This window comes from Mycobacterium sp., from assembly GCF_050701515.1.
Lineage (GTDB): Bacteria > Actinomycetota > Actinomycetes > Mycobacteriales > Mycobacteriaceae > Mycobacterium.
This window is the reverse complement of the sequence record NZ_JBOGDB010000064.1, coordinates 1-41,056: the sequence shown is the minus strand read 5'-3', so window position 1 is coordinate 41,056 and position 41,056 is coordinate 1. Positions and strand designations below refer to the sequence as shown.

General features: G+C 65.9%; 53 protein-coding genes and 1 pseudogene. 22 read left to right on the top strand and 32 right to left on the bottom strand.

What is annotated here, in order from left to right; all coding sequences use genetic code 11:
- Positions 1-360 precede the first annotated feature (360 nt).
- Positions 361-864 carry a nuclear transport factor 2 family protein gene (locus ACRDU5_RS05645; protein WP_526613500.1) on the bottom strand — a complete coding sequence of 168 codons (504 nt, stop codon included), beginning with the start codon at positions 862-864 and terminating at the stop codon, positions 361-363.
- Positions 865-952: 88 nt separating this feature from the next.
- Here ACRDU5_RS05645 and ACRDU5_RS05640 point away from each other — a divergent pair, with 88 nt between their 5' ends.
- Both ACRDU5_RS05640 and ACRDU5_RS05635 read left to right on the top strand, forming a co-directional pair.
- On the top strand, positions 953-1,915 hold the full coding sequence (locus ACRDU5_RS05640; RefSeq protein ID WP_526613497.1) for an alpha/beta hydrolase: 963 nt from the start codon (positions 953-955) through the stop codon (positions 1,913-1,915).
- Between the two features lie 165 nt (positions 1,916-2,080).
- Positions 2,081-2,545 carry a hypothetical protein gene (locus ACRDU5_RS05635; RefSeq protein WP_526613495.1) on the top strand — a complete coding sequence of 155 codons (465 nt, stop codon included), beginning with the start codon at positions 2,081-2,083 and terminating at the stop codon, positions 2,543-2,545.
- Here ACRDU5_RS05635 and ACRDU5_RS05630 read toward each other — a convergent pair.
- Together ACRDU5_RS05630 and ACRDU5_RS05625 are read right to left on the bottom strand one after the other, a co-directional pair.
- Positions 2,542-3,024, bottom strand: coding sequence for an SRPBCC family protein (locus ACRDU5_RS05630; protein ID WP_526613493.1), 483 nt, complete (start codon positions 3,022-3,024; stop codon positions 2,542-2,544). The two genes, ACRDU5_RS05635 and ACRDU5_RS05630, sit on opposite strands and share 4 nt — an antisense overlap.
- Positions 3,025-3,062: 38 nt before the next feature.
- A complete protein-coding gene (locus ACRDU5_RS05625) occupies positions 3,063-3,476 on the bottom strand; it encodes a DUF6188 family protein (RefSeq protein ID WP_526613492.1) in 414 nt (137 codons plus the stop codon).
- 147 nt (positions 3,477-3,623) lie between these two features.
- On the opposite strand from ACRDU5_RS05625, the gene dsbE reads away from it, so the two are divergent.
- Entirely contained in the window at positions 3,624-4,130 is a 507-nt protein-coding gene (dsbE, locus tag ACRDU5_RS05620; RefSeq protein ID WP_526613490.1) for a disulfide bond-forming protein DsbE, read from the top strand.
- A gap of 14 nt (positions 4,131-4,144) precedes the next feature.
- Positions 4,145-5,047, top strand: a complete 903-nt coding sequence (locus ACRDU5_RS05615) for a cytochrome c biogenesis CcdA family protein (protein WP_526613488.1) — start codon at positions 4,145-4,147, stop codon at positions 5,045-5,047.
- Here ACRDU5_RS05615 and ACRDU5_RS05610 read toward each other — a convergent pair.
- Complete coding sequence (locus tag ACRDU5_RS05610; RefSeq protein WP_526613486.1) at positions 5,001-5,384, bottom strand: hypothetical protein; 384 nt, start codon at positions 5,382-5,384, stop codon at positions 5,001-5,003. The genes ACRDU5_RS05615 and ACRDU5_RS05610 overlap by 47 nt on opposite strands.
- Before the next feature lie 38 nt (positions 5,385-5,422).
- On the opposite strand from ACRDU5_RS05610, the gene ACRDU5_RS05605 reads away from it, so the two are divergent.
- Together ACRDU5_RS05605 and ACRDU5_RS05600 are read left to right on the top strand one after the other, a co-directional pair.
- A complete protein-coding gene (locus tag ACRDU5_RS05605) occupies positions 5,423-5,710 on the top strand; it encodes a putative quinol monooxygenase (protein WP_526613485.1) in 288 nt (95 codons plus the stop codon).
- Between the two features lie 102 nt (positions 5,711-5,812).
- Complete coding sequence (locus ACRDU5_RS05600) at positions 5,813-6,061, top strand: hypothetical protein (RefSeq protein ID WP_526613483.1); 249 nt, start codon at positions 5,813-5,815, stop codon at positions 6,059-6,061.
- Here the strand turns inward: ACRDU5_RS05600 and ACRDU5_RS05595 are convergent.
- Entirely contained in the window at positions 6,048-6,317 is a 270-nt protein-coding gene (locus ACRDU5_RS05595) for a DUF1918 domain-containing protein (RefSeq protein ID WP_526613482.1), read from the bottom strand. The genes ACRDU5_RS05600 and ACRDU5_RS05595 overlap by 14 nt on opposite strands.
- Before the next feature lie 128 nt (positions 6,318-6,445).
- On the opposite strand from ACRDU5_RS05595, the gene ACRDU5_RS05590 reads away from it, so the two are divergent.
- Both ACRDU5_RS05590 and ACRDU5_RS05585 read left to right on the top strand, forming a co-directional pair.
- Positions 6,446-7,420: an alpha/beta hydrolase gene (locus ACRDU5_RS05590; RefSeq protein WP_526613480.1), complete on the top strand. Its 975-nt coding sequence runs from the start codon at positions 6,446-6,448 to the stop codon at positions 7,418-7,420.
- A 133-nt stretch (positions 7,421-7,553) separates the two neighbouring features.
- Complete coding sequence (locus tag ACRDU5_RS05585) at positions 7,554-8,438, top strand: cyclopropane mycolic acid synthase family methyltransferase (protein ID WP_526613478.1); 885 nt, start codon at positions 7,554-7,556, stop codon at positions 8,436-8,438.
- Between the two features lie 3 nt (positions 8,439-8,441).
- On the opposite strand, the gene ACRDU5_RS05580 is transcribed toward ACRDU5_RS05585, so the two are convergent.
- From ACRDU5_RS05580 to ACRDU5_RS05570, 3 genes are all read right to left on the bottom strand, one after another.
- The gene (locus ACRDU5_RS05580) at positions 8,442-9,281 is read right to left on the bottom strand and encodes an alpha/beta fold hydrolase (RefSeq protein WP_526613476.1); all 840 of its coding nucleotides are present in this window, start codon (positions 9,279-9,281) and stop codon (positions 8,442-8,444) included.
- Positions 9,282-9,361: 80 nt separating this feature from the next.
- Complete coding sequence (locus ACRDU5_RS05575) at positions 9,362-10,216, bottom strand: SDR family NAD(P)-dependent oxidoreductase (RefSeq protein WP_526613474.1); 855 nt, start codon at positions 10,214-10,216, stop codon at positions 9,362-9,364.
- A 7-nt stretch (positions 10,217-10,223) separates the two neighbouring features.
- Positions 10,224-11,027, bottom strand: coding sequence for a TetR family transcriptional regulator (locus tag ACRDU5_RS05570; RefSeq protein ID WP_526613472.1), 804 nt, complete (start codon positions 11,025-11,027; stop codon positions 10,224-10,226).
- A 97-nt stretch (positions 11,028-11,124) separates the two neighbouring features.
- Here ACRDU5_RS05570 and ACRDU5_RS05565 point away from each other — a divergent pair, with 97 nt between their 5' ends.
- Positions 11,125-11,670, top strand: a complete 546-nt coding sequence (locus tag ACRDU5_RS05565; protein ID WP_526613471.1) for a lipoprotein LppJ family protein — start codon at positions 11,125-11,127, stop codon at positions 11,668-11,670.
- Between the two features lie 55 nt (positions 11,671-11,725).
- Here the strand turns inward: ACRDU5_RS05565 and ACRDU5_RS05560 are convergent, their stop codons facing one another.
- The 4 genes from ACRDU5_RS05560 to ACRDU5_RS05545 all read right to left on the bottom strand — a co-directional run bounded on the left by ACRDU5_RS05560 (position 11,726) and on the right by ACRDU5_RS05545 (position 16,008).
- A complete protein-coding gene (locus tag ACRDU5_RS05560; protein WP_526613469.1) occupies positions 11,726-12,103 on the bottom strand; it encodes a thiol-disulfide oxidoreductase DCC family protein in 378 nt (125 codons plus the stop codon).
- Positions 12,104-12,110: 7 nt separating this feature from the next.
- Positions 12,111-13,109, bottom strand: coding sequence for a nitronate monooxygenase (locus tag ACRDU5_RS05555; RefSeq protein ID WP_526613468.1), 999 nt, complete (start codon positions 13,107-13,109; stop codon positions 12,111-12,113).
- 10 nt (positions 13,110-13,119) lie between these two features.
- On the bottom strand, positions 13,120-14,157 hold the full coding sequence (speB, locus tag ACRDU5_RS05550) for an agmatinase (RefSeq protein WP_526613466.1): 1,038 nt from the start codon (positions 14,155-14,157) through the stop codon (positions 13,120-13,122).
- Positions 14,158-14,415: 258 nt separating this feature from the next.
- Complete coding sequence (locus ACRDU5_RS05545; RefSeq protein ID WP_526613464.1) at positions 14,416-16,008, bottom strand: acyl-CoA dehydrogenase family protein; 1,593 nt, start codon at positions 16,006-16,008, stop codon at positions 14,416-14,418.
- 104 nt (positions 16,009-16,112) lie between these two features.
- On the opposite strand from ACRDU5_RS05545, the gene ACRDU5_RS05540 reads away from it, so the two are divergent.
- Positions 16,113-16,733 carry a TetR/AcrR family transcriptional regulator gene (locus ACRDU5_RS05540; RefSeq protein WP_526613462.1) on the top strand — a complete coding sequence of 207 codons (621 nt, stop codon included), beginning with the start codon at positions 16,113-16,115 and terminating at the stop codon, positions 16,731-16,733.
- 151 nt (positions 16,734-16,884) lie between these two features.
- On the opposite strand, the gene ACRDU5_RS05535 is transcribed toward ACRDU5_RS05540, so the two are convergent.
- Positions 16,885-17,442: a DUF2867 domain-containing protein gene (locus tag ACRDU5_RS05535; RefSeq protein WP_526613461.1), complete on the bottom strand. Its 558-nt coding sequence runs from the start codon at positions 17,440-17,442 to the stop codon at positions 16,885-16,887.
- A 50-nt stretch (positions 17,443-17,492) separates the two neighbouring features.
- Here ACRDU5_RS05535 and ACRDU5_RS05530 point away from each other — a divergent pair, with 50 nt between their 5' ends.
- The 3 genes from ACRDU5_RS05530 (at position 17,493) to ACRDU5_RS05520 (ending at position 20,524) form a co-directional block, all read left to right on the top strand.
- Positions 17,493-18,440 (top strand): threonine ammonia-lyase, encoded by a 948-nt coding sequence (locus ACRDU5_RS05530; RefSeq protein WP_526613459.1) that lies wholly within the window; start codon positions 17,493-17,495, stop codon positions 18,438-18,440.
- Positions 18,441-18,603: 163 nt separating this feature from the next.
- Entirely contained in the window at positions 18,604-19,932 is a 1,329-nt protein-coding gene (locus tag ACRDU5_RS05525) for a DUF7159 family protein (RefSeq protein ID WP_526613457.1), read from the top strand.
- A 4-nt stretch (positions 19,933-19,936) separates the two neighbouring features.
- Positions 19,937-20,524 carry a Pr6Pr family membrane protein gene (locus tag ACRDU5_RS05520; protein WP_526613455.1) on the top strand — a complete coding sequence of 196 codons (588 nt, stop codon included), beginning with the start codon at positions 19,937-19,939 and terminating at the stop codon, positions 20,522-20,524.
- Here the strand turns inward: ACRDU5_RS05520 and ACRDU5_RS05515 are convergent.
- Positions 20,521-21,189 (bottom strand): sterol desaturase family protein, encoded by a 669-nt coding sequence (locus tag ACRDU5_RS05515; protein ID WP_526613454.1) that lies wholly within the window; start codon positions 21,187-21,189, stop codon positions 20,521-20,523. The two genes, ACRDU5_RS05520 and ACRDU5_RS05515, sit on opposite strands and share 4 nt — an antisense overlap.
- Positions 21,186-21,908: a FadR/GntR family transcriptional regulator gene (locus tag ACRDU5_RS05510; RefSeq protein WP_526613452.1), complete on the bottom strand. Its 723-nt coding sequence runs from the start codon at positions 21,906-21,908 to the stop codon at positions 21,186-21,188. The genes ACRDU5_RS05515 and ACRDU5_RS05510 overlap by 4 nt, the downstream gene beginning before the upstream one ends.
- A 117-nt stretch (positions 21,909-22,025) precedes the next feature.
- On the opposite strand from ACRDU5_RS05510, the gene ACRDU5_RS05505 reads away from it, so the two are divergent.
- Positions 22,026-22,370 (top strand): hypothetical protein, encoded by a 345-nt coding sequence (locus ACRDU5_RS05505; RefSeq protein WP_526613450.1) that lies wholly within the window; start codon positions 22,026-22,028, stop codon positions 22,368-22,370.
- On the opposite strand, the gene ACRDU5_RS05500 is transcribed toward ACRDU5_RS05505, so the two are convergent.
- Positions 22,318-23,571: a cytochrome P450 gene (locus ACRDU5_RS05500; protein ID WP_526613448.1), complete on the bottom strand. Its 1,254-nt coding sequence runs from the start codon at positions 23,569-23,571 to the stop codon at positions 22,318-22,320. The two genes, ACRDU5_RS05505 and ACRDU5_RS05500, sit on opposite strands and share 53 nt — an antisense overlap.
- A gap of 225 nt (positions 23,572-23,796) precedes the next feature.
- Between ACRDU5_RS05500 and ACRDU5_RS05495 the strand changes: the two genes are divergently transcribed.
- A complete protein-coding gene (locus ACRDU5_RS05495; RefSeq protein WP_526613447.1) occupies positions 23,797-24,231 on the top strand; it encodes a dopamine receptor D4 in 435 nt (144 codons plus the stop codon).
- A gap of 3 nt (positions 24,232-24,234) precedes the next feature.
- On the opposite strand, the gene ACRDU5_RS05490 is transcribed toward ACRDU5_RS05495, so the two are convergent.
- The 3 genes from ACRDU5_RS05490 to ACRDU5_RS05480 all read right to left on the bottom strand — a co-directional run bounded on the left by ACRDU5_RS05490 (position 24,235) and on the right by ACRDU5_RS05480 (position 26,149).
- Positions 24,235-25,365: a nitronate monooxygenase gene (locus ACRDU5_RS05490; RefSeq protein WP_526613445.1), complete on the bottom strand. Its 1,131-nt coding sequence runs from the start codon at positions 25,363-25,365 to the stop codon at positions 24,235-24,237.
- Positions 25,366-25,469: 104 nt separating this feature from the next.
- Positions 25,470-25,679: a hypothetical protein gene (locus tag ACRDU5_RS05485; protein WP_526613443.1), complete on the bottom strand. Its 210-nt coding sequence runs from the start codon at positions 25,677-25,679 to the stop codon at positions 25,470-25,472.
- Between the two features lie 125 nt (positions 25,680-25,804).
- On the bottom strand, positions 25,805-26,149 hold the full coding sequence (locus tag ACRDU5_RS05480; RefSeq protein WP_526613442.1) for an aminopeptidase: 345 nt from the start codon (positions 26,147-26,149) through the stop codon (positions 25,805-25,807).
- Between the two features lie 462 nt (positions 26,150-26,611).
- Here ACRDU5_RS05480 and ACRDU5_RS05475 point away from each other — a divergent pair, with 462 nt between their 5' ends.
- The gene (locus ACRDU5_RS05475) at positions 26,612-27,541 is read left to right on the top strand and encodes an alpha/beta fold hydrolase (RefSeq protein WP_526613441.1); all 930 of its coding nucleotides are present in this window, start codon (positions 26,612-26,614) and stop codon (positions 27,539-27,541) included.
- 8 nt (positions 27,542-27,549) lie between these two features.
- Here ACRDU5_RS05475 and ACRDU5_RS05470 read toward each other — a convergent pair whose 3' ends face one another.
- The 4 genes from ACRDU5_RS05470 to ACRDU5_RS05455 all read right to left on the bottom strand — a co-directional run bounded on the left by ACRDU5_RS05470 (position 27,550) and on the right by ACRDU5_RS05455 (position 29,791).
- Positions 27,550-27,960 (bottom strand): hypothetical protein, encoded by a 411-nt coding sequence (locus ACRDU5_RS05470; RefSeq protein WP_526613439.1) that lies wholly within the window; start codon positions 27,958-27,960, stop codon positions 27,550-27,552.
- Positions 27,961-28,028: 68 nt separating this feature from the next.
- The gene (locus ACRDU5_RS05465) at positions 28,029-28,376 is read right to left on the bottom strand and encodes a hypothetical protein (RefSeq protein ID WP_526613438.1); all 348 of its coding nucleotides are present in this window, start codon (positions 28,374-28,376) and stop codon (positions 28,029-28,031) included.
- Positions 28,377-28,384: 8 nt separating this feature from the next.
- Complete coding sequence (locus ACRDU5_RS05460; RefSeq protein WP_526613436.1) at positions 28,385-29,113, bottom strand: HAD family hydrolase; 729 nt, start codon at positions 29,111-29,113, stop codon at positions 28,385-28,387.
- Positions 29,114-29,404: 291 nt separating this feature from the next.
- On the bottom strand, positions 29,405-29,791 hold the full coding sequence (locus ACRDU5_RS05455; RefSeq protein WP_526613434.1) for a PaaI family thioesterase: 387 nt from the start codon (positions 29,789-29,791) through the stop codon (positions 29,405-29,407).
- Positions 29,792-29,877: 86 nt separating this feature from the next.
- Between ACRDU5_RS05455 and ACRDU5_RS05450 the strand changes: the two genes are divergently transcribed.
- Both ACRDU5_RS05450 and ACRDU5_RS05445 read left to right on the top strand, forming a co-directional pair.
- Positions 29,878-31,254 (top strand): cytochrome P450, encoded by a 1,377-nt coding sequence (locus ACRDU5_RS05450; RefSeq protein WP_526613432.1) that lies wholly within the window; start codon positions 29,878-29,880, stop codon positions 31,252-31,254.
- Complete coding sequence (locus tag ACRDU5_RS05445; protein WP_526613430.1) at positions 31,251-32,567, top strand: competence/damage-inducible protein A; 1,317 nt, start codon at positions 31,251-31,253, stop codon at positions 32,565-32,567. The genes ACRDU5_RS05450 and ACRDU5_RS05445 overlap by 4 nt, the downstream gene beginning before the upstream one ends.
- Here the strand turns inward: ACRDU5_RS05445 and ACRDU5_RS05440 are convergent.
- Genes ACRDU5_RS05440 through ACRDU5_RS05430 form a run of 3 tightly spaced genes read right to left on the bottom strand, consistent with a single transcriptional unit; the run spans position 32,519 to position 34,363 of the window.
- Entirely contained in the window at positions 32,519-33,013 is a 495-nt protein-coding gene (locus tag ACRDU5_RS05440) for a macro domain-containing protein (RefSeq protein ID WP_526613428.1), read from the bottom strand. The two genes, ACRDU5_RS05445 and ACRDU5_RS05440, sit on opposite strands and share 49 nt — an antisense overlap.
- 29 nt (positions 33,014-33,042) lie before the next feature.
- Entirely contained in the window at positions 33,043-33,441 is a 399-nt protein-coding gene (locus tag ACRDU5_RS05435; RefSeq protein ID WP_526613426.1) for a DUF6941 family protein, read from the bottom strand.
- Positions 33,442-33,445: 4 nt separating this feature from the next.
- Positions 33,446-34,363 carry an alpha/beta fold hydrolase gene (locus ACRDU5_RS05430; protein ID WP_526613425.1) on the bottom strand — a complete coding sequence of 306 codons (918 nt, stop codon included), beginning with the start codon at positions 34,361-34,363 and terminating at the stop codon, positions 33,446-33,448.
- A 53-nt stretch (positions 34,364-34,416) separates the two neighbouring features.
- On the opposite strand from ACRDU5_RS05430, the gene ACRDU5_RS05425 reads away from it, so the two are divergent.
- Entirely contained in the window at positions 34,417-35,217 is an 801-nt protein-coding gene (locus ACRDU5_RS05425; protein ID WP_526613423.1) for a hypothetical protein, read from the top strand.
- Between the two features lie 7 nt (positions 35,218-35,224).
- Here the strand turns inward: ACRDU5_RS05425 and ACRDU5_RS05420 are convergent, their stop codons facing one another.
- The gene (locus ACRDU5_RS05420; protein ID WP_526613421.1) at positions 35,225-35,599 is read right to left on the bottom strand and encodes an ACT domain-containing protein; all 375 of its coding nucleotides are present in this window, start codon (positions 35,597-35,599) and stop codon (positions 35,225-35,227) included.
- 164 nt (positions 35,600-35,763) lie between these two features.
- Here ACRDU5_RS05420 and ACRDU5_RS05415 point away from each other — a divergent pair, with 164 nt between their 5' ends.
- The gene (locus ACRDU5_RS05415) at positions 35,764-36,054 is read left to right on the top strand and encodes a DUF4333 domain-containing protein (protein WP_526613419.1); all 291 of its coding nucleotides are present in this window, start codon (positions 35,764-35,766) and stop codon (positions 36,052-36,054) included.
- An 874-nt stretch (positions 36,055-36,928) separates the two neighbouring features.
- On the opposite strand, the gene ACRDU5_RS05410 is transcribed toward ACRDU5_RS05415, so the two are convergent.
- Together ACRDU5_RS05410 and ACRDU5_RS05405 are read right to left on the bottom strand one after the other, a co-directional pair.
- The gene (locus tag ACRDU5_RS05410; protein ID WP_526613417.1) at positions 36,929-37,213 is read right to left on the bottom strand and encodes a hypothetical protein; all 285 of its coding nucleotides are present in this window, start codon (positions 37,211-37,213) and stop codon (positions 36,929-36,931) included.
- Positions 37,214-37,285: 72 nt separating this feature from the next.
- On the bottom strand, positions 37,286-37,861 hold the full coding sequence (locus ACRDU5_RS05405) for a peptidoglycan endopeptidase (RefSeq protein WP_526613415.1): 576 nt from the start codon (positions 37,859-37,861) through the stop codon (positions 37,286-37,288).
- A 403-nt stretch (positions 37,862-38,264) separates the two neighbouring features.
- Between ACRDU5_RS05405 and ACRDU5_RS05400 the strand changes: the two are divergent.
- Positions 38,265-38,531: pseudogene (locus ACRDU5_RS05400) on the top strand (ArsR/SmtB family transcription factor); the annotation flags it as partial.
- Positions 38,532-38,534: 3 nt separating this feature from the next.
- Here the strand turns inward: ACRDU5_RS05400 and ACRDU5_RS05395 are convergent.
- The gene (locus tag ACRDU5_RS05395) at positions 38,535-39,671 is read right to left on the bottom strand and encodes an alkaline phosphatase family protein (RefSeq protein WP_526613413.1); all 1,137 of its coding nucleotides are present in this window, start codon (positions 39,669-39,671) and stop codon (positions 38,535-38,537) included.
- Between the two features lie 28 nt (positions 39,672-39,699).
- Here ACRDU5_RS05395 and ACRDU5_RS05390 point away from each other — a divergent pair, with 28 nt between their 5' ends.
- Entirely contained in the window at positions 39,700-40,299 is a 600-nt protein-coding gene (locus ACRDU5_RS05390) for a M15 family metallopeptidase (RefSeq protein ID WP_526613411.1), read from the top strand.
- 6 nt (positions 40,300-40,305) lie between these two features.
- Here the strand turns inward: ACRDU5_RS05390 and ACRDU5_RS05385 are convergent, their stop codons facing one another.
- Both ACRDU5_RS05385 and ACRDU5_RS05380 read right to left on the bottom strand, forming a co-directional pair.
- On the bottom strand, positions 40,306-40,776 hold the full coding sequence (locus ACRDU5_RS05385) for a hypothetical protein (RefSeq protein WP_526613410.1): 471 nt from the start codon (positions 40,774-40,776) through the stop codon (positions 40,306-40,308).
- Between the two features lie 122 nt (positions 40,777-40,898).
- Positions 40,899-41,056: ATP-binding protein (locus tag ACRDU5_RS05380; protein WP_526613499.1), on the bottom strand; the 158-nt coding region annotated here is incomplete at its 5' end.

The window sequence follows — 41,056 nt, the reverse complement described above, 5'->3', positions numbered from 1 at the left end:
TGCGGGGTTTGGGTTCTGGCTTCACCGCCCACGGCCGCCGCTTGCGCGGGTCGGTCTTACACGGGCTCGCCAGGCCAGAATTATCGGCTGGTCTGGCCCGCCGTCTCCAGCGCTACCGCTGGAACTGCTGACGAACGGCGCCGTGGCCCCGACTGGACCACAACTGGCATATCCCGGCCAGTCACGGGGGATCAAGTTATGCCGCCAACCTATCTTCGACGTACGACAAGCTCTGCTAGAACACACCAAAGCACACTCGAATACACCCCAGCGGCAACAGCTCCTCACCCCTGGCGACTCGTCGACTATTGGACGTGGACCCGCCAGCCTGATCTAACCGACTTCGTCGTCCGGTAACCGTTAGCCAAGCTCCCAGTTCATGTTCTTCGCAAACGTCCTGGCGTCATCGGAGATCGTTCCGAGCTGGTTGCAGCGCTGGATGTACTCCTGCACCATCACCAGGAAGTTCATCGGGTTGTAGGCGTCTTCTTCGTAGCTCCACCGATCCTCGCCCGCGTACTTGAGCACCGAGATGACCGGCGTCTCATGGATACTGCCGTCCCCGGGATCCTTCATCCGGTTCGGGATCTTGGCGATCACCCAACCCATTTCTTCGTCGATGGCGTACCACTCGCAGGGGAAGAACGGCATCTCGTTGCCGGGGAACATGTTCATCGTCGACACGATCCATTCCCGGATCTGCTCGCGACCGCTGAAGCTGCCCAGTGCGTGCTCGACATACGTTGCGTCTTCGGTGAATTGGTCGGCGTAGCTCGACCAGTCCCAGGTCTTGCCGATCTCGACGACGCGCTGCTCGTAGCGCTCGAAGGCCGCCTCCAGCTGTTCGCGTGACCACTGCCCCATCGCGGACTCCAATCGGCTCGTCAAACGCCGAACCTGTTCTACCAAACGCTCCGTCCGGCCGTACCCAATTCCGTTAGTGTCCGTCATCATGGCGCTGACCCCGGACGCTCAGGTGCTGGCCGAGATGACCGCATTGTTCGCCGCGCTCGGGGAGATCGAGCCGCCGCCGGTCGGCGACGTCGAGGCGCGACGGATCAACGGGCACCGCATGTTCGACCTCGTTGCCGCTTCGGCTGCACCCGCCGAGGGTGTCGTTACCGAACACTTCTCGCTGTCCGCACGCGACGGGGCGACGCTGGATGCCACCTGGTACCGGCGGACGGCGGGGGACCAGCCCGGTAGCGCGGTGCTGTATCTGCACGGCGGCGGCATGATCTTCGGTCTCCAGCACATCGGCAAGATGTATGACGTCGCGGTGCGGGGGTACGTCGCGACCTCCGGCGTGCCGATGCTGATGATCGACTACCGCATCGCGCCCGAGCATCCACATCCGACGCCAGTGGAGGATTGCTACACGGCGCTGGTGTGGCTGGCTGAGCAGGCGCCCGCGCTGGCAGTGGACCCGAGCCGGATAGCCGTGATGGGCGACAGCGCAGGTGGCGGGCTGGCCGCCGGCGTGGCATTGCTTGCCCGCGACCGGGACGGACCGGCGATCGCCCAGCAATTGCTGATCTACCCCATGCTCGACGACCGGCCGTCGATGCCCGACCCCGCCCTCGTGCCGTTTCTGACCTGGACCTATGACGACAACCTCACCGGCTGGGGAGCGCTGCTCGGCGACGACGCCGGTGCTGCGGACGTCTCACCGTATGCCGCCCCGGCCCGCGCGGACGACCTGACCGGGCTGCCCGATACCTACGTCGATGTCGGCGACCTCGACATCTTTCGTGATGAGGACATCGCCTACGCGCGTCGACTCTCCGACGCCGGAATCCCCACCGAATTGCACCTGCATCCCGGCTGCCCGCACGCCTTCGAAGGGTTGGCGCACGGGGCCGACGTCTCGAAGCGCGCGGTCAGCGATCGCGTGCGGCGACTTCGGTCGCTGTAGCCGACGTCACGGTAACGACGTCGCCGGCCGGCCCGATAACAAAACGGGGGTTTAAACGTCATGCCGTCAATGCTGCGGTAGGCAAGTCAAGGGAATGAATAGTGACCGCTCCGACGTCGGATTAGTGAACACCATCGACGTCGGGTCACAAGGTAGGAGTCAAAGATGAAGCTGGTTAAGACTGTCGTCAACGCCGTGTTCGTCGCCGCGCTCGGCTTAGGTGCCGTCGGGCTGGGTGGAGGCGTTGCGTCCGCTCAACCGGCTGCGCCCGCCCCGTTGAAGCCGGGGCACGATCTCGATGACATCGACAGGCCGTGCTTCCCGTTCTGCGAAGGCCGGGACGACGACTGGAACGACTTCAAACGCGGCGACTGGAACGACTTCAAACGCGGCGACTGGGACAAAGGTCCCTGGTGGGCCAACAATCGGCACGACTGGTGGGACGACCGGCAGGGTCCGCCGCCGTGGGGCTGGGGCCCACCGCCGGCGCATCACTGGCACGGTGGTCCGCCGCGGCCGTTCAACTACTGGGGATACGACGTGAACCCCGTGTGGGATCCCGGCTTCAACCAGTGGGGCATCTGGCTGTTCGGCCTCTGGATTCCGGTCTTCGGGATCGGCTTCGCCTAACGTCCTGGGCCTTCTGGGGGAGCCTCCACCACGGCCTTGATCCGCTCTAGCGTCTTGCGCATGTCGCGGATATTGCGCCGCCGGCGCAGCTGACCGCCCAGCAGCGAGTACACCTTGATGAAGGCGCTGTCGTTCAGGCGAAACGACTCGGTGACTTCGGTGCCGCCGTCCGCCGGAGTGAAACGGTAGTGCCAGTTGTTCACCGGCGTGTCGCCGACGAGCACCTCGAAGCCGAACTCGCGACCTGGGTCGCAGGCGGTGACCCGGCAGGTCGTCCAGTACACGGGTCCGATCTCATTTCGTCGGACATGTCCCCGGAAACGTGCACCAACTTCGGGGCCGGTGGCGCCGTCCAGCCACTCGGCCTCGAATGTTTCCGGCGAGAACCTGCCGGTGTTGCGGACGTCGGCGACAAGGTCCCAAATCTTGTCCGCCGGCGCCGCCATCGGAACCGTCACAGATGCGTGCATCAAATTCATCCTCCTTTGATAGTTCCGATCTTCGCAGATAGCGGTAGTCAGCCGTCGTTCTCATCCTCCGGGACATCGTGCCGGACGACGCGTACGTGGCCGCGCGGCAGGCACGCCGCGTAGCCGTGGTACTTGCCGTACAACTCCCACGCGGTTTGGTGTGGGTCGGCGTTCACGCGGATCTCGTGGCCATCGGAGAATCGCAGGTGAAGGCCGCCGTTGTCGTCCCATTCGGCGTGGCTGCACGTCGAGCCGGCAAAGTCGAACAACGCGCGCTCTGCTGTCCTGATGGCCGCCGGATCGATGGCCACCACCTCCGAATCAGCGGAATCTATCGCCGGCAGCGTGAGCAACAGCGGAACCGAGATGACGAGTTCGTTGTAGTCGTCCATGTTCAGCACGAGACCGTCGCTGAACATGATCCGCTGCACCAGGCATCCCTGGATCCACTGTTCGGTCATCTTTTCACTCTGGACGGTCGACGCACCCCACACAAGAGTCGTACAGCAGTGCCACCCGGCAGGTGAACCCGGCAACCGACAAACCCGTGTCAAAAGTGGGTCTCACAACACACGCCCGGCGTAACTTGGGCGTAGGGAGGAGTCGCTATGAACAATCGTCTTTTCCGTTTGGCCAGGTCATTGGCCCTTGGTGTGGCCGCGGCCGGTCTCGCGTTGGCGCTCAGCAGCCCGCCTGCGGCGCTCGCCGATGACCGTCTGCAGTTCACCGGGACGACCCTGAGCGGCGCGCCGTTTGACGGTGCGTCTCTGCAGGGCAAGCCGGCCGTGCTGTGGTTCTGGACGCCGTGGTGCCCGTTCTGCAACGCCGAGGCGCCATCGGTGAGCAATGTGGCGGCCGCCAACCCGGACGTGACCTTCGTCGGCGTCGCCGCGCGCTCCGATGTCGCGGCGATGGAGGGCTTCGTGTCGAAGTACAACCTGAACTTCACGAATCTCAACGACGCCAACGGCTCGATCTGGGCGCGCTACAACGTTCCGTGGCAGCCGGCATATGTGTTCTATCGTGCCGACGGCTCATCGACGTTCGTGAACAATCCGACCGCAGCGATGCCTCAGCAGGAGCTGTCCGATCGGGTGGCGGCGCTGACGGCCTAAGACCGCAGCGCCGAGTGGAACACGATCTGGTCGGGCTGGCGTTCGCCGCTGGACTGGTGGCCGCGCTGAACCCGTGCGGGTTCGCGTTGTTGCCCGCCTATCTGGCGTTGGTGGTGCGGGGAAACACCACCGGGGGAGTAGCGGCGGTGGGTCGCGCGCTAGCGGCAACCGTGGTGATGGCGCTCGGATTCCTGGCGGTGTTCGGCACTTTCGGGCTGCTGACCGTCACGGTTGCCTCGACGGTGCAGCAATACCTGCCGTATGTCACCGTGCTGATCGGCATTGTGCTTGTTGCGCTGGGCATCTGGCTTCTGACCGGGCGCGAGTTGGCCCTGTTGATGCCAGATCGATTGACCCGCAACGGTTCGTGGGCGCCGACGGCACGCCTTGGGTCGATGTTCGGCTACGGCGTGGGTTATGCGATCGCCTCGCTGTCCTGCACCATCGGTCCGTTCCTGGCGGTGACCGGAGCCGGCTTGGGCAGCACTTCGGTGTTGCAGGGCGTGTCGATATATCTGGCTTACGCCGCCGGCTTCGCGTTGGTGGTCGGTGTGCTGGCCGTTGCCATCGCATTGGCCGGCACTGCTCTCGTCGACCGGATGCGGCGAATCCTGCCCTTTATCAACCGGATTGGCGGCGCGCTCCTGGTTGTGGTGGGACTGTACGTCGGCTATTACGGCTTCTACGAGGTCCGGTTGTTTACGGCCAACGGTGATCCAAACGACCCGGTGATTGCGGCGGCCGGCCGCCTGCAGGGGGCGCTGGCCGGCTGGGTCCATCAGCACGGGCCGTGGCCATGGCTGGTGGCCCTGGTAGTGCTGACGCTGGGCGCGCTTGCCTGGGCCTGGCGCTCGAAGTCCGGCTCCGGTGTCAGATGGTCCGCCTCAGATCGGGCCACGGCGGACGACGAACCATAGCCAGCGTGGCGAGGGTCGCCGAGACCAGCCCAATCAGCTCGCCCATCAGCGCGATCCGGGTGGCGTCTACCGCCGGCACCCAGGACGCCTCGCCATCCTTGATGACGAACACGCCGACCGGCTTTGCGTTGAGCCGAAGCTCGGTGTCCTCGGTGCCGGGCCGTGTCCTGCCGCGCACTTTGGCGACCGGGACGATCGTCACCCCGTCCACGGTTTCGTACGGCTGTCCGTAGACCCGGGACGCCGCCGGATCCGCCACGATGGAATCAAGGGCCTCTCGCAATCTCACTGCTTTCCTTTCGTCGGATCGATGATTTCCGCGGGTGCGGCTGGTCATACCTTGCACTGGTTCGTTCGGACAGTGAGGAGCGAGTAATGGTAATTGTCGCGGGTCATGTGATTGTCGACCGGCAGGAGCGTGCCGGCTATCTGGCCGGGTGCGAGCGGGTGGTCGAACAGGCCCGAAGCGCTCCGGATTGCCTTGACTTCGCGATATCGGCTGATCTGCTCGACCCGACGCGGATCAACATCTTCGAACGATGGGAATCGCAGTCCGCCGTCGAGGCTTTCCGCGGCAGTGGGCCCAGCGATGAGCAGGCCGGCGCAATCGTGTCCGCCTCGGTGGCCGAGTACGACGTGGCGAACGGGCGGACCATCACCTAGCGGCGCTGAGTTTGCTGTCGCAAATTCCGGGTACCTGCTAAGCAAGAGGGTCCTACACTTATTGACACGGGCGCCAAATGAAGGACGACAACGGAGACAGTTATGACCGTCTCGATTTCACATCCCGTCTTGCACACTGTCGAGGCTGGGTCGACCCAGCCCACCACCCTGTCCGCTCTGCTTCGCGAGCTCGGTGTCTCGCATTCGTGCGTCGAGAAGCACAAGGTGGCGCTGCGCGGTTGGCTGTGCGTCAATATGCCGCACAAGCCCCTCAGAATCAGCCTGCTGGAAAACGGCTACGGCCTGCTGCTCAAGGAGACTGACGAGGCGCGGGCGGCTACCCGCTCTTGAAGTGGTGCTCGGTAGGGTGCTGCACCGACGCCGAGTGAGACCGCGCCCGCTGGTCGGCCGCCTCCTGCTCGGCGGGGTTCACGACGAGGGCATCGGGGCCCGGATACACGGTGGCCTCGTGGTGCGTGGCGAACCACCGAACCACATAGGGTGGCGAGCCGTCCGCGGAGCGGACCTCGGTGATTTCGCCGCGCTGGTCGGGCTGCTCAACGGTCGCGCCCTTGATCACCAGCCAGTCGCCTACCTTGGCCTTCATTGTCCGCTCCTTCCGTTTTCAACAAGCCTTATGCGGGCACATGGAAATTGTCTCTCGCCGCGCAAGGGCGTGTAACTGCCTGCCCGCGGATTGCGATATCCCGGTATACGCCAAACGGAAGTAGCGCCGTGAACCTTGTCCAGAAAACTCGCAGCTCCTGGGTCCGCCGGCTCACGGTGGCCGCCATCGCCGCAGCCCTTCTACCAGGCCTTATCAGCCTCGTCGGTGGCACGCCGACCGCGGCGGCCGCCGTCGAGGTGCTAAGTGTGCCGTCGCCCTCCATGGGCCGGGACATCCAGGTGCAGTTCCAGGGCGGCGGGCCGCACGCGGTATACCTCCTGGACGGGCTGCGCGCGCGCGACGACCGAAACGGCTGGGATATCGAGACCGGCGCCGTCAGCTGGTTCGACGGGTCCGGGCTCTCGGTCGTCATGCCGGTCGGTGGCATGTCCAGCTTCTACACCGACTGGTACCGGCCGGCCGTGGGCAACGGCACCACGCAAACCTACAAGTGGGAGACCTTTCTAACGTCGGAGCTTCCCGGCTGGCTCGCGGCCAACAAGGGGGTCAGCACGTCCGGCAACGCCGTGGTCGGACTGTCGATGTCCGGGGGAGCTGCGCTGATTTTGGCCGCGTATCACCCCGGCCAGTTCATCTACGCGGGATCGCTGTCAGGGTTCCTGAACCCCTCCGAGGGACTCTGGCCGGTGCTGATCGGCATCGCCATGGCCGACGCCGGTGGCTTCGACGCACTCGACATGTGGGGGCCCTACGGCGGGGGAGCCTGGCAGCGCAACGACCCCATGCTGCAGATCGGGCGGCTCGTCGGCAACGGCACCCGCATCTGGGTGTACAGCGGCAACGGCAATCCGACGGATCTCGATGCCGGTCTGGGTAACGCCCAGATCCCGGCACAGTTTCTCGAAGGACTGACCATCCGCACGAACAAGGAGTTCCAGAGCCGCTACCTTGACGCCGGTGGCGGCAACGGCGTATTCAACTTCCCGCCGAACGGCACACATAGTTGGGGTTACTGGGGCGGCCAGCTGCAGGCGATGAAGCCTGACCTTCAGCGGGTGCTGGGCGCCGCGCCGGCCGCCTGATCCGTCGACGGGCTATCCTCAACGCAGCCAGCCCGGGCCAAGGGGTATCGTGCCCAACGCGCTGGGGCGACACCATAATGCATCAACCGGACCTCAACGCCTGCAGGATTGCGGGCGCCGAAAGGCTGTACCTTTGCCAGAAACATCGACTGACACCCAGGACCTGAAGCCTCATTTCGAGGACGTGCAGTCGCACTACGACCTGTCTGACGACTTCTTCCGGCTTTTCCTCGATCCGACGCAGACATACAGCTGCGCGTACTTCGAGCGCGACGACATGACGCTTGAAGAGGCCCAGCTGGCCAAGATCGACCTGTCGCTGGGCAAGCTGGGGCTGCAGGCCGGCATGACGCTGCTCGACGTGGGTTGCGGCTGGGGCGCCACCCTGCGTCGAGCTGTCGAGCGCTACGACGTGAACGTGGTCGGCCTGACGCTGAGCCGCAACCAGCAAGCCCACGTCGAGCGGTCGTTCGCCACACTGGACAGCCCGCGCTCCAAGCGGGTGCTGTTGCAAGGCTGGGAGCAGTTTCGCGAACCCGTCGATCGCATCGTCTCCATCGGCGCATTCGAGCACTTCGGCTTCGACCGCTACGACGACTTCTTCAAGATGGCCTACCAGGCCCTACCGGACGACGGCGTGATGATGCTGCACACGATCGTGCAGGTGAGCTCCGAAGAGATCGAGGAGCGCGGCCTGCCGATATCCATGCGGCACCTGAGGTTCTTCAAGTTCATCATGGACGAAATCTTCCCCGGCGGACGCCTGCCGTCGGTGGCGAAGGTCGAAGAGCATGCGACCAAGTCCGGTTTCGGCGTCAAGCTGGTCCAGCCGCTGCGGCTGCATTACGCCCGCACCCTGGACAACTGGTCGGCCGCCCTGGAGTCTCACAAGGACGAGGCCATCTCGATCCAATCCCAAGAGGTTTACGACCGGTACATGAAATACCTGACCGGTTGTGCGGACCTGTTCCGCGACGGCTACACCGACGTCTGCCAGTTCACCCTGGCGAAGAGCTAGGATTCAGCGCCTCCCGACGGTCGCGATCGCGTCGATGACCGGCCGTGGATCATCGAGGGCGACAAAGGTTTTAGCGTCGGGCACCTCGATCAACGAGGAGTTCGGGAAGAGTTCGGCCATCCGGGTAGCGAGCGACGGCGTGAAACATCGGTCGCGCTGTCCCCACACCAGCGTGACGGGCTTGGTGAACCGGGGGAACCGAGTCGACACGTCGTTCAGGTCGGTCTTGGCGACGTGGCGGAGCAGGGTGGCCAGGTCGCGGCAGATGCGAGAGTCGTTGCGGCAAGGGTCGAGCCAGGCGTTGGTGAGTTGCGGGTCCGGATCATTCATCAGCAGTCCGAAGCCGAGCGGTGAATGCCGGAGCGCCGTCAGCTTCATCTGACCGAACAACAACTTGATCGACGCCGGCCCCCGCAGCAGCGCAAAGACGAGCGGGAAAGGGAACGGCGGGAACTTGTCGAACGCGTCACAATTGGTCAGCACCACGCTCCCGATCTGGTCGGGGTGCGCGTCGATGACGAACTGACACAAGCCACCACCGGTGTCATTGCCAACCAGCGTCACATCGGAAAGGCCGAGCGCGACAATGAAGTCGCGGATCAAGGTCGCCAGGCCGCGCGGCGACAGGTCTGCGCCGTCGTTCACCGGGATGGTGTGGGAGCCGAGCGGCCAGTTCGGCAGAATGCAGCGAAACCCCTGCCTCGCCAATTCCTCGGCGACCGGCAGCCACAGCCGCTGGTCGACCAGGATGCCGTGCACGAACAACACCGGCGGATGAGGCGAGTTCTCGGGTCCCAACACTCGGTAGTCGATCGTGGCCTGCTCCAACGCGGCGTGGGGCATGTCCGCAGGTCCTCTCCGAGAGATCGTTCCGTACCGACTCCCAGTATGGAAATGACGGGACGCCATGTCCACGCCCGGCCTTAGGCGAACTGGTCCAGTCCAGCCGCCCGGAGGATGATGCGGTCGAATCGACGATCGGGCAATAGCCGGCGCAACAACAGCATCCGCTTCGCGCCATCGCCGGCCGGGTAGCGGGTACGGGGCCGATCACTGGTCAGCGCGTGCAGCACTGCATCGGCGACCACCTCGGGTGCCGAGCCGCTCGCCGCGTGCTCACTGATGTTCTCGGCTATGGCTTCCAGTTGCGGCCCATATCTGCGCCGGCCGTCCTCCGGTAGGCAACGGATGACTTCTTCGGTGTCGCGTTGGAGTTTCCCTCTCATCGCGGTGGCGATGAAACCGGGTTCCACCACCGAGACCTGGACCCCCAATTGCCGGAATTCCAACCGCAATACGTCGCTCAGGCCTTCCAGGCCGTGCTTGGCCGTCACGTAGGGAGCCATCAGCGGTACGCCGGCTTTGCCGGCTGCGGACGTGATGTTGACGACCCGGCCATGACCCTGGCGCAGCAACGGCAGCAGCGCCTGGGTGACCGCGAGTGGTCCGACCAGGTTGACCTCGAGCTGCTGACGAAATCCGGACAACGACAGATATTCGACCGGTCCCGGCAGAGTGGATCCCGCGTTGTTGACCAGCCCCACCAGGCCGGCGTCGCCGACGGCGGTGCTGACCTGTTCGGCCATTGAGGCGATCGACGCCGCGTCGGTCACGTCGATGTACACCGGGGTCAGCGCCTCCGATGCCGCCGCTTGCAGGGCTGCACCATCGGCCTCCTTGCGGACGCCGGCGAAAACCCGGAATCCCTTGCCGTCCAACGTGAGTGCACACGCGCGACCGATTCCCGTCGACGCCCCTGTGATGACTACTGCTTTCATGGTGTGCTCACCTACCTTGCGATTTAGTGGCCACCGCGGTGCAGAACGCGGCAGTCATGACGTCAATGACCGCCTGGCGGTCGGGTACCGCTGCGCCGGCCGCCGTCAGCCGGCCGCGCGCCAGCAGGTGAACGCTGATCGGCGCGATCAGCAACGGCACCAGCAGTGAGAGCGGCAGGTCGGCGCAGCGACCGCCCGCGATCTGGGTGGTCAGCCAGCCGCCGATGTTAGCGATGATGCGGGGGAGGATCCGGTCGCGGAAGAGCTGTGCAGCAATGCCGTTGGGTTTGGCCAGGACCTCGGCGAACAATGCCTCCAGCACACCGGTATGACCGCGTTGACCGTTGATGGTGTCGAAAACCGCCGTGTAGATCGTCCGCACTCCGGATTCGAAGTCGGTGAACCGCTCTGGATTGGCTGACATCAGCTGCTCGACCGCGGGCAGCGGCGCATGCCGTTCGAACACCGCGGCCAACAGGCCCTCGCGTCCACCGAAGGCGGTATGCACCGAGCTGACCGAACACCCCACCCGGCGCGCAACACCGTCGACCGTCAGCGCGGCGACACCGTCGGCAACGATCACCTCGGTGGCTGCGGCGATCGCACGATCGGCGACGCCGACCCGGCTGCCCGGGTCGGCACCTGCCTTTCGGACGGCCTCGTCGAGCGCCCGCCGGTTTCGAACCCGGCGGTAGATCGTCGAGCGTGACACCCCGGCGCGCCGGGCGATCTGATCCAGCGACAGCTCGGCGACCGGTGTTCCGGTCTCCTGCGCCTCCGCCATCGCGGCCTCGACGATTCCGCTGTCCACAGCACTGATACTAGACACTAGTTGCCATAGTCTCAAATGCCAGAGCAAGCGCGTAGATTTACCCCAAGCGCTGTGGTCTGGAGTGGTTGAGGCAGATATGAGCGGCGGTAAACACGGATGGCTCCGCACGTCACGCGCCATGACGCTGCTGCTTGCCGTGCTCTCGATCTCGTTGGTTTTGGGAATCGCCTTCGTCGTGATCGCCGATGCTCCCACCTCGGACGTCGCCGCGCTGACCGACGAACAGGCCAGGGACCAGGTGGTGGATTCGGCTCGACAGATCGTCACAGTCGCCCAACTGCGCGAGGCCACCGGCGGCTACACCTTTCTGTCCTGCACGAACGAGCATGACCCTCCGTATCAAGCCGCGGTCTACCTGAACTTCCGGTTATCCGGCACAAATTGGGTGAAGCAGATCCGCGAGATAGCGGCCGCCATGCTCGCCCTTGGCTGGCAGGAGGCCCCGACGATGGGCGAGCATTTCGGCAGAAAGCTCACCAAAGACGGCGTCACGGCGACCGTTCACCGAAACCTCGACGACGCCGCGTTCGGGGCCATGCGGATCTACGGCGAATGCCGCAACGTGGGCGACCACCGCAACGACAACCCGGCGTGGACCGACATCGGCGATCAGCTCAGTTGAGGCTCCGCTGCAGCACGGAATCGACGAGTCCAGTCCTCCCGATCGGACAATGTTGTCAGCAGGCGACCGGATGAGACTCGCAGTACGGGGTCGTGCCCGGGAAGCGGTAGCGGTGATCGACGACCCACCGGTAGACGGCGTCCTGCAGGGACCGGATGCCGGGTATCCGATAGATGAACAGCGGCAGCCTGGTGCCCAGCGCCGCCGACAGCGCGGCGTTTGCGGCCTCCGCCCCGCCATATACTTGGCCGGACGCGTCCAGCCACCACACCGATTCGCCGAGTCGCTCGGCGGGGATCCCGAGTCGCTCGGCGGTGCCCGCGCGTTGGTGCGGCTCGGTCTGCAGGTCGCCGGTGCGGTTTAGTTTGACCAGGAAGTTTCGGGCGCGAGTGCACATCCCGCACGCACCGTCGAAGAACAACACTCCGTTCACAACTTCATTATCCGCCCGCCGCCCCGGCCGGTGTCAGGTCGGTGACGGCTTGCCGGGCCGGGATGACGGCCGTCATCCGCAGTGCGGTCTCTCCGGCATACAGGGCGGCGCGGTCAACCGACGACGCGGGCATCCCGACCGTCGGGGCGATGGGGGAGAAGAACGGAAGTCCGGGCGTTTGCGTCCGGAGAACCGACGCGGCCGCCCGATCCGGAAGCTTGGCCAGGACCGCGCTGCGGGAATTGATCAATCGTGGCAAGACCTTGATCGTTCCGTCATCGCGACACCAGCGTTCGGTTGCGGCATTGGCGATGACCCGGTGCGGCGCCGGCCAACCAAGTCCGAACAGGGTCGTCCTAAAGGTCTTGCGCGCGGCCAAGACTCGGCGCTGATACTCCGGATGTGCGCCCGATTCGTGCGTCAACAGAAATCTTGTTCCCGCGATCACGCCGCTCGCCCCGGCCGTCAAGGCGGTCCGGGTGTCGTCGCCGGTCGCTATTCCGCCGGCGAGCAGCACCGGTCGGCCGTCGGAGAGTTCGAGCGCGCGCGGCAAGAAGTGCAGCGCCTCAGTGGTTCCGGAAAGATGCCCGCCGGCCTCACCTCCCTGCGCGATAAGCGCATCGGCGCCCCAGTGCACCGCCCGGCGTGCCTGGTCCTCCGTGCCGACCATGACCATGACGAAAACGCCGGCGTCCCTGAGCTCCTGCACCAACGCGCGATCACCGCCGAATGCCACCACGGCGGTGTCGATGCGGGAGTCGACACACATCGCGACGTGACGCCGGCGCAGGAATGGAGTCAGGAGGTTCACCGCAACAGCACGGCCGGGCGCGCCGTCGCGAATCTGGCGGATCGAATCGCGCAGTTGGTCCGGAGGGGCCAGGCCCAGCGTGCCCAGACCACCGGCGCCGGCGACAGCCACCGCGAGTTCCGGGCCTGCCAGGCCGCCGCCCATTCCGGCCTGCCCGACCGGCACATCCAGGCGCAGCCGGTCCAGAAGGTCCATGAAGCGCACGTTATCGCGCGGGCGGACCTTTGGGTGCGCCGGCGGCATCGCGGCGGCGCGCGGCCATTCCGGCGAGCGACTCCAGCACCACCCGATGCGCCGCGTTCACCGTGAGGTCGCTGACGTCGTAGGGCGGGGACACCTCGACCACGTCGACGCCGGCAACATCGTGCTCGTAACTGAGTTGTCGCACCATCCGCAGGAGATCCGCGCTGGGAATGCCACCGGGCTCCGGCGTCCCGGTGCCGGGTGCATAAGCCGGGTCCAGCACGTCGATATCCACCGACAGGTAGAGCTTGTCCGCCTTGGCCAGTGCCTCCGCCACGGCGTCTGCCATCACGTCCTTGAATCCGCGGTCCCAGATCTCCTGCATGGTGTGCCAGGTCATTTCCTGCTCGACCATCCACTCGAAGACGTCCTGCGGCGGCCAATAGCCGCGCAGGCCGACCTGGACGAAATGGGTGCCGGGGACGGCGCCGGATTCGATCAGCCGGCGCATCGGAGTGCCGTGGCTGGCCAGGTTTCCGTCGATGATGTCCGCGGTGTCGGCGTGCGCGTCGAAATGGACGATGCCGACATTGCCGTAGCCGTGAACGTCGGCCACCGCCGTCGCGGCCGGCCAGGTGATCGAGTGGTCCCCGCCGAGGATGACCGGCACGATGCCGCGCGACGCGACGGCGTTGACGCGCTCGCGGATGTTGGCGTGGGAAACCTCCGTCAGACCGTGCGGGCAGAACGCGTCGCCGAAGTCGACGACCTCCAGCCAGTCGAAGATCTCCAACCCGAAGTCCAGGTGATACGTGCCGGGCTGGTAGGCCGTGGCACGGATTGCCCGCGGGCCGAAGCGGGCACCCGGCCGGTTCGTGGTAGCGACGTCGAACGGGGCGCCGACGATCGCGACGTCGGGCCGCCACGACTCCAGCTGCTCGACCTCGGTCAAGAACGGACGGTGGCCGAACGACGCAAGTCCCGCGTGGGGCAGGTCCAGCTGCTCAGCCATTCCGGGGGGCAGGTCCCGCTCCGGCTGGTGGTCGTGCCGATTGCCCATCAGCGAGTCCCGAGGGGACCGGCGGCTTCAGCCGTCGGGGGGATCGGGGCTTCCGCCGTACAGTGGCGAAAGTTGTCGGTGCCCACCTGTAGCGTTCCTTTCAGGATTGGACGGGTCCTTCGTGCAGCGTCGGGAGACGCACCGCAGAGAAGAATCTGAGACTGAGTGAGGCCAACAAGGCCGTTGCCTTCAGCCATCAGAGACGTCACGGCGTGACACTACCGTTCGGCGCGACTCGATTTCGGGTATTGCCGGTGGCTATCCGGGAAGCGCGCGATCGATGATCGCGCGGGTGTCCACCCCGGCCGGGAGGGTGCCGTAGGCCAAGCCGCGGTCGGGCCCAAGGCGTCCTGCGCAGTAGGCGTCGGCAACGGCCGCCGTCGAAAACCGCACGAGCAGACTGGCGATGAACCCGACGGCAAGGTCTTCGACCATGCGCCGCGCGCCGGCCTGAGGATCCGTCGATTTGGCCAGGGCGGCAAGCTTTGTGGGCAGCGTGTCGAGATGTTCGTCAAGCCGTCGGTCGGCACCCCGCGCGACGGCGCACTCGTCGAGGAACGCGGTGATCGCCTCGGGTTCCTTGGCCGCGACACGCAAGATGTCGAGTGCGACGACGTTGCCCGACCCCTCCCAGATCGGGTGGACGGCGGCGTCGCGGAGCAGCCTCGGCAGCCCCGAGGCTTCGCTGTAACCGTTGCCGCCCAGGCATTGCATGGCCTCGGCGATATGGCCGGTGGCACGGCCGCAGCCCCAGTACCCCATCACCGTGCCGGCGATGCGGTTCATCGGTGACCTGTCGCCGCGCGCCGACAGATACATCAGCGCGGCGGTCTGGCCCTCTGACTCGATGGCGAGGTCGGCCAGTACGTTGGCCATTGCCGGTTGATCGATCAACCGTTCGCCAAAAGCGCTGCGGTGCTGGCAGTGGTGGATCGCCTGTACCAGCGCGGCACGCATCTCGGGGGAGACCGCCGGCCCGAGCCGGGCGTGGCTGAGGTTATGGATCAACGGGATCATTCCCCGCCCGTCCTCGCCGACCAGCCAGCCGCGCGCACCGCAGAACTCGATCTCGGCCGACGGCAGCGACCGGGTTCCGAGTTTGTCCTTCAGGCGCACGATCCGAAAGCCGTCACCGCGCTCGACGAGGAAGCACGACAGGCCCGCCGGTGTCTTCGCGATCGTCAAGAAGACATCGCACATCGGCGCCGAGCAGAACCACTTGTGCCCGTCGAGGACCCACGAACCGTCTCCGGCGGGGACCGCGGTGGTGGTTATCCGTCGCACATCTGAACCGCCCTGCCTTTCGGTGAACGCCTGCCCGGCCAATGCGCCCGCCTGGTAATCGGCCAAAGTCAGTCGCGGAACCCACTTTTCGGCAATATCGGCGGGCGCGAAACGCTGCAGCACCGGCACGGCGGCGAAGGTCATGATCATTGGGCACATCACGCCGGTATTGAGCTGACCCCACAGGTAACCCAGGGCCGCCCGCACGGCGTGCGCGTCCGGCCGGCGATCCGTCCACGGCAGCGACGAGACGCCGCGCTGTACACCGGCAGCCAGCAACCAGTGCCAGGACGGGTTGCACTCGACCTCATCGATGCGGTGGCCGACCGAATCGTGCGTGTGTAGTTGCGGCGGATGCAACTCGGCGCGACGCGCGTGCTCGCGCGCTTCCTTCGACCCGGCCAGCGCTCCGATGTCGCGCACCCGCGCCGTGCCCCAGTCCGCGTCCGCCCGCGCCAGCCCCTCCTGCAGGGCGAGATCGAGTTCGAACAGGTTCGCCTCCGGGAAAGGTGGCGCCTGGTTGAGCACCTCGTCCGCGCTCGTGCGCAGGAATTCGATGGTGGCCATGGCGGCCTCCCTTCGCGGTTGCAGCGGGATGGGCATCCGTTAACTGGCAACGCTATTCCTGTAATAAAGTGAAGTCAATTCAATTTTGTGTTAGCGTTCTCGCCATGGCTGTGGCCGCCGAACCCATCACGCCCAAGGGGCTTGCGACGCGGGACCGCCTGCTCGGCTGCGCACGAGATGTCGCGATCGCCAACGACGGCCACCTCGAGGTCGCCTGGGTTGCCGAGGAGGCCGGCGTCGTGCCCAGCCTCGTCAACCGTTACTTCGGGTCGCGCGCCGGCCTGGTCAGCGCGTTGATCGACGACTTCTTCCGACGGCTGCGCGCCGAGGTGCTCGATCTCGACCTTGACGATCAGGGGGAGTGGGCGCTCCACGAGCGTGTCCGGCTGGAGAAGGGCGTGCGCTTTCACTACACCGATCCGGTCGCGGTGGTTGTCTACACGCGCCTGTCCCGTGAGCCCGAGGTGGCAGCGACCGAGAACCGGCACATCGACATGGTCGTCAAAGCCGCGGCGGCGAACATCCGCCGCGGTCAGGCCCGCGGCGAGCTTCCGGCATCGGTGGACCCTGAGCTGGCCGGTGCGGCTATGTTCGGTGCGATGCAACGCGTGATGGTCGCCGCACTTTCGCGCAGGCGGCGCCCGCGGCCCGAGCGTGTCGTCGAAGTCCTATGGCGGCAGGTGGCCGCCGCCGTCGAGATCGACCCAACCGGAGGAGACCGTTGACCGCCGACTACGAACACCTGGGGCGAGCGGCCCGGCGTACATGGCCCATCGCGCTGGACCGACCTCGCGATCGCCGACGAACACGCCACCTTCGGCGTCACCCCCGGTCACACCGGGTTTGCGCCGTTCGGGGTAGCCTTCGCGCCCGCCGCTACGACCGCCATTTTCGCCCAAATCCCTTCAGCATGCGCGGATAGACAATCAGGTAGCGGAACGGCGTGATGGCCGCCATGTACCCGGTCCCGAGCAATCCATTGGGCTTCACCAGGATCGCCATTTCACCGCGGTACCTGCCCGTCCCGTCCGGCACCCAGCCGAGGTGGATCACACCGTGCACGGTCTTGTTGATGATCTCCGCCGCCCACTCATCATCCGTCTGATAGAGCGCCGTGAACGGGGCCGGGTTCACCGAAGACGGAGCACCGCGCAGATCCGCGGGCAGGCGATCCCGCAGGCTTTGACGGTCATCGGCGGCATCCGGGCTGTCCCAATCGAAAGCCCGGCCGAACAACTCTCGGATTGCGAACAGCAGGCCGACAACCGAGCGCCGTTGCTTGGTGTCGAACGCCGCAACCATCTGTACCAACCGCGGAAAGTCGTCCGACTCGCCCGGTGTCGGCAGCGCCCAGACGTCCTCGAGCCGGAAGTCGCGGGTGATCTCGTGGATCCGCCACGGCCGGGAAAGATGCGCAGCCTTGGGGAGTTTCATCACCGAACCTCCTCTACCCGCAGACTAACTCGCCGGTGCACACTCGAACCGTGCAGCTGGTCACCATCGAGGACATCCGCGTGGCCGCGGACCGGATTCGCAGCGCGGTCGTGCGGACCCAATTGATCCCGGCACGATGGGCGGATGCGGACCGTCCGCTGTGGATCAAGCCGGAGAACCTACAGCCGATCGGCGCATTCAAGGTTCGGGGCGCGTTCAACGCCGTCGCAAATCTGGACGAGTCGGTGCGCGCCCGCGGAGTGGTCGCATATTCGAGCGGGAACCATGCCCAGGCGGTGGCCTACGCGGCCGCCGCGTTCGGTGTTGCCGCGCACATCGTGATGCCCGAAGAAACGCCGACCGTCAAGGTGCAGGCCACCCGCGACTATGGCGCGCACGTCGTGTTGTGCGCCGCCGGCCGGCGAGAGCAGGTCGCGGCGGAAGTGGTGGAACAAACCGGTGGCGTGCTGATCCCGCCGTTCGACCACCCCGACGTGATCGCGGGGCAGGGCACGATCGGCCTGGAGATCGCCAACGATCTGCCCGAGGTGCAGTACGTGCTCATCCCGGTCAGTGGCGGCGGCCTGGCGTCCGGGATCGGCACCGCCATCAAGGCGCTCTGCCCGCGTGCCAGCGTCCTCGGCGTCGAGCCCGAACTAGCCGCCGACACCGCCGAAGGTCTTCGGCTGGGCCACCGGGTGGACTGGTCCATCGAAGACCGGAACCGCACCATCGCCGACGGGCTGCGCTCGCAGCCCTCCGAGCTCACTTTCGCGCATCTGCAGCAGGTGCTCGATGGCGTGATCACGGTGTCGGAGAACGAGATTCGCGCGGCGGTCCGTGAACTGGCCGCCAAAGCTCACCTCGTCAGCGAACCCAGCGGCGCGGTCGCGTTGGCCGCCTACCGACAGGGTTCGACACCCCGCGGGCGCACCGTGATGATCCTGTCGGGAGGAAACGTCGAACCTGCCACGCTGCGCGAGCTTCTGACCGACTAGTTTGCTGTCGCGGACTTGCCCGCCTGGCTGCCCGCTCGCCGGGTTTGCTCGGCATCGGAACCACCGTCTCGTCGGCCCGCAGTCCATGCCCGGATGGGGCCCATATCACGTGATCCGGGTAGTCTCACCCCGGTAGTGGACGAAGCGGTCCGGAGGGGAGCAGATGGACGCGGTGCTCGGGCTGTCCATGACGCCGACCACCGTTGGGCTCGTGCTTGTCGAAGGGCAAGACGCGAACGGCGCCACCATGGATCACGATGAGTTCGCGGTTCACGACCGCGGCTTGGTCAGCGCCGTCAACACCTCCGAAAAGGCAGCGGCCGCAGTGCTACGCACCGAGGCCATAGCCGCCGCCCGCGGTCACCGCCTGCATTCCATCGGTGTGACGTGGAGCGACGACGCCGATACCGAGGCCTCGCTGCTGCTGGAGTCGTTGTCGGAGTCGGGTTTCGACAATGTGGTGCCGGTTCGACTGCCGGAAGCCACCGAAGCCCTGGCCCGAGGAATCGGAAGTGTCATCGGCTACGAGATCACCGCGGTGTGCGTCATTGAGCCCGATGCCGTGATCGTTTTGGTGGTCGATGCGGATGATGACGCCGTACAGACCGCCGTCAGCCATTCCGTCAGTACCGACGAGGACCTGGCTCGGTGGTTGAGCGCCGTCTTCGCCCAGGCCGACTGGCGACCCGAAGCCCTGGTGCTGGTCGGTTCGGGCAGCGACCTGGACGCCATCACGCCACACCTGGAAGAGGTGCTGTCGGTGCCGGTCTTCGTGCCGGCCGAAGCGCAGTTGGCCCTCGCCCGCGGCGCGGCCATCGCGTCGGCTCAGGGCGCCGACTTCGTCGACCACGGGGTAAGCGAAGAGCCGGGCCGGGGCCACACCGCACGCCGGGGATTCTGGTCCGGGTCGCCCGTCGGTGCGGCCACCGCCGTGCTGGTCGCCGGAGTGGTGACCTTCGTGGTGTCGGGGTCGCTCGCGATCGGGCTGCAGCTGACGTCGGGCGAGGGCGTAAAGCCGGCCGAGCAACGGCCCGCCGCCGACACGTCGTCCGACCAGCCCGCCGCTGTGAAGAACGTGCCGTCGGCGCCGGCCGCTCCGCCGCCAATCGTCGAAGCGGCTCCACCGCCGCTCCCGCCGCCACCGGTCGCGGAGGTTCAGGCGCCCCCGCCCGAGATCGCAATCGAACCGGCCCCCGCCGCCGAGCCGCTGGCGCCCGAGCCCGTCGCCCCGCCGGAGGTCGGGTCTCCCGCCCCTGTGCCCGCGGCCCCCGTGCCCGCGGCCGTGCCGGTCGTCCCGCCACCACCGGGTGCCGCTTCGGACGCGCCGGGACTCGTCCCGGCGCCGGTGACACCGGTGCCGGAGGAAAAGCCGGGAATCCTGCGACGGATCAAGGACAAGTTGTCCGGAATCGGCAAGCCCGACGACCCGCCGCCGCCGGCCATGGTGCCACCCCCGGATCCGGCCCTGTTACCGCCGCCGCCTGCCCAATGACCCCGTGCGGGTACTGCTTCGAATCTTGATCGTCGCGGCGGTGCTGCTTGCGGTCGTCCTGGTGGAGATGACGTCGCGATCCGGTGTGCTGTGGCGACTGACCACATTCACCTACCAGGCCAACGTGCTTGCGGCGGCGTTCTACCTGTGCACCTTGGTGTTTCCGCGCACGGATGGGCGCGGCAGCGTGCGAGGCGCGATCGTGCTTTATCTGGTTGTGGCGGGCGTTCTCTGGAACCTGTTCTTGACCGGCTACAGCATGGGATACACCGCGGCCAACATCCTGCTGCACGTCGTCGTGCCGGCCCTCGCCGTCACCGACTGGCTGGTCGTCGGACGCAGCCAGCGCCAGATCCTGTGGTGGCAGCCGCTGGTGTGGCTTTTTTATCCCGCGGCCTACCTTGCCCTGGCATTGCTCGTACTGAACGAGTTGGGACGGCGGGCGCCCTACTACTTTCTGGATCCCGAAGCTGTCGGAATTGTGGCCGTCGTCGCCAACGCCGGGCTGCTCGCACTGCTTGTCCTCGGCCTGGGGTACCTGCTTTCGGCCGTCGGCCGTCCTCGACGAGACCGGCCGACGGTGACCGTTTAGGCCCCGATTGCGTGCAGGTTCTTGGCGGTCGGTGAGGTCTCGACGCTGTCGAGGTCGGGGTATGTGCCCAACACCCGATCCGCCGTACCGGAGCTGGTCACCGTGAACCAGTAATGCTCATTCTTGAAGTGGTGTTGCCGGTGATTTCGCCAGATAGCCCGGTAGACAGGGGTTTTCGGCTTGTAATCGGTGTGGATGAGGTAGTGAGCCCACTCATAGCCGAGACCGAGGACGGTGATGAATACCAGATAGGTCAGGCCGAGCCCGAGTCGCGGAAATGCCAGCAGCGCAATCCCAACCGCGAGGGGCAGCACCCACAGCAGGGCCTTCCACGGTATGAAGATCAGCGGGATGTTGCGCGGGTCGACGTGATGACGGCGATGGTCACGCGCAAGCAGCGAGTCGATTTTCAGCCTCCCGACCCGCTTCGGCCGCCAGTGCAGGATGAACACGTGGACCACCCACTCGAAGAACGGGAAGACGGCGAGCATCACGAGTGGGACGAAAGCATCGGTGATCTGCCAGTCGCCGACGACGATGCGTGCGGTGATCGCGGCAACCAGTGTGGCGCCAATCATCCAGGGGGAGGGGTGTTTCCAGAACTCGCGCCACGCATCGGCCAGCGTGAATCCCTTGCGCACGGTGCGCTCGGCCGAGATGGTCATGGCTGATCCTCCAGACTGGTGATCGCGGCGATCATCGCCGTCGTAGCGGGTTCGAGAAGGTCGACCGCCGCCCGTTTCGCCGTGTCGGGATCTCCCGCCGCGATCGCGTCGGCAAGCCTGCGGTAGGCATCCGGTCGGCCGACCTCAGCGGCCATCACCGTGGCCAGGGCGGGCAGTGCGGGCTCGTAAGCGGCGCGCAGCGTGTTGTACATCAACCGGAACACGATGGAATCGGCACCGTCGACAACGTGATCCCAGAATGTCAGCGCGTGGCGTTGCCGCTCGACCGGGTCCGTCTCGACCTCCAGCTTGTGCACCGATTGGTCGAGGAGGGCGGCCAGACCCGGACCGCGGCGCAGGGCCGCGAGTTCGGCGGTCTTCGGGCCGTTGTGCAGTCGCGCCTCGAGGATGCTGCGGACGACGGAGACGTCGAGCTCGCCGGCGCGCAGCAGCAGGCGGGGGAGCAGGTCGAGCCCGGCATGCCGGCGGAAGTCGCGCACGGTGGTCGCGTCGCCCTGGCGCACCTCGACCAAGCCGGCGGCCGAAACCCGCTTCAGTGCCTCGCGCACGGCCGGTCGGGATACTCCCAGCACCTCGGCCAGACGACGCTCGCTGGGCAGGGTCTGTCCGGGTTGCATTTCGCCGCTGAGCACGTCGGCGACGATCTGCTCGAACACGTCCTCGGGTACCGAGCGCCGGTTGACCGGTTGCAGGGCCATATGCCGAGCATGCCCGATGAAAGGCCAGAGGTCAAGTGGTCATACCACTGCTGCCTATCGCTGCCACTACCTCTGAGGTAATTGCGTGGCTTACCTACGGGCAGGCACCGTGGAGTTATGCACGACGGCCGGACCGCGAACGCACCGATTCCGCGGTGGCTGCGCTTCGTGCTCAAGTCCGACCGTGCCGGTTCGGCGTGGTATGTCGGAACCGGCTTTTTCTTCGCACCGGTCCTCGCAGTGTTCTCACCCTGGCCCACGGTGACCGCCGCACTGTGGGTGATAATCGCCCTCGCCGGTTTGTGGTTGGGTCTGCTCGGCATCGCCATGGCGACCGGGCTGGCAATCGTGTTGCGCTCGGGCGAAGAGATACCCGAGGACTACTGGCGCTCGATCATCGACTACCCGGCTACTGGGCGACCGGCGTCTTCCCGCCCGTGTAGTCGACCTGCCAGTGCTTGATGCCGTTGAGCCATCCCGACCGTAGCCGCTCGGGTTTGGAAATCGGTGTGAGGTTTGGCATTTCGTCGGCGATCCCATTGAAGATCAGATCGATTGTCATCCTCGCCAAATTGGCGCCGATGCAGAAATGCGCGCCGGTGCCGCCAAACCCGACGTGTGGGTTGGGATCTCGCAGAATGTTGAACGTGAAGGGGTCGCCGAACACTTCCTCGTCGAAGTTGGCCGAACGGTAGAACATCACCACCCGCTGACCCTTCTTGATGGGAACCCCGGACAATTCGGTGTCCTCGAGCGCTGTCCGCTGGAACGACGTGACCGGGGTGGCCCAGCGAACGATCTCGTCGGCAGCGGTCACAGGCCGCTCACGCTTGTACAGCTCCCATTGGTCGGGGAAGTCGGTGAACGCCATCATGCCCTGGGTAATGGAGTTACGGGTGGTCTCGTTGCCCGCCACCGCGAGCAGGACGACGAAGAAGCCCAATTCGTCGTCGGACAGCTTGTGTCCCTCGACATCTGCCTGCACGAGTTTGGTGACGAGATCCTCGCCGGGCTTGTCGGCCCGTTCCGCCGCCAGTTGCATGCCGTACATGATCAGGTCCATCGACGCGGTGATCGCGTCGTTGTTGGCGAACTCCGGATCCATGTCACCGACCATCTGGTTCGACCAGTGGAACAGCTTCATCCGATCCTCTTGTGGCACGCCCATCAGCCCGGCAATCGCCTGTAGCGGCAGCTCGCACGACACCTGCTCGACAAAGTCGCCCGACCCTTCCGCCACGGCTATCTTGACGATGTGCTGGGCGCGCTGGCGCAGCTCGTCACGCAACCGCTCCACCGCGCGCGGAGTGAAGGCGCGCGAGATGATTTTGCGCAGGTGGGTGTGGTGGGGCGCATCCATGTTGAGTAGAACGAACTTGCCGCGGTCGATCTGTTCGCCGACCGTGCCGTCTTGGTAGCGCGGCAGCGCCGTCTTCTCCAGGCTGGAGAACACATCACTGCGCACCGACACCTCTTTGACGTCCTTGTGTTTGGTGACGACCCAATAGCCGCCATCGTCGAATCCGCCCTTCCCAACCGGCTGCTCGTTCCACCAGATCGGCGCCGTTCGGCGCATTTCGGCCAACTCCTCGACCGGCAGCCGCTCGGCGTAAATGTCAGGGTCGGTGAAATCGAACCCGGGGGGAAGGTTCGGAGCTGGCATCGATGCACTCCTCGTCACGACGTTGTCTAGCACCCTTACCGCATTGCTACACCACAGATGGGACATGGTGAAGGGGGTTCTGAAAAGTCTCAAGTGAAACGTGTTCCGGCCGGTGTTTGCGAATTGACTTCTTGGTCACACGCGGCACAGGTGTAACAATCTTGATAGCCAGACTGAAGCACCCGATAGCACCGCCTCGAAGCGGTAACCCGGAAGGGGGCATCGGTGAGGACCAATAGCGAAGCGAAGGCGCTGTCCGTGGCCACGGCCGCGGTCGGGATGACCGCGGCGTTGATGTTGACGGCGGCACCGGCGCTCGCCGACCCCGAGATCCCCACTCCGCCACCACCGCCGCCCCCCGGACAAACCGTGTCAGTCCACGCCGCCGACGGCGTTCCCGCGCCGCCCGCGGAAGTCCCGCACTTGCCGAGTCCCGAGAACCTGCCGCCTGGCACCACCGACACCCCCGTCGGGCCGCAGCGAGGTCGTGGAGTGGAGTATTTGCGCGATTTGTGGCACGCGGTACAGACCCAAGAGATCAGTGGCGGGGACGCGCTGCTGCTGTTGACGCAGCGCCGGCTGGATCCGAACGCCGCGCCGCCGCCGGGGGTCGCCCCAGGACCGCCGGGACCGGTGCCGCCCCCACCGCCGGCTCCCTGAGCCTTAGACGGTGGCGGCCTCGTTGAGTTCGTTCAGCGTGTTCGTCGCCTCGAGGTACTCCTGCACCCAACGCTGGATGACCGTCGCGGACTTCTCCACTTTGGTGAGCTGGCCGACGACCTGGCCAACCGGGTTGAATGCGACGTCGACGCTCTCGTTGGGATACTTATGCGTCGCGGCGACAGCCATCCCGGACACCATGTACTGCAACGGCATTCCGAGCGGCTTGGGATTGTCTGGCTGCTCCCAGGCTTCGGTCCAGTCGTTTTTCAACATGCGGGCCGGCTTGCCGGTGAACGAACGGCTGCGCACGGTGTCGCGGCTGCTGGCCTTGGCATAGGCCTGCTGCTGGACCGCCGTGTGCTCGGCTTCCTCGACCATCAGCCACTGCGAACCGGTCCACGCGCCCTGCGCCCCCAGAGCTAGGGCAGCGGCGATCTGCTCACCACTGCCGATGCCGCCCGCCGCCAGCACCGGCACCGGCGCGACCTCCTTGACGACCTGCGGCCACAGCACGATCGAGCCGACCTCACCGCAGTGCCCGCCGGCCTCACCGCCCTGGGCGATGATGATGTCGACGCCGGCGTCCGCGTGTTTGCGAGCCTGCGATGGCGAGCCACAAAGCGCGGCGACCTTACGGCCGGACTCGTGGATGCGTTGGATCATCTCCGCAGGTGGGGTGCCCAGCGCGTTGGCGATGAGCGTCATCTTGGGGTGCTGCAGCGCCACCTCGACCTGCGGGGTCGCCGTCGCCTCGGTCCAGCCGAGCAGCTGCAACGCGTCCTCGTCGCTGTGGTCGATCGGGACGCCGTGGTCGGCGAGAATCCTGCGGGCGAAGTCCAGGTGCTCCTGCGGCACCATCGACTGCAGCGTCTTGGTGAGCTCGTCGGGGGACATGTTCGAGTCCATGCCCTCGTACTTGTTCGGGATGACGATGTCGACGCCGTAGGGATGGTCGCCGATGTGTTCGTCGATCCAGTTCAGCTCGATCTCGAGCTGCTCTGGCGTGAAGCCGACCGCCCCGAGTACGCCGAACCCGCCGGCCTTGCTCACCGCGACGACGACATCGCGGCAGTGCGTGAAGGCGAAGATCGGAAACTCGATATTGAGGTCGTCGCAGATGGCCGTATGCATGCCTGCTCCTTGGGCGCGGTAGGCGAACTGAAACGTGTTCTAGTTTAGTACGCTTCCGCGCCGCGGTGTGCACGCGGGGTCGACGACGATGGTTATTACCAGCTCTAGCCGTCGTCCTTGGTCTCGCCTTCGCCCTTCGACTGGTCTCCGTACTTCGGGTTGCCCTCGTCGTCGAGCCAGTCGGCGACGGCGGTGCCGGCCACCGTGCCTTCGCTACCCGGCAACTTCACCGTGGGCCGGGCCTCGTCGTACTCCTCGGCTATCTCCTTGGCGGCCTGCTTGTGCTCCTCTTTGACCTCAGGCTTCTCGGTCATAGGTCGGTCGTCTTGTTGCTGCGTGTCTTGCTGCTGCGTGTCTTGCTGGTCGGAACTCACAATGCTCGTCCGTTCTGATCGATAGTTGTTCAACGTCGTGCCCTATGGCTGCCCGAAACCGCACGTTACGAAACAGCGCCCCGGGCAGACGTTCTACCGGCGACCAGCGCTCCGGCAATCGCGAGCGCGCCCACCACGGCCACCGGAATCGACCAGGCCCGCCGACCCGAGACGGCTTCTTGGCATTCCGCGACGTAGTCGGTTGACGGGAGGATCTGGTTCAGAATCGGGACGTTTGCCAGGTTTCTGTCGTTCGCGGCCCGGGCCTCGGAGAGGTCGACGGCCACGGCATTGCCGCAGCCGAGGGATTGGCCGTCCTCTCCGGACACCGACACCGGAATCAGCAGGGCGATCACACCGGCGATCAACGCCACGGCTCCCGCCAAAAAGATCACGCGGCGCAGGCTCATCGTCAGCCCTCGATTCCTAACCCGGGATATCCGGTATCGGCGGCGGGCTCGGAATCGCCGGCGGACTCGGAATGGCCGGTGGGCTGGGAATCCCCGGAGGCGCCGGAACGACCGGAGGCGCCGGAACGACCGTCGTCACGGTGGTCCCCGGGGTCGGCGAGGGCGTTGTGGTCGTGGTCGTGGTCGTCGTTGTTGTTGTGGTTGTGGTCTCGCCGTCTTCGTCGCCATTCCCGCAGGCGACCGCGACCGGGGCCACGCTAATGGCGGCCAACGCGCTAACAGTCGCCAGCCGAACGTTCCAATGCGTCATTTGCTTCTCGTCTCCGACTCTTCGAGGCTGCTTCGTCCCCGACCCGCTCATGGAGATTGCCCGCGCGACCGCTAACCAAACCGGAAACTCACGGGCAGTCTCCGATATCGGTGTTCGAAGCCGAACCCGTCCGCCCCTGATAGCGTCTCTGCGTGATCAAGGGCGCCAGGCGGCGGACCGTGGCCGCTCTCCTGACGGCGGCCGCGATCATGACCGGTTGCGCAACCGCCGCCGCCGACAACGGCTTCTCCGGCCTGGTCGAAATCGGCCCCGACCGAAGCCTGTACCTGAACTGCCAGGGCTCGGGGTCGCCGACGGTGTTCATCATCCCTGGCAAGGGCAGCTACGCCGAGGCCTGGAATGTCGTGGTGCCGGAGGACGACCCGGTACGGTCCTCGCCCTACGACCTGATCGGCCAGGCCAGGCTGGAGCCGAGTCCGGCGGCCACCCAACCCACCGTTGCGCAAACGACACGGGTGTGTGCTTACGACCGGCCGAACACCCGACCGGATGGTGACGATCGATCCACCCCGATCGCTCAACCGCACACCGTCCAACAGGATGTCGACGACATTGTGAAACTGCTTTCGGCAGCCCATATTTCAACGCCAGTGGTGGTGGCTGCCCATTCTTACGGCGGGCTGATCGCTGACCTGCTTGCCCGCACGCATCCCGAGCTGGTCCGCGGTTTGGTGATGGTGGACCCGACATCGGAGTTCCTGCCGACGCTGGGAACCGCGGCGCAGAATGCCGCGTTCTATCGGGACGCCGGGCAGCCGATGCCGGATCCCGGCAGTGAAAGTTTCCTCGCACAAGAGGATTTCGCCCTCGTCAATGCCGCGCCTCCACTGCCGAAGGTGCCGGCCATCGTGCTCAGCTCCGACAAGTTCCCGCCGCCGGCGGAACTGAAGCCCGACAACTACACACTGCCGCAGATACACCAGGCCAACAGCCTGCTCGCCGACGCACTGGGCACCGTCAATGTGACGACGACCGACAGCGGCCACAACCTCATGCTCTACCAGCCGCAGTTGGTCGCCAATCAAATCGTCGCGGTCGTGGATCGCGTGCGGGCAGGCTGAATCGCGCGTTACGCCACCGAAAGGTAGGCCAGCCAAAGGACGAGGAACGCGGACATGCCCGCGAAGCACAGCAGATGATCCCGGCAGATCGTCCGCGCCAGGCGCGTCTGATCGGCAGGCCCGCCGGCGCGGTGACCGAGCCGGATGGCGTTCGGGACGGTTCGTACCGCGGCCAGCAGTATCGGCACGCCGGCCAGCACGGCCGAGGTGACCACCAGCCAGACGGGATCGTGCCCGTGCAACGCCCGAAACAGCAACGCGCCCAACAAAATCACCATGACGAGCGCGATCAGGTAGCTCATCGGACGTGATGTCGTCGTCGCGCGATGGTAATAGTCTGCGATGGAAGCGCGCACGGGTTCGGGCAGTTCGTCACCGGCACGGTGGGCTAGAACCTGGGTGTCGAAGATCAGGTCCATCCACACGACCGCGAGCAAGAAACCGCTGCAGGCCACGAGCAGTGCGGTGCTAACGCTCACCCTCGTGACTATGCCGGATTCATCCAGAACGGCGCCGCGCTTTGATGCAGGCGCCGCATCAGCACGTCGACGGGCAGTGCGCGGAGCTCGGCGCTGAGTACCTCCACGGTTCGCGGCCCGCACCACCTCCCCGCCCTTCTCGATCGAGCAGATCGGGCCCAGCGGACTGAATTCGACGGCCATTCCCGCACCGGCGGCTGCAGGGTCTTCGCCGATGTGGCCGTCCGTGCGCTGGGGAAGGCGGTGAGCACCCAAGCCGCACCGATCGCCTCGGCCGCCGCTTTGACCGCCACGGCGAGGTCGGCCGTCGTTACCTGCCAATGCTGGTCCGGGGTGACGGCGAGGTCGACTGCCACCTGCCGGCTCAACCCCTGCGGCCGGCGACGGCGACTTTCAGAACCGGCCAGCCGTGCGCGGCCGCCGTCGTGGCCAGCCCCGAACGTGGATTCACCGGTCGGGGATGGCCGACCAGAGACATCAACGCCACGTCCTCGTCGCCGTCGGCGTAGAAGTAGCTGGACTGCAAGTCGACATTGTTGTCGGCGCAAAACCGCTGTGCCGCATCGGCTTTTTGCGCACCCCAGATGATCGGCTTTTCGATCCCGCCGGTCAGCAGGCCGCGCTGGTCAACTTCGAAGTGGTTGCAAAGCACCCGCGTCACCCCGAGGAATTGCGCGACGGGTTCAGCGTGGATGGTGAGTGCTGACGAACACATCACCACGGTGTGGCCGCGCGCCTGGTGTGCCTGCACGATTTCACGCATGTGTGGGTAGACGCGGGAAGCGATGTGCCGCACGAAGAGTCGTTCGCCCAGTTCGTCGAGTTCACTGATGGATTCCCCTCGCAGATAGCCCGCTGCCCTGACAATGAGCCGCTCGAACTGCATTCGGCCCAACCGGTATCTGATCGAGGCCTCCAAGACTCCCAGCACCTCGCCGATCCGCGCTTGCCTGCGCCGAATGCGGTCGCCGGCGTGCGCCGTCGCGGTGAATCCCGACACCAGAGTGCCGTCCAGGTCGAAGAACGCGCCGACGTGTGGACCCGGGGGGCTTGCAGCAATCTCCGCGACCGCGTCCGGCGGTTTCGCGGTCATCTGTCGATGCTACGTCGCAGTGCACGGTGCAGAATGAGACCGGTCCGCCGGATCGATGGAGAGGAGACTGCCATATCGCGTGAAGGGCGTCGCAATACTCTCCTGAGAATCTTCATCACCCTGTCCCTATTGGTGTGTGCGGGATCCTTTCCGACTATCGCTCGCCCCCAGCAGCCGCCCGACAGGATCGAGCTCGCCGCCCAACAGACGGAAAGGTTGCCAACTGGGTACGCGTCGCGGGCAACAACAGCCCACCGGTGGTAGTGCCGATCGAATAGGGGCGTATGGCCGCTATCCCACGGCGGCGAAGTTGACGGTCGCCGTCGCAGCGAGTTCACCGTCGTCACCCCGGTATATGTCGACCTGCACCACGACCGAGCGTTTACCGGTACGCAGAATCCGCGCCACGGCGCGCGCCGGGCCGTTCTTTATGGGCCGCAGATAGCGGATGAACAGATCGGTGGTGGCGATGCCATTACCGAATGCCGTTGCCCGCGCGGCCAATTGGCCTGCCGTCACATCCGCCATGGTGGCGATCAGTCCGCCCTGCAGTCCGCCCGCAGTGTTGACCACCCGCTCGTCAACGGGCATTTCCATGGTCACGGTGCCGTCGGTGGATGGAACCTCCTGCAATCCGATCTGGTCGAAGAGCTCCCGGAGGGACTTCGGCGCCGTCATATCGAAGTCCCTTCCCCGACCCGGGCCACGCGCTCGCGCGGCGAGAATGAGATTACTGGTCCCGCCACGGCTCGTATGCTCTGGTCATGGGTGAAACCGCGCTACCTCCCGGCCCTCCGCTTCCCGCCGCCATCCAGGCCGCGTTGATGGCCCGCTACTGGCCCCGGTTCATATCGGCATGCCGGCGCCGGTACGGCGGCGTGTTCACGATGCGGATCGCCACCATGGGGACGCTGGTGTACCTGGATGATCCCGCCGAGATCAAGAAGGTGTTCGCGGGTAGCCCCGGCGTCTATCACGCCGGCGAAGCGAACTCGATGTTGGGCGGCCTGCTGGGGGACAGCTCGGTGCTGGTGATCGATGACGACGTGCATCGGGACCGCCGCCGCCTGATGCTGGCGCCCTTCCAGCGCGACGCCGTTGCACGCCAAGCCGGTGTGATCGCCGAGATCGCCGCGGCCAACATCGCCAAGTGGCCGGTGAACACCGAGTTCCCGGTGGCGCCCAAGATGTCCGAGATCACCCTTGACGTGATCCTGCGGACCGTCATCGGCGCGTCCGACCCGGCTCGGCTCGCCGCACTGCGCAAGGTGATGCCGAGGCTGCTCAACGTGACCCCGTGGGCATCACTGGCGATCGCGAGCCCGAACCTGCAGCGGTTTGGGCTGTGGCGGGGACTGCGCCGCCACATGGAGGAAGCCGATCGCCTGCTGTTCGCCGAGATCGCCGACCGCCGCGCCGACCCCGACCTCGCCACCCGCACCGACGTTCTGGCGATGCTGGTCCGCGCCGCCGACGAAGACGGCCGCACCATGACCGACCGCGAACTACGCGACCAGCTGATGACGTTGCTTGTCGCCGGCCACGACACCACCGCCACCGGGTTGTCCTGGGCTCTGGAGCGGCTGACCAGACACCCGGCCATCCTGGACAAGGCCGTTCACGCCGCCGAGGCCAGCGCGGCGGGCGAGCCGGCCGGCGACGAGTACCTCGACGCGCTGGCGAAGGAGGTACTGCGGATCCGCCCGGTGGTGTTCGATGTCGGGCGGGTCCTCACCGAGCCCGTCGAGTTGGCCGGCTATCGATTGCCCGCCGGCGTGATGGTCGCGCCCGGAATCGGGCTGGTGCACAGCAGTCCCGAGCAATACCCCGACCCGCACCGATTCGATCCGGACCGGATGGTCGACACCACACCGAGCCCCACGACGTGGTTTCCATTCGGTGGCGGCAACCGCCGCTGCCTCGGCGCCGGCTTCGCCATGGTCGAGATGCGCGTCGTTTTGCGCGAGGTGCTGCGACGGGTTGACTTGTGCACCACCACGGCGGCCGACGAACGGCAAAAGGTCAAGCACGTCATCCTCATCCCGCACCGCGGAGCCCGAATCCGGGTCCGGGCGATCCGAGACGTGCCGACGACAACGGCCGCGGAAGTCCAGGCACCGTCGTGTATGCATAGTTCGTGAGCGCACGCGCGGGCATCGTTGTCACCGGGACGGAAGTCCTGACCGGGCGGGTTCAAGAGCGCAACGGCCCCTGGATCGCAGATCGGCTGCTGGAACTCGGCGTCGAGCTCGCGCACATCACGATATGCGGCGACCGGCCTCCCGACATCGAGGCCCAACTGCGGTTTCTGGCCGATCAGGGTGTGGATTTGATCGTCACCAGCGGCGGATTGGGACCGACGGCCGACGACATGACGGTGGAAACCGTGGCGCGGTTCTGCGGGCGCGAACTCGTGCTGGACGAAGTGCTCGAGGAGAAGATCGCCAACATCCTGAAACACCTGATGGCGCGATTCAGCGGGGTGGACTTCGACGCGGTCCGAACGGCCAACCGCAAGCAGGCCATGGTTCCGGCCGGGGCGCACCTCATCGATCCGGTCGGCACTGCGCCGGGCGTGGTCGTGCCCGGCAAGCCGACGATCATTGTGCTGCCGGGACCGCCGCGCGAGCTGCAGCCGATGTGGCGCACCGCTCTCGAAACGCCTGCGGCACAACAGGCCATCGCCGGCCGGACGAAGTACCGGCAGGAGACCGTGCGGATGTTCGGGCTACCCGAGTCGGGCCTCGCCGAGACGCTGCGCGAGGCCGAGCAGCGGGTCGACGGCTTCGACCAGCTCGAGATCACCACCTGTCTGCGCCGCGGAGAGATCGAAATGGTCACCCGCTACGAGCCCGACGGCGCGCCGGTCTACGCCCAGCTCGTGCGGATGCTGCGCGAACGCCATGGGCGAGAGATCTTTTCGGAAGACGGGTCCCGCGTGGACGATCAGGTCGCTGCGCTACTGGCGGGCCGCCGGATTGCGACCGCTGAGTCTTGCACCGCCGGCCTGGTCGCGGCGCGCCTGACCGAGCGGCCGGGTTCCTCGATGTATGTCGCCGGCGGGGTGGTCGCCTATGCCAATGAGGCGAAGGCGGAGCTACTCGGCGTGCACCCGGAGCTGATCGAGACACACGGCGCGGTGTCCGAGCAGGTGGCGGAAGCGATGGCCGAAGGCGCGCTGCGCCGCTTCGGCGCGGACACCGCGGTCGCGATCACGGGCATCGCGGGTCCCGGCGGAGGGACGGAAGACAAACCGGTGGGAACGGTCTGCTTCAGTGTGATGCTGGCCGACGGGCCGACGCACACCCGAACCCTTCTGCTGCCCGGCAACCGATCTGACATTCGTGAGCGATCGTCGACCGTGGCGATGCACCTGCTGCGGCGGGCCCTGTTGGACTTCAAAGGTCATGCCTCCACCGCGGCCCGGAAGGCGCGCTCGGCCTCGTCGCCGTGAACCGCGAACACCACTCGCTCGAGTGAGCGAGGCTGGTGATCCCGGACGGCGCCGACCATGAGTTGTGCCGCCTCCTCGAGTGGGAAGCCGCCGACGCCGGTACCGAAAGCCACCAACGCCAACGAGCGGCAGCCCAACTCGTCAGCGGTGGACAGCGTCGAGCGGGTGGCGCGCGCGATGATCTCGGCCGACGTCGGCCCACCCAGCTCCATCGTCGCCGCGTGGATCACGTGACGTGCCGGCATGTCGCCCGCGGTGGTGGCCACCGCCTCGCCGAGGCCGATCGGCGCCTTCGCATCGGACTCGCGTTGCAGCTCGGGCCCACCGGCGCGGGAGATCGCCGCGGCCACTCCGCCGCCATGCTTGAGCCGCGTGTTGGCGGCGTTGGTGATCGCGTCGACGTCCAGCTTCGTCACGTCGGCCTGGAGAACCTCTATGTTGATCATTCACACATTCTCCCCGTGGCCGGATTGCGCTACTCGTCTTCTGTCACGGTGAAGCCGGCCAGCCAGTCCTCGTGCATCTCGTCGTCGATGGAAACCCGCCACTGGTAGCGCTGGCCGGCGTTGAGGCGCAGCGACGGAATGGTCGCGGTGAACGGAATGGTGACTGGGGTCCCCTCGGGGTGCACGGGCTGGCGCTTGGCCTTGATCAGGCCGTGCTCCGTGTGGGCGACTCGAACGCCGTCGCTGTCGACCAACTCGGCCCGGATCGGGAATGACTTGCCGATCTCCGACCACTCCACTTCGACGAAGATGATGAGAGCGTGTTGCGGAACGGGTGTGGTGCTGGAGGTCCAGCCCAGGCCGAGTGCATGGACCGTTCCGGCCTGGTCCAGCTGGGCGCTCTGGGCGAGCAGCACGATGGCTCTCATCGCGCTAGTTGGCGCCGACGCTGTCCCACAGCTCGAGCATGGAGCTCAGGATCTCCTCCGCACGGCCCAGTCCGGCGAGATGACTTTCGCCGGGCAGGTGGTACAGGGCGGCGTCGGGCAGCCGGGACACCACGTGCTCACCGTGGGCGTACGGCACGATGTGGTCGGCATCGCCGTGCCACCAACGGACCGGCACCTTGACCTCGTCGAGCCGAAATCCCCAGTCCCGGGCGAAGACCACGATGTCGGCGAACGGCGCGGCGAGTTGCTTGCGGCTGCCGTTGAGGAGGTCGTCGAGGAACATGGCCTTGAACTCGGGCCGGACCAGCAACGCACGGTCGGCCTCCGGCGATATCCGGGCATAGATCTCGAGTGCCGGCGACGCGACCGGCCGAATCAGCCGGATCAACCCCGTTGCCGCCAACCTCAGAGGTAGCCCCGCCACCTGGATCAGTGGCGCAACCCGCGTTCCGAGATTCCCCATGATGCCGCCGCCGATCGCATCCGGGCCGGACACCGGGGCGACTCCGCCGAGCACGCCGGTGGCCACGATGCGTTCCGGCATGGCCGCCGCGCAGGCGAGCGCGTACGGGCCGCCACCGGACAGGCCGACGACTGCCATCTTGTCGATTCCCAGTGTGTCCGCAACGGTTCGCAGATCGTCGGCGAATTCGAAGACGTTCTCGTACTGGTGCGGTGTCGACGAGCCGATGCCCGGCCGGTCAATGCCGATCAGGCGAATGTCCGCGCTTTCCGCGTAGGCCCGAGCCTCGGTCGGAATCTGCCGGCGAGCACCGGGAGTTCCGTGCAACCAGAAGATGGCACGGCCCTGCGGGGCTCCGAATTCGGCAAAGCCGATCTGCCGATCGTCACCGACGGCGATGTTCCCTTCGAGCTTCGGGCGATCGATTGCGACAACCATGCCCCGAGTGTCGCATGCCACCGAACGGCGGCGGTGTGCGCCATCATGGCGTCATGGCCGATGACGAGCTGGATGATCTGTACGGGGTAAAGCCGGAGGAGTTCACCGCGCTACGCTCCAGCCTTGCCGCGGCGGCCAAGCAGCGCGGCGACGCCGCGGCGGCCAAGCGGATCTCTGCTGCCCGCAGGCCGACGACTGCCGCCTGGATCGTCAATCTGCTCGCGCGCAGCAATGCGGACGTCAAGCAATCGCTGGCCGACCTGGGTGAGCGCCTTCGCGCGGCACACGCCGCCATGGACGGCACCGGCATCCGGGAGCTGTCCTTGGAGCAACGCGAACTTGTCGACAAACTCACCCGAGCCGCTTTTGACGCGGCCGAGCTGCCGAACCCGACAGCCGCACTGCGTGAGGACGTCACCGGAACGTTGCAGGCGGCGGTGGCCGACCCCGATGTCACGGCGCGGCTGGGTCGGCTCAGCAAGGCGGAACGGTGGTCCGGGTTCGGCGAATTCGGCGACACCACAGCGGTGTTCACCGTCGCACGTAAACCGAAATCGGAACCGAAGGCCGAGCGTCCGCGCGAGTCCTTGCCCCAACGCAAGGAGGCAAGCGCTGCCTTGGCCGCGGCGGAGCAGGCCAAGGACCAGGCCGACCAACAAATGTCCGAGCGACAAACCGATCTGGCGGTCGCTCGGCTTCATCACGAAGATGCACGCGAGCGCCTGCAGCAGGCTGAACGCAGGCTACGGGCAGCCGACGACGCCTATGGCGCCGCCAAACAAGCCAGCCGCGATGCCGCCGAACGGGTCAAGGCGGCCAAGTCTCGACTACAGCAGAGCGACCGCAACCAGTAGCGGCTATTCAGGAGAGCGCGGACTTCGCCACGGCGAGATTGTCCGCCGCTACCACTAGACGCGTGTTGGTCGCGAGGTAGGCCATGGTGAGGTTCACCCTCGCGTCGCCGAGCCGGCGGGCGATTTCACCGAGTGCGCCGGGCCGATCCTCTATGTCGAGGACCAACACTTCCTGCTCCGCAGTGATCTTGATTCCGCCACGCTGTAGTGCCTCGAACGCCGGAGTCGGATCCAGCACGAGTATGTGCACCTCGGCTTGCCCGCCTCCACTCGGGAGCGCGCACAGGCCCGCGATGTTGGCGCCGGCCTTGCCGAGCAAGTCGCCGACCCGGGCCAGCTCGCCGGGCTGGTCGTCGAGATACAGCGTCAGATCGGTCGCCATGACGGGCTCCTTTCGTGCGACTACCCAACAATCATGCGCCGGCGGCCGCCGCGGATGCGGGATGGCCCATGCCGGGCATGCTATCCGCCCAGACCCATCGTCGGTACGAGGTTGCCGAATCACGGCCGCTGGTCGCGTTCTGCCTGATCTGCCATACTGCGAGGATGCGACGTACATTGCTGATTGTTGTTGCCGCACTGGGTGTCTTGGTGAGCGGATGCGGGTCCACCATCAAACCGGAGGGAGCCGCGCAATCGGTAATCGACGTCGTCTCCCGCGAAACGGGTTTCCATCCAGAGGACGTGAGCTGTCCGTCAGGAGTCGACGCCGAGGTCGGCGTCGAGTTCGACTGCCATTTCACTGGGCCCGAAGGCAAGGAGTACACAGCTCATATGCGGGTGACGAAGGTCGAGCGAGACGACGTCGAATTCTATGTCGAGTCCAAGCCGAGTTAGCCTTAGCGAGAACAGCTTATCGATGTAGCTCACGGTACTCGATCATGGGTTCTTGCTTGATAACCGTGTCACCGGCCCTCACGACCAGTTCGGTGGGAGAGACGGCATAGACGACGCTCGCGTTCTGTGCGAGAAACCCACGTGCGGAGGTGGTTTGAGCCGCTGTTCTCAGAACCGCGGCGTCACTCAATCGGACCCCCAGGTATTCGTATTGTCCGTTCTTTTGGGCGCAGATCACCACGAGAGATCCTTGGGTACGGCCGATCGCGAGGGCATGCTGCGTTCCTTCGCACCGCGCATCCGAGTTGACGAATCCACTTTGGTCCGTGGGGTAGGGCACTGCGGGATGGCTGGCCGGCGGTGCATCGCTTGGTGTGGTCGACGCCGGCGAAGGTGGCTGACGCGCGCCGGCCACCGGCACCGAGTCCTTCGTAGCCCACTTCGCCATCGCTCCGGTGAGAACGATCAAAGTCGCCAGTAGCGCCGCAACTCCTGCGACGATCAGTACCTTGCTTGTGGAAACCCTTTGCCCCGCAGGCGCTTTTCGATGCGAAGGCTGTTTTCGATGTCGACCCCGTGTTTGCAACGGACCTGACGAAGACACTGGGTTAGTGACCAAGGTTGCTCCCGTCGTGCCGGCTCGCGTTTCTCTATTCTGCACGACGCATCCGAAACAAATTTGGAACCTGATGCAGATGGCGGCGCCGCACAGCGTCAGGTTCTAGGAAGGATTCGGCTTCTGGCTACTCGGGCTATGTGAGCTGAATGTCGGCGCGGCAACCGGACGAGCGCCTGCGACGTGCTGCAAGCGACTCCACCCGATCGCGAACCAGAATCGCCATTGTTCTCACCGCAATGGTTCGACGAGCCGAGACTAGACCGCACCCTCGGGGCGATCGGCGTCCGTGCGCATCAGTTCGACGGCCTGCCTGGCACGCATATGGCGTAGCGCTTGGGCGCGCTCGAGATGCGTATCGCAAAAGAACCCGACGCCCGGCGGCGCGGTGACCCCGAGTTCGTTGCACCAACCGACTATCGGCTCACCGCCGGGACCGGTGGGCGGCTGCCACCGCACCGAGTAGTCGGCAAATTCGACCGTACCTGCCACGATTGGACCGGCATCGAATCCGCAGCCCACGCAATGCGGCATTATCGCCATGGCGCACAGCATAATCCGCACACGACGAGAATCTTCTGCTGCGCCTCAATTCCCAAAGAAGCGCGGCAGCGGTTATGCCGGCGGGGGGAGTGGCGGCGCGGGTTGCCCGTTTACTGGAGGCACACCCGGCGGTGGCGGCGGCAGAACCTCCATCGCCATCGGAATCACCACGCCCGCCGGTGGGGGCAGATCACCCGGAGGAGGCGGCAGCACACCCGGCGGTGGCGGCAGCACACCCGGCGGCAAGGCCTCCGGTGCCGGCGGCGGCTCTTGAGGGATCTCCAGATACATGTGCTTGGAGAACTGGCGCTGATAGGCGCCTCCGCCGCCGACCTTCACGCCGCCGCCTTCACCGGACGACACCGACGTCCCATCCGGCAACGTCGCGGCGGTATGGCCTCTGTTCCAGCCGACAATCAGGGCGCCCGGCTTGGTGCCGTGCTGGAAGCCCCGCGCCTTGAGAGCGCCTTCGATGTTCCCGGTGTTGAACCGGTCGCCGTAGATCGGACGACCAGTTGCGGCGTTAGTCACGAAGGACACGAGCCCCGAGCAATCGGTTCCGGCAGGGGAATCCCCACCGGTGACGTAAGGCGTGCCGGACAGTTGATTCACAAGCGTCAACAGCGAAGCCGTAGCGATGGCAAACATGAAGCCGGACAGTACCGGAGCCGTTAGACGCCCTTCAAAATCTGTGATGGCCTTCACAATTCACGCAGGATATTACCTGACTCACGAACGGTCTAGACCTGGTTGAGTTTGAATAGCATTGCAGGACAAGGGAATTAACTGAAGCCATTCTTGCCGTCCCCGGCTGGTCAGGCGGTCGACAAGCCGTTATGTTGTTGCGCCAGTGGGGGATTGATACACACGGATCGCGATGCGCGAAACTGCTGCATCGTGTCTGGAATCAGTTGCAACCCGGGTCCGCGTGTGTCTAGTCCAGCTAGCTATTTCCGCAGTTCGGAGGGTTGGCCCCCATTGATATGCAGCCGTTTGGCTGCCTATACTGGCAATGCAGCCGAACGGCTGCATTATTTGGGATATTGCGGAGATGGACGATGTGTTCAAGGCGTTGGCCGATCCGATCCGGCGTCGACTGCTCGACAACCTCAATGCGCGCAATGGACAGAGCCTGCGGGAGTTGTGCACCGGGCTCGAGATGACGCGCCAGTCCGTGAGTAAACACCTGGCAGTGCTCGAGGCGGCCAACCTGATAACCGCGGTGCGGCGCGGCCGAGAGAAGTTGCACTACCTCAACGCCCAGCCGATCAACGACATCGCCGAAGGCTGGATCGATAAGTACGCCGGGTCGCGGGTGCCATCAGCCATTGGCGAGCAGCAGTGGAATGCGCTGCTCGGCGTCCGTGACTGACCCGTGGTGTCCGACCAGAGACGACTCCAGCGGCTCGACTGAGCGTCGCACCACGGCGGCCGAACTGCGGGCCGCTGCGACGACATCGCCAATGCGCGGCCGAACTTCGTCACGGACCCGGTCACCGAACCACCCCGCCGCGATCGCTTCCTCGCGGGATACCACCCACGCACGGTCCGCCAGCATCTCCCGCCACGTCGCAAGCACGGTGTCCAAGGCGCCGTCCGCGACGTAGACATGCCGGGCCCGCGGCTCGCCTCCGATGGCCTGCACGCCATCCAGCATCGGTTCGCAGTCGTCAACGTCGACAACATCCTTGCTCTCGACGGCGACCATGCCGTGGTCGGCCACCACCGCGAGCAACCCGCCGGGCGGCAGGCCGTCCACCACGGATTCGACCAGCCGATCGATTTGTCGCAACTGCATCCGCCATGCCGGCGAACCGGGGCCGTGGAGATGCCCGACCAGGTCGAGCTCGCTGTGATAGCCGTAGCAGAACCCGCCGTCGGCGACAGCACCCTGCACGCAGGCGGCCAGATCGCCGAGTGCGTGGACGCCGACATAGCGGCCGCCGCGCAGCACGGCGCGGGTCAGTCCGGAACCGGTGAATTCCGCGCCGGAGACGACGCTGACCGAGACGCCCGCCGATGCGGCGCGCTCGAATGTGGTCGGCATGGGTTGCACCTGCTCGGGCGGGACCTCATCGCGGAGGTCGTCACCCCATGGGTGGGGGCGCCAGCGCAGGGCGTTGATCACGCCGGCATCGGGCAGCCGGAAGGAATAGCCGACGAGGCCGTGCTCACCGGAACGGCAGCCGGTTCCGATGGAGGCCAGCCCCGCCACTGTGGTGGAAGGAAACCCAGCCTGCAGTGTCTGGCCGCGCAGCTCGGCCATTACCGGGGCGTCGTCGGCGTAGGTGTCGAGGAGCTCGGCACCCAGCCCATCAACCAGAAGCACACACGCCCCGCCGATCTCGCTCGGCAGGTCGATGCGGTTATCGAAGCCCGCGACGCCCATCGCGGCCAACACCGACGGCACCACGTCGGCCAGGTACGGGATGCCCGGCACCGGCTGGGGCAGGGTCACAAGGCGAGCCTGCCATAGTCTTTTTGCTATGCCGCTGCGGGTAATCACGGCCACCGGGGTCGGGCTCACGTTGCTGCTGAACGCGTGCACGCCAGGGCCGGTGCCGTCAGCACCGATGAGCGCGCCGGTCACTCAACCGGCTGGATCGACGTCGGAGCAGGACGCGTTCACCATCGGAACGGGCGCCACCGATACGTTTGGCGGCTGGATGCCCGATGGCCAGACCCTCACCCCGTTCGATGTGTCGAACCCCGTTGTTGGTTGGATGGATCCCTTGTTGCTCAAGGCAATTCAGGACGCTTCGCGCAGCACCGCCTCGGATGGTGTCGAACTGAAGGTCACGTCGGGATGGCGATCAAAAGGTTTCCAGCAGCGGCTGTTCGATGACGCTGTCCGCACCTACGGAAGCGTTGACATTGCCAAACAGTATGTCGCTTCACCCGAGACCTCGATGCATGTTGTCGGAAAAGCAGTGGACATCGGCGCCGCCGACGCGGACGAATGGCTGATCCGCAATGGTTCCCGGTTCGGGCTGTGCCAGATTTATGCGAACGAGATATGGCATTTCGAGTTGGCGGCCGATGAGGATGGCAACTGTCCGCCGCTGAAGGCCAACGCCGCAGGATGAATCGAGTCAGCCCGATGCGGTGGCGGGATCCATGATCGAGTAACAACGTCGGGTGTTGGTGAGGATGAGGACATCGGTGACAGTCGCGTGGTCCACGTCGGGGAAGTCGAACACATGGAAATGGTCGTCGGGGCCGATCCACTCGGTTCGCGCTCGATCGACACCAGTCTGGGTGCGCACGAGGACAGTGACGCTGTCGGCATGATCACTCCAGACCGTAACCAGTATGCCGCGGCCCAACGGATCCTTTCCCCATGCGTCGGAAGCGGGACACGCCGGGTATCCATCGCGGTCTAGGCCTGGTGCCGTCGCGGCGTTAATCGGAGGCGACGGCGCCGCGGGCGGCGCGACGGCGGCGCCCTTCTCCACGACAGCGCTGCTGGACGCCGGACCGCGGGACGAACCCCCATCGACGTCGCCGCAGCCCGACACAAGTGCCGCCGCCGCGCAGGCCAACGCCGCAGCGCGAACACACATTGCGGTTCACCTTCCGTGCGCCCCGACACCAGCGAAGTACCCGATCTACGGCATCGTCAAGCGTGTCAACGGCAACTGAATATTGATCAGCTGTCGGCAATCGAAAATTGACCAGCTTCGTTTCATTGGTCGTCGGCCGTGACGGTGGGGACGCGGCCGAGGTCTCTGTCTTTGATGCGGTAGCTGTCACCTTTGAGGGCGATGACCTCGGCGTGGTGGACGAGGCGGTCGATGGCGGCGGCGGTGGCGAACAGCACCCGGTGTCCGGCTTGACAGGTGC

Bases quoted from the DNA above. Each gene is read 5' to 3' on its own strand.
- ACRDU5_RS05645 (WP_526613500.1), bottom strand. From the start codon at position 864: ATGGGGCAGTGGTCACGCGAACAGCTGGAGGCGGCCTTCGAGCGCTAC.
- ACRDU5_RS05640 (WP_526613497.1), top strand. From the start codon at position 953: ATGGCGCTGACCCCGGACGCTCAGGTGCTGGCCGAGATGACCGCATTG.
- ACRDU5_RS05635 (WP_526613495.1), top strand. From the start codon at position 2,081: ATGAAGCTGGTTAAGACTGTCGTCAACGCCGTGTTCGTCGCCGCGCTC.
- ACRDU5_RS05630 (WP_526613493.1), bottom strand. From the start codon at position 3,024: ATGAATTTGATGCACGCATCTGTGACGGTTCCGATGGCGGCGCCGGCG.
- ACRDU5_RS05625 (WP_526613492.1), bottom strand. From the start codon at position 3,476: ATGACCGAACAGTGGATCCAGGGATGCCTGGTGCAGCGGATCATGTTC.
- dsbE (WP_526613490.1), top strand. From the start codon at position 3,624: ATGAACAATCGTCTTTTCCGTTTGGCCAGGTCATTGGCCCTTGGTGTG.
- ACRDU5_RS05610 (WP_526613486.1), bottom strand. From the start codon at position 5,384: ATGACCAGCCGCACCCGCGGAAATCATCGATCCGACGAAAGGAAAGCA.
- ACRDU5_RS05605 (WP_526613485.1), top strand. From the start codon at position 5,423: ATGGTAATTGTCGCGGGTCATGTGATTGTCGACCGGCAGGAGCGTGCC.
- ACRDU5_RS05600 (WP_526613483.1), top strand. From the start codon at position 5,813: ATGACCGTCTCGATTTCACATCCCGTCTTGCACACTGTCGAGGCTGGG.
- ACRDU5_RS05595 (WP_526613482.1), bottom strand. From the start codon at position 6,317: ATGAAGGCCAAGGTAGGCGACTGGCTGGTGATCAAGGGCGCGACCGTT.
- ACRDU5_RS05580 (WP_526613476.1), bottom strand. From the start codon at position 9,281: ATGCCCCACGCCGCGTTGGAGCAGGCCACGATCGACTACCGAGTGTTG.
- ACRDU5_RS05575 (WP_526613474.1), bottom strand. From the start codon at position 10,216: ATGAAAGCAGTAGTCATCACAGGGGCGTCGACGGGAATCGGTCGCGCG.
- ACRDU5_RS05565 (WP_526613471.1), top strand. From the start codon at position 11,125: ATGAGCGGCGGTAAACACGGATGGCTCCGCACGTCACGCGCCATGACG.
- ACRDU5_RS05555 (WP_526613468.1), bottom strand. From the start codon at position 13,109: ATGGACCTTCTGGACCGGCTGCGCCTGGATGTGCCGGTCGGGCAGGCC.
- speB (WP_526613466.1), bottom strand. From the start codon at position 14,157: ATGGGCAATCGGCACGACCACCAGCCGGAGCGGGACCTGCCCCCCGGA.
- ACRDU5_RS05545 (WP_526613464.1), bottom strand. From the start codon at position 16,008: ATGGCCACCATCGAATTCCTGCGCACGAGCGCGGACGAGGTGCTCAAC.
- ACRDU5_RS05540 (WP_526613462.1), top strand. From the start codon at position 16,113: ATGGCTGTGGCCGCCGAACCCATCACGCCCAAGGGGCTTGCGACGCGG.
- ACRDU5_RS05535 (WP_526613461.1), bottom strand. From the start codon at position 17,442: ATGAAACTCCCCAAGGCTGCGCATCTTTCCCGGCCGTGGCGGATCCAC.
- ACRDU5_RS05525 (WP_526613457.1), top strand. From the start codon at position 18,604: ATGGACGCGGTGCTCGGGCTGTCCATGACGCCGACCACCGTTGGGCTC.
- ACRDU5_RS05515 (WP_526613454.1), bottom strand. From the start codon at position 21,189: ATGACCATCTCGGCCGAGCGCACCGTGCGCAAGGGATTCACGCTGGCC.
- ACRDU5_RS05510 (WP_526613452.1), bottom strand. From the start codon at position 21,908: ATGGCCCTGCAACCGGTCAACCGGCGCTCGGTACCCGAGGACGTGTTC.
- ACRDU5_RS05505 (WP_526613450.1), top strand. From the start codon at position 22,026: ATGCACGACGGCCGGACCGCGAACGCACCGATTCCGCGGTGGCTGCGC.
- ACRDU5_RS05500 (WP_526613448.1), bottom strand. From the start codon at position 23,571: ATGCCAGCTCCGAACCTTCCCCCCGGGTTCGATTTCACCGACCCTGAC.
- ACRDU5_RS05490 (WP_526613445.1), bottom strand. From the start codon at position 25,365: ATGCATACGGCCATCTGCGACGACCTCAATATCGAGTTTCCGATCTTC.
- ACRDU5_RS05485 (WP_526613443.1), bottom strand. From the start codon at position 25,679: ATGACCGAGAAGCCTGAGGTCAAAGAGGAGCACAAGCAGGCCGCCAAG.
- ACRDU5_RS05480 (WP_526613442.1), bottom strand. From the start codon at position 26,149: ATGAGCCTGCGCCGCGTGATCTTTTTGGCGGGAGCCGTGGCGTTGATC.
- ACRDU5_RS05470 (WP_526613439.1), bottom strand. From the start codon at position 27,960: ATGGACCTGATCTTCGACACCCAGGTTCTAGCCCACCGTGCCGGTGAC.
- ACRDU5_RS05460 (WP_526613436.1), bottom strand. From the start codon at position 29,113: ATGACCGCGAAACCGCCGGACGCGGTCGCGGAGATTGCTGCAAGCCCC.
- ACRDU5_RS05455 (WP_526613434.1), bottom strand. From the start codon at position 29,791: ATGACGGCGCCGAAGTCCCTCCGGGAGCTCTTCGACCAGATCGGATTG.
- ACRDU5_RS05450 (WP_526613432.1), top strand. From the start codon at position 29,878: ATGGGTGAAACCGCGCTACCTCCCGGCCCTCCGCTTCCCGCCGCCATC.
- ACRDU5_RS05440 (WP_526613428.1), bottom strand. From the start codon at position 33,013: ATGATCAACATAGAGGTTCTCCAGGCCGACGTGACGAAGCTGGACGTC.
- ACRDU5_RS05435 (WP_526613426.1), bottom strand. From the start codon at position 33,441: ATGAGAGCCATCGTGCTGCTCGCCCAGAGCGCCCAGCTGGACCAGGCC.
- ACRDU5_RS05430 (WP_526613425.1), bottom strand. From the start codon at position 34,363: ATGGTTGTCGCAATCGATCGCCCGAAGCTCGAAGGGAACATCGCCGTC.
- ACRDU5_RS05425 (WP_526613423.1), top strand. From the start codon at position 34,417: ATGGCCGATGACGAGCTGGATGATCTGTACGGGGTAAAGCCGGAGGAG.
- ACRDU5_RS05420 (WP_526613421.1), bottom strand. From the start codon at position 35,599: ATGGCGACCGATCTGACGCTGTATCTCGACGACCAGCCCGGCGAGCTG.
- ACRDU5_RS05415 (WP_526613419.1), top strand. From the start codon at position 35,764: ATGCGACGTACATTGCTGATTGTTGTTGCCGCACTGGGTGTCTTGGTG.
- ACRDU5_RS05410 (WP_526613417.1), bottom strand. From the start codon at position 37,213: ATGGCGATAATGCCGCATTGCGTGGGCTGCGGATTCGATGCCGGTCCA.
- ACRDU5_RS05405 (WP_526613415.1), bottom strand. From the start codon at position 37,861: ATGTTTGCCATCGCTACGGCTTCGCTGTTGACGCTTGTGAATCAACTG.
- ACRDU5_RS05390 (WP_526613411.1), top strand. From the start codon at position 39,700: ATGCCGCTGCGGGTAATCACGGCCACCGGGGTCGGGCTCACGTTGCTG.
- ACRDU5_RS05385 (WP_526613410.1), bottom strand. From the start codon at position 40,776: ATGTGTGTTCGCGCTGCGGCGTTGGCCTGCGCGGCGGCGGCACTTGTG.